Origin of the sequence: Mycetohabitans rhizoxinica HKI 454 (assembly GCF_000198775.1) — a bacterium.
GTDB lineage: Bacteria > Pseudomonadota > Gammaproteobacteria > Burkholderiales > Burkholderiaceae > Mycetohabitans > Mycetohabitans rhizoxinica.
On the sequence record NC_014718.1, the window covers coordinates 1 to 57671 of the forward strand.

Genomic DNA, 57671 nt, shown 5'->3' on the forward strand with positions numbered 1-57671 from the left:
CCGGTTCGTACGGTCTAGCCAATCGAGCAGTGCCTGGTGGAAGGCCGGTGGATCCTGCATGTGTGCGTGTGGCCGAGATACTCAAATTCGATCAGCGTCGCGGTTGGCACGCGCCAGTTCGGGATACCGTTCAAGCCGTGCCGCCGGTTAGCCGAAGCCTTCGAGTTCGGCGCCATAAGCCGGACCGTCATCCGGGGCCATCTCCGCGCAAGCCAGCGCGGCTATCGCGATACACACCAGGTAGAGCAATGGCACGAGCGTCGCGCGCACTTTTATAGGGCAATGCCAGGCAAGCGTGGTCCGACTGCGAGTGTATGTGTATTGGTGGAGCGGCGTCCCTTTGATCGACTCACTGTATTGGTACCGGAACACCGGTGTGCCGTCTGATGGCATCGGCACTGATACTGACACCAATACCAATACTGGCACTGGCTGCCGACGCGCCTGCACGGTCTACGACATTGCGGCCGTTTTGTATTGGACTTGCGGCGGCCGGGGCGCCGGCGTCGCGATCAGATCATAGACGTCGAACACGAACCACGTAATCAGTGGCACGCGTTGCGCGCCTGACACGCACACCACCTCGTCCGAGTGCGGGAAGTCGTGCTCCAGCGATGGTGAGAACAGGGCAAGCAACGAGGCGTCGTGGCGGCAGCTCAGCCCGAGGTCGGACAGCGCCTCTGCTTCGATGTCGTGAAGGCGCCGCCATGTCAGCGGCTCGCCGCGGACCCGATATCGGCCGGCGATCGCATGCACGATTCGCCGCAAATCGGCGGCGGCGCGATCGAACGCCCGTTCCGAGAAAAATGCATCGTCCATCTTTATCTCCTTGCGTTCGTATACTGTATATTTATACAGGTATTGGCGCAAGTGGCGTTTTCCCGGAGGTGCCGCAATGCCCGGCAAACCCATGCGCCGCTCGATGCCGCAGGTGGCAGTATTCGTGGATGCGCTACGGGCGGCGTTCGGCGACGTGGAAATCGATTCAATGATTGCACGCGGCTTGGCCGGCGAGCCGGTGTTCTATGCGCAGGAGGGGGGCGAGTCGATCGGCACGCCTGTGCCATGCAGCAGTGAAGGATGGCGTGGCGCCGGCCTGGCCGCGCGTCACTATTGTCCTGATTGCAGCGGCGATTGCGTCGGTACCGCACGCCGCTGCACCAAGCCGTAGCAGCCCCGTTTTCTGTTGGTGCGACAGGCATTTAGCATGTGTATCCAATGGTTGTCCACATCGTTGCAAACAAAATTTGTGAATAAGCCGGCGTATGCTTGAACGTTGGTGGCTGCGACACCCGTCGGATGCTGAGCGGTGTCATTCAATTCAATGAGAGTTCGTCGTGAGAACGATCTTCGCTTGCCGGTCTCGGCTCGCGTGTCTGTGGCTCGTCGTGTTGTTTTTGCCGCTGCGCCACTTGCGCTTGTGCATGTCCCACTCGGTCGTCGAGCCGGCAGCTCACGAGCGCGTCTCGATCGCGCTCGATGCAATGGCGCCTGGTGTTTATGCCGTGAACTGGTGGCTGTCGCTTTGGACGGGTGCCGCACGCATGGCCGCTATTCATTCGCTGTCAGGTAGCACTATCCGTTCACCCCGAAGTAGCATGTGCCGCTTGGGTCGGTGACATCAAGCCAGCCGATGTGGCGCGACAGCGGTGCCGGCTGGCACAAGCTGCTCAAGGTCAGCTGCTCGTTGCCCGTTATTGCGCGGTGGGAAACAAATGCCGCGGGCTCAAGCACTTGCGCCGCTTGTCCCGAGGATATTCACAGGGACGTTCACAAAATCTGTGGAGAACTGCGTGCACTCGTGTTCGCACATCACGTCCGAGCGTGATGTCGTTGTCACCGTGTGGTCAGCGCCGAAGTGCATGTTGAAATAGTTTTTCTGCGTCATGCTACCCTCGCGCCATGTCCAACTCCAGACCGTTTCCTGCTTCATTGGTTAGACGGCGACGTTACTGGGCTTGCTAAGCAGTATAGCGGCGAAGATCAGGTCGGAGCGTCGACAAGCGCAATCGCCGTCGTATCTGTTCATTTCGGCATTTGCTTTTCTGCAAATCCGTAATTAATGTTGAAGTCAAATCTATTACGCGGGTTTGTAGTCGGCATCAGTCAGATGGCGCTCAACGTCTTCGAGACTGAGAAGATCATTCCAGGTCCTTATCCGACATTTTCTTACCCTATAGCGCAGTCACTGTAAGCAAATCGTCAGTAAGTCGTTAGAGTGCCGGGGGTCATCCGTCGACGGCTTATAGAAGGACAGCGTGAAAGAGCCAGCTTGCTGCTTGTGCGAAGCAGGAAAAGTCTTGTTGTGTATTCTTAGAATTATTAACTTGTTAGTTTAATAATAAATTGACGTTTTTTGAAGATATGAAATTAAAATTCACTCCCGGTCAATGTGCGGAACGTATCCGTTTATTTTCATCAAACCGCGTGCTGCGCGCGATTATGTCGTGCGCGGTCGTCTATTTCGCAGTAGATAGCACGGACGTAAATGCTACAGAAGAAAGGAAAAACAAGTTGCACGTATCGGGTTCTTCCAATTCTGAGCAACCGGCAGGGCTAAGTAAAAAGGCGCAGAAGAAGCAGAAAAAAGAGCAGGGAGCACGGCAGTCAGTTCTAGATAGGCAGGAAGCGCGGCGAAGAGCTCAAGAGGAGCAGGAAGCGAAGCGGGTAGTCGAAAAGTTGTTGCAGGATCAAAAGGAGCAGGAAGAGAAGCGGGTAGTTCAAGAGCAGCCGGAAGCGAAGCGGGTAGCTCAAGAGCAGCCGGAAGCGAAGCGGGTAGCTCAAGAGCAGCCGGAAGAGAAGCGGGTAGTTCAAGAGCAGCCGGAAGAGAAGCGGGTAGTTCAAGAGCAGCCGGAAGAGAAGCGGGTAGCTCAAGAGCAGCCGGAAGAGAAGCGGGTAGTTCAAGAGCAGCCGGAAGAGAAGCGGGTAGTTCAAGAGCAGCCGGAAGAGAAGCGGGTAGTTCAAGAGCAGCCGGAAGAGAAGCGGGTAGCTCAAGAGCAGCCGGAAGAGAAGCGGGTAGCTCAAGAGCAGCCGGAAGAGAAGCGGGTAGTTCAAGAGCAGCCGGAAGAGAAGCGGGTAGCTCAAGAGCAGCCGGAAGAGAAGCGGGTAGCTCAAGAGCAGCCGGAAGAGAAGCGGGTAGTTCAAGAGCAGCCGGAAGAGAAGCGGGTAGCTCAAGAGCAGCCGGAAGAGAAGCGGGTAGTTCAAGAGCAGCCGGAAGAGAAGCGGGTAGCCCAAGAGCAGCAGGAAGTAGGTCAACAGGAGGAAGCGTTGGCGCAGGTCCATGAGGAAGAGGCACACCAGCAAGAGGAAGCGTCGAATCAAGTAAAAGAGGAACCGGCGCAGCAAGAGAGCGCGGCCGTCGACTCGAAGCCGCGCGAGGCCGTAGCATTGATCGACGACAAGCCTTCGCCCGACGATCGTCTGCGTGAAATGATCGCTTCGTACTCTCTGCTGGAGGGCAACGTGCTTCACAGCGCCGAGCGCATGTCGGAAGACGGCACCATTGTGGTGGGTGAAGGCTTCATTAACGGACGTGCACAGCCATTCATTGCGCGTGACGATGAAGGCAAGATTGGGATTGTGGGCTTGCTCGACCTAAACGACTCGCTAAACAACGCGACCTTGTACAGTTCCGTGTTGCAATCTGCGGTGCAAACGTTTGTTCAGGATAGCATGCGTTGCAGCAACTTCGACCAATACGGCGTGTGCATCTCGGCTGGTGCGCTATACAGCCACAATGCGGGCAAAGTGAACGGTGCAAACTGGCAGGGCGAATTCAGTGCGGCATACCGAATCAACGACGACTGGATTGCCGGCTTGGGCTACCAGGCGCCGAGCTATCGCTTTGACGTAAGCAACGACACAATGCGTAACCGTGCCAGCTTGTTCGGGTTATTCGCCGAGTACGGAACCCGTACTCGCCCGGGCGTGTTTGCCCGCGTCGCGTTGGGTTACCAGCAAGGCGACTTATCCATCGACCGGTCTTACCTGACTGCCTCCGGCGTGGATCGGTCCAAAGGCGACACAACGGTTGCACAGCGCGCAGTATCGACGCAGGGTGGCTACGTGTTCGCCGTACGGAACGCCAGCATCATGCCTTACCTGGGCATTGACTATTTGCGCACAAAGCTCGGTGACTACACTGAGACGTCCGGCCAGTTCCCAGTTCGTTTCAGTGCTCGTACCGACGGGAACGTATACGGCACAGTGGGTCTGAGCAGCCACTTGCGCTTCACAGATCAAACGGTCATTTCGGCGGGCGTCAAGCATGTCCAACGATTGAGCAGGAGCAATGATCCGGTGTCGGCCAGCGTGTCAGCATTCGATCCGTTCGTGGTCGGCGCGGAGTCGACACGCCAATGGAGCGAGATTAGTGTCGGTGGCCGATTCGCGACGCCGGTGAAAGCGTCAAGCTTGGATATCGGATACCGCCGTCGCTTCGCAAGTGGTGCGGCCGTCGCGCAGGACATGGGGTCGGTGTTCTTCACGATGGGCTTCTGATCTTCACTGCGCGGACTGCTGTGGACGGCGCGTGGCGTGGGCGCGCATGAATGCACAGCGTACCTCGAAGCGCACGGCATCGACTACTTTGCCGTGCGCGTCCACCTGCTCCAGCAGATGACGGCCCGGCCGTGGTGGTCAGTCGATGCGCCTTACGGAACCGAATAGCTTGTTGTTCAGCCGTCAGAACACCGCTCCGATGGGCCGGGTGCGCATCCGAAGCCAGTGCGCGGCCGGGATATCAGGCTCCTGCACAACGATCGTATTTTCGGTAAGGTCATTTCCGAGCCGGTTTTCGGGTCGTCAATGCACGTCGAGAAGAGCAGTGAGGGAAAGTTGTCGTCGCCACAGCGCTTGCGCAGCTCCAAAGGCTTGTCAATCTTCAGTATCCCTTGACAATCGTTGCGGCCCGACGCTAGTTCGACCCTATTGTAGTCGCTGACCCGCGCGTGGGCGTTCGCGACTGGCTGGACATTTGATCCTGCTACATGGACGCGATGCACAACGGGCGTGGTTCCACCATCTGCCCGGCAACGAGCCACTCTTGGCGAAGGTTTACTTGCGGTTTGTCACGACCGTGTGATTTTATACGAGACGCGCAATGACGGTGACTCGCCCATAGGTGCCTCAACAGGCAGTCGGGAGGGCACAGTCGCGCGAATCCGGCGTGCCAGCCCGCCGGGCCGGGGTCACGTCGCGGCCTGCCTGGGGCTGTGCCGCGTGGTGGCGCGAGTGCGGCACAGGCGTGGCTCAGGCGTGCGGCGGCTGGCCGGATATCGGCTGGTGCCGGAGAGCACCGCCCGACCGGTGGAGCACCATGCGCTCGTAGAGCCGGGACACGGTTGTGCTGCCCGTCTTGACGAACAAAAACGGAAACAAGCCATGCACGAGCGCAGCGAACGCGGCCAACAGCATCGGGCCGCCAAATGAGAACGACGCTCTCATGTGTTGCAAATAGCTTTCGCCGACAGAAGCCGGGTGCCGTGTAAACGCGCCGAACAGGATTTTCATGGGCAGCGCTCGAGTCGATAGGTTTGATTCAACGAGCCGACGTGTCTCAAGCCGGCGGCCGTGTGCATGACAAAGACAATCATATAATCGAGGGCGTGAAAAAGGATTGCAAATTTGTTCGCGGTGATAGATGGAACTAGAAAAATTTTCTAACATTAACCCGTCCATGGACAAGATAGATGCCAAAATATTGTCGTTGCTGCAGCACGACGCATCCCTCGGATTGAACGACATTGCCAAGGCGGTGAACCTGTCGCCGACGCCGTGCTGGCGCCGCATACAGAAACTGCGCGAGGACGGCGTGATTCAGCGGCAAGTTGTGTTGTGCGATCCGACCAAACTTAATCTCGGATTGACCGCATTCGTGACAATCCGCGCGAGCCAGCACAACGACGGATGGACGAGCCGTTTCCTGAAGGGGGTGACGGCAATCCCGGAAATCGTGGAAATTTACCGGATGACCGGCGACGTCGATTACTTGCTGAAAGTGGTGGTGCCTGACATCGCCGGCTATGACAACGTATACAAGCGGCTGATCAAGGCCGCCGAGCTGCTCGATGTGAGCGCGAGTTTCGCGATGGAGGTGGTCAAACATACGACCGCTTTCCCGCTGGATCATGTCACTGACCGCCGCGCACGGGCCACGTCTCGACGATGATGAGCAGCTGCGCTGGGCGTGCGCCGGCATGGTGCTTACGATGTACGCGGGCTTTGCCTTCCTTGAGTTGGGCACGGTACGCAAGAAGAATTAGGTCAATGCGCTGGTCAAGTTCTTTTTTCTGCTGATATTTGCGGCGGCTATCCCGGCAATCATCTCGGGCGGTATCGTCGTATATGGCCTGATCCGCCTGTGTGTTGGCCTGTGCCTGGACGCGCAGAACGAGTTCACCGGCGCGGATCTGTCGACCCATCGGAACTCGACGCCGGAGCACGAGACCAGCTGATAGCGTGGGCCGTAGGGCATGCGTTGTCGGCGCGTTGGCGTTAATCTGGGCTTGGGACCGGGGCTGGACGTGGACGTCGGCATAAGCGCAAAACAAGGCGCGGAACGTAGGTGTAGAGTGTCAAACATGGCACTGGACGGGCATGCCATGCGGCGGCCTAGATGACGGAACAGGTGGAACTCGGCTACGCTTGCGTTCTACATGCCTACGACCCGGAGTGAAAGCCGCGATGTCCTATGACCCAAATAACCCTTTTGCACGCATCCTGCGCGGCGAGTTGCCGTGTGTCAAAGTCGCGGAGACCGGCGACGTACTGGCTTTCATGGACCTGATGCCACAGGCCAACGGCCACGTATTGGTGGTGCCGAAGGAAGCGGCGGCGAAGATTTTCGACTTGTCGGATGCGGCGGGGGCAGCGTGCGATGTTTGAACTTTCGACCTTGGGCACCTTCGTCGTGGTCGTGCTCGGCCTGTTCCTGATACCGGGGCCGGCCGTGTTGCTGGTGCTCACGCGCACGGTGCAGGGCGGGCGCAAGACCGGCGTGCTGACCGGGCTGGGTTTGGCGGCCGGCGATTTCATTCATACGGTGTTTGCCGCCGTGGGCCTATCGGCATTGTTGATGACGTCGGCGCTGGCGTTCAACATCGTCAAGCTGGTCGGCGCCGCCTACCTGCTGTACCTAGGCGTGCGCGCGCTGCGCAAAAAAACCGCTGACGGACATGCACCGGCGCCTGCAGCGGGTGAGATTTCGCCGCTGAAGGCGTTCCTTCAGGCCGTGCCGGCCGAAGTGCTGAATCCGAAGACTGCGCTGTTCTTTCTTGCCTTCCTGCCACAGTTTGTGCAGCCGGAGCGCGGCGCGACGTTTGTCCAGTTCACTGTGCTGGGACTGATTTTCGTCGCGATGAGCATGGTGTACACGACGTTGCTCGTCGTCGCGATGCGGCCATTGGCGCGCCTTGTCGCAAAGCTGCATTGGCTGCGTCGCTGGCAACAGAAGATCATCGGCGTGATCTTCATCTCGCTGGGACTGAAGGTCGCGATGCAGTAGCGATAGGGCAACGGGCCGCGCACCAATGCGATAATGTCGTCTTGCCGCTAGTTCCCTGGAGACGATTTTGACTCGCATCGATAATCCGTCGCACGATCAGGAGATGAGCGTGGCCGACACCACGCAGGACACGACCCGCATCGATGACGTGCGCATTGGCGCCGTGCGGCCGTTGATCCCGCCGGCGTTGTTGCTGGACGAGTTGCCGGCGCCGGCATCGGTGCAGCAACTCGTCGAGCACAGCCGCCTGCGCATTGCCGATGTGCTCAATGGCCGGGACGACCGGTTGATTCTGGTGGTCGGCCCATGCTCGATCCACGACCGCGATCAAGCACTCGACTATGCGCGCCGGCTCAAAGGCGCCGCTGACCGGCTGCACAAGGATTTGTTAATCGTGATGCGGGTGTACTTCGAAAAGCCGCGTACCACGGTTGGCTGGAAGGGCTATATCAACGATCCGCGGCTGGACGGCAGCTTTCGGATCAATGAGGGGCTGCGCCGCGCGCGCGAGTTACTGTTGCAAATCAACGGTCTTGGGCTTCCGACCGCCACTGAATTCCTGGACTTGCTCAGCCCGCAGTACATCGCGGACCTGGTGGCGTGGGGCGCAATCGGGGCGCGCACTACCGAGAGCCAGAGTCACCGCCAACTGGCGTCAGGCTTAAGCTGCCCGATTGGATTCAAGAACGGTACCGACGGCGGCGTGCAGGTCGCCGCGGACGCGATCGTGGCCGCCCGCGCCAGCCACGCATTTATGGGCATGACGAAGATGGGCATGGCGGCTATCTTCGAGACGCGCGGCAACGGTGACGCGCATGTGATCCTGCGCGGCGGCAAGAATGGGCCGAATTACGATGCCGCCGCCATCGAGGAGAGCTGCGCGGTGCTCAGGGCGGCGGGGCTGCGTGAGCATGTGATGGTCGATTGCTCACATGCGAATTCCGGCAAGTCACATCTGCGCCAGGCCGACGTCGCGCGGGACTTGGCCGCACAGCTGTCGCGCGGCGAGCGTCGCCTCAGCGGTGTGATGATCGAGAGCCATCTCGACGAAGGGCGCCAGGACTTGAAGCCCGGCGTGCCGCTGCGATGGGGCGTGTCAATCACCGACGCGTGCCTGGGCTGGGCGCAGACCGAGCCGGTGCTGGAGATGCTGGCTGGCGCGGTGCGGGCCCGCCGCGCAGCCGCGGCGTAGCGGTAGTTACTGAGTCGTCGATGCGTTCGTTGCTTACGATGGCTGGGCGGCTAAGCCGCGAGCGCGGTCCGGGCCGGGATGAAGTCCGCGGCTCGATTCGCCGGCGGATCGCGCCGCTCGGCGTCGTACGCGTCGAGCAATCTCATATCGCGTGTGATCCGTTCCGGTATGTGCGTGACCCGTTCAAGTATCAATGCGCGCAGCAGTGGCAGCCAGGTCGGTGTGCACGCATCGACGAAACGGCGTGACAGCGCATAGAGGTTCGTATGCAGCAGCGTATACGCGGGCAGAACGCGCGTCAGCGTGCCGTTGCGTAGGCTGCGGGACGTAATGCGACGAAGGAGTGCGTCGGTTCTGCCGCACGTCGCACGCCGCACGCCGTATGTCGCATGTCGCATGTCGCATGTCGCCGCGGGCTGTCGCACAGACCAATCGCCGCCTAGATCGAGCGTGGCCGCAGCAGATCCCCGTCAATCAGGGCCTCGTCAGATTGTTGGAGCAGAAACGCTATGTATGAAGAACGCATTCGATGCGCGAGCCTGCGCAACCGCCTCATTTCCGCACGCGACGCGGCGGCCCTGATTCACGATGGAATGCGCGTGGGCACCAGCGGCTTCACGCGAGCCGGCGATCCCAAGGCGGTGTTGCTCGCGCTGGCCGAGCGCGCCCGCACCGAGCCGACGAGGCCTCGCATTACGTTGATGACGGGCGCCTCGCTTGGTCACGACAACGACAAGGCACTGAGCGAGGCCGGCATGTTGGCGCGCCGCCTGCCGTTCCAGGCCGACCCGACGTTGCGGCGCGAGATTAATTCAGGACGCACATTGTTTGTTGACCAGCATCTGTCCGAGACGGTCGAGATGCTGCGGGCCGATTTGCTCGGCCAGTTGGACGTGGCCATTATTGAGGCCACCGGCATTACCGAGTCCGGGGGCATCGTACCCAGCACGTCTGTTGGCAATTCCGCTAGCTTTGCCATCCTGGCCAAACGGGTGATCATCGAGTTGAACTTAGCCCAGCCGCTGGAGCTAGAAGGCTTGCATGACATCTGGATTCCGGCTCGCCGGCCCGACCGCGCTCCAGTGCCAATCGCCGGCCCGCGTGACCGGATCGGCACGACCACGATCGATATCCCATTGGACAAGATCGCGGGCATTGTCATCACGAACGACGAGGACAGCTCCTCGGCCGTGCTGCCGGCGGACAGCGACACCACGCGTATCGCGCAACACCTAATCGAGTTCCTGCAGCATGAAGTCTCTCTCGCACGCCTGCCGGTGCGACTGCCGCCGCTTCAGGCGGGTATCGGCACGATTGCCAACGCGGTGCTGGGCGGATTGTGTGCTTCGCCATTCGAAGCGATGACAATGTACTCGGAAGTGCTGCAGGACTCCACGTTCGATTTGATAGATGCTGGCAAGCTGGCGTTCGCGTCCGGCTCCTCAATCACGCTGTCGGCAGCGCGGCAGCGCCAGGTGTTGCGTGAGCTTGCGCGTTATCGCGATCGCCTGGTGCTACGTCCGCAAGAAATCAGTAATCATCCAGAGATCGTGCGCCGGCTGGGTGTGATCGCGGTCAATACCGCGCTTGAAGTGGACTTGTACGGGAACGTGAACTCCACACATATTGGCGGTACCCACATGATGAACGGCATCGGCGGCTCAGGCGATTTCGCGCGTAACGCAGGCTGCGCGATATTCGCGACCAAGTCGGTGGCTAAGGACGGCCGGATCTCGAGCATCGTGCCGATGGTGCCGCATTGCGATCACAACGAACATGACGTGGACATCGTGGTTACCGAGCAGGGCTTGGCCGACCTGCGTGGGCTGGCGCCGCGCGAGCGGGCCGGCCTGATCATCGAGCGATGTGCGCATCCGCAGTACCGCGATCTGCTGCGCGATTACTATCGCGATGCGCTCAAGGGTCAAGGGCACACGCCGCACGACCTGGCGCAGGCGTTCTCGTTCCACCTGCGGCTGGCGCGAACGGGGACCATGCTGCCGTAAGCTGCCGTCGCCAGCAACGGACAAAGCGTCGATCCGTCCCGTATCGAGGTGAGCCGCGACGAGTATGAACAGTACCTTGCGCGGGTCTACAAGGCAGCGGACTTCAAAAAGGGGCGCAACTTCATTGGCTTGGCCAAATCGTTGCCTGCCGAGCAGATGCGTGAGTTGCTGGGATCAACGATAAGGGGGCCACGACCCGTGTCGATTTCAGCCTTCACTGAACCGACGCGCGTGGCCGGAACAAGACGCACGACACTGAGTGAGGTGAGATGAAGGCAGCACGATGGATCGGGGGGCTACTGCTGTTATCTAGCTGCGGATCGTCACAGCCGCTGTTTACCAGCGATGGCCGACCGACGCAATTAATTCAATGCTCGTCTGCTGAAGGGTGGTCGTCCTGCGATGCCCGTGCGCAGGTCCAGTGCGGCGACGCTGGCTACGACACGCTGCAGCGCAACCGCTCGGACGGCATGCTATCGACGCTGATCGCGTGCAAGCGCCCGGCGGCGGCCTATTGACGGTCGGGGTGACACGTCGCAGCGTTCCACTTGTCACATCCGCTTACGAAACCGCACATCATCGCTACACCTGGCACGCGCATTGCGTTGCATCATGATCTTTACATGGTGTTTCAACGGAGACCAAGATGCAATTCGTTATTTTCAACTTGCCGGCCGACTTGAGCGAGGAAGCGCTGCGCGACCGGCTTGCCCCGATCGGTGCGCGGCTTGTCGAGATCATTCGTGACAATGTCGAACGTGCCCGCGCCATCATCGAAGTCGCCCATATGGCGATGGCCTCGCACGCGCTGGCGCTGAACTTCGACTGAGGCTGGTAGCGGCTGAGCCGACCTGCTCGAAAGTTTAGCCCGGTCTCGTTGCATCTTTAACGGGGCTCATCCGACAGCTCAACCCATTTCGCCGAACATGCCGATCAGCGAGAGCATCGCCAGCACGGCGACGAAGATGAATTTTACCCGTTGCTCCATTTCGTTTTGCCTTTCCATTTGAAAAAATGGCACTGTCTCACGTCAAAAAAACTCACGTGTCTTTTGCGGTGCCGGCCGGCTGGCGCCACGTTCCCCAGCCGAGCACAGCCAGCGCGCACAGAATCAGCGCGATGGCCACCAGCGTCTGCGGGGCAATCTGCTCGCTGCCCAGCGCCGCGCCGACCAGTAGCGCAATCGGTGGATTGGCGTAGACGTAGCTTGTCGCCAGCACCGGCGCGGCGCGACTGGCTAAGTACATATAGGCGGAGAATGCCAGTAGCGAGCCCATCGTTACTAAGTATAGCCACGCCGCGAGTGGCGCGCCGCCCGGCACGGCCGCAAGCGACTCGCCGCTGAGCGCTGATGCTATTGCCAGCATCACACTGCCGGCGAGCATTTCGATCGTCACGGCCAGCGCCGGCGGCGGCAAGTCCAACGAGCGCGACAACTGAGTGCCCAGCGACCAGCAACTGATCGCCAACAGCAGTGCGCCGGCACCCATGCTGCTGGCGCGGAACTCGGCGCCCGACGTCAGCACCAGCACGCCCCCCACGCCGATGGCGATCGCGGCCAATTCGTGGCCGCGCGGGCGAATGCCGAATAGCCGCTGCCAGACGATCGCGACGATCGGCATGGCGGCGATCATCACGGTGGTCGCGCCCGATGAAATGGTCTGCTCGGCTACCGCAATGCCGCCCATGCCCCCTAGCAGCATCAGCGCGCCGAGCATCGAGCCGTTGCGCACCTGCCGCCAACTCGCCCGCGCGCGGCCCCGCACGAGCACGAAGATGCCGAGGCACAAGCCCGCGACGGCGAAGCGCGACGCCATCAGCATGAACGGCGGCATTGCTCGTAAGGCGACTGAGATCGCGAAGTATGTGGTGCCCCAGACGACATAGGTGATCAGCAGGCACAGCAACAGCAAAGGCGTCAGGCGGGTGGTCCGGCTCATGATCGGCAACGTGTCGGAAACCTGCAATTGTCCGTCCGATTACGCTGCATATCCATAGTGTTTTAATCGTCTTTGAACAGGTGTGGCAATAGCCGATAGGAATTTGGCGCGAAGAATCAAATGCGCGGACGTGTGAATGGGCGACGCATTGGACGAATTGTTGTCAATCCTATGAATGTTCCGGTGGTTGGATGGAAGTCGCATCGCCATCGCAGGGCGAACTGGTAGCTGAGCACCTCGGCTTCGGCCTATTCGTCGTCGATCGGCAGATAAATGCGCGGATGTGGAACCGATTGGTGCGTGACCACAGCGGCAAGACGATGGCTAAGATGCTAGGCAAGGCGCTGTTCGAATCGTTTCCGGACCTACCGCGTAATTGGCTCATGCGCAGCACGCACAGGACGTCGCGATCCGCGTTAGCGCTCGCGTAGACGTGGCTGCAGCCCGTCTCGGCATGCGCAGCCACAAAGTGTCGCTCAACGAGGCCGATGCCGCATTGCATGCCGCAAAGCGGTCGGGCTAAGACCGCACAGTGATGTTCGGGCAAGAGGCAAGCGCTTGATCCGGCACCGCGCTCAGTGCTGCTCGAAGCGATCGTACCGGCGCTCCGAGTAGTCCTCGTTTGCGATGAACTCGGACACCTTGGCCCGTGGCGGCCCGCGCCGCAGGAATTCCAGCATTAGGTCTACCTGGTTCGCCGGTCCCTGGACGATTGCCTCGACCGATCCGTCGTCGTGATTCGCGATCCAGCCCCGTACCTGCAGCGCATGCGCGCGGCGCACCGCGGSATGCCGGAATCCGACTCCTTGCACTGTCCCGCGAATCTTGACAGTGTACGTTTCAACCCTGGTATCGAGATCGACTCCATGCATCGTGTATCCCTCCTGTCGTGTAAACGTCACTGAACCGTTCAAGCCGCGGATTGTAGTCGCGCCGCGTGCATCGTGCACGGACTCCGCAACCCGAATGCGGCCGAGCAATCACTGTGCCCTTGTCGGCTCGTGTGGCTTGCGGCATAGGGAATGTCCTCCTACTGGCCCGCTGCCTGGTCGGCAGCCCTCGTGCTGGCCTGCTGCCCAGCGGGCCGCCCAGTTGACTGCCCTTGCGCCGGCCCGCTGCCCAGCCGGCTATTCAGTTGACTGTCCTCGCGCCGGCCCGCCACGCAGCCGGCTGACCTCCCACTGTAGGTTTTGCTAAATGCGGCTATGCTGTAGCGAATGCAATGTATGGCGGGAGCGTGGAATGGAGGAGCAATGTCCCTACACACCCGATGCGCCGGCCCGCGAGCAATTGGACGTGCTCGCCGGCGTGACGGTTATCGAATTCGGCACGAACTGGTGCGGTTACTGCCAACGCGCGCAGCCAGTGATCGCCGAGGCGCTTGGGCGCCATCAGGCGATGCGCCACCTAAAGATCGAGGATGGGCCGGGACGGCTGTTGGGACGGTCGTTTCGTGTAAAACTGTGGCCGACGTTGATTTTTCTGCGCGACGGGCAGGAACGGGCGCGTGTTGTGCGCCCGACCTGCGCTGAGGAACTGGATAACGCATTGGCTACGCTGCGATAGCGTGGCTCATGCGCGCTGATCCCGTTGCAAGCCGGCCTCGTTGTCGCTGGCCATGCTGATTAGATCATGGTGTACTGGATGGCTGCGTGTTGGCCACTATAGGGCCACCGCGTGCCGCGCCGTTGCCGGTTGTCCCATGGTGCACCATGCTACTGCGAGGCTGGGTGGCTGTATCGCCGGGCGGCGCTAGCGGGTGGAGGCGGTGTGGCTCGGCTCGCCGGCGACCGCCAGTGCCTGTTCCAGTTCGGCCGCCGACGGCATGCGGTTGATCCGCTGACCGTTGGACAGGATCAGTGTGGGTGTTCCCATTACACGCAATTTGTGTCCCACTATCAGGTTACGCGCGAGCACTGCCGCTGTTGCATCGCAGGATGCGGCAACAGGCGGCTGCGCTCGATTCTCAAGCATCCATGTTGACCACGGGCCAGTGCGGTTGCTGGCACACCATATCCGGGCGGCCATCGTTTTCGAGCCCGGCGTTAGGATTGGGTACAGAAACGTGTACACGGTGGCGTCGGGCTGTCCCGCGAGCCTGTGCTCTAGTGTTTTGCAGTAGGAGCAATAGGGATCGGAGAACACGACAATCCGGCGTGAGCCGTCGCCGTCGCCGTCGCCGTCGCCGTTGACGCTGCGCAGCGTATCGTCCAGCGGCAGTGTGCTGAAGTCAACGCCGCGCTTATCAAAATGCACGATCTTGTCGAGTTGTTGTTCGATTTCGAATAGTAGCCCGCCGTGGCCCGGCCGGTTTAGGTACAGCTATGCGGAGCCGGCGAGCGCGGCCACCACGGCCAACGCCGCGAGCATACGTACGGTTCGCGGTGTCATCCGTGTCGTTGTTCCGGGATCCAATGGAACTGCCGCTTGCCGCCGAGGACTAGCTCGCGGTGTTGCCGTACAATCCACTGACCACTGGCCGACAGATTGCTGATCGGCCAACACTCGCATGGGGCCGGACCCGGACCCGATACCCGCTTCACGGTAGTTAATACCGCCAAGCTTTGCCAGGAGTGTTACTCTTATGATAAGGGATGCAAAACAAATAGTGCAGTGACGCGGCGTGTGGGAGCCGGCCCGAACAACTTACCGACGCGCTAGTGGCTGTCGATGTGACGCTGGATGTTGACCGGAAGGCACGGCTCAATGAATTGATGTCGCAATATCGGCGCGATACCGTGATGCTGCGGTGTCGCGATGACGAAGTGCGTTGGGGCGGTGCGCCTGGAGGGCATCGGTACTGTCCCACGCTTCGCTTCTGCAGGCCGGGTGCTCGTGATTGCCAGCCTTCCCGACATGAAGGTGCGGTACGCTGTGTACTAAAGAATTGCCGTGAGGGAGCGCCTGATGCTAAATGTGTTTTCGTCTATCTGTTGCTGGCCGTTGCGCACCGGGAAAAAGTCATCGGGTGCGTCGGCGGCGCGCAAGGAGTCGCAGGCTGCTGACAAAGCCGCACCGCGGGTGCGTAGCGCACACCCAGCGCTCGAAACGTTATCTAACGTATCCCGGATTACACCGGGACGTCGCCGCCACAGCCCGTCGGCGTATGCGAAGGAAATGACAGAAAATCAGGATGCCATATTGCTTACGTTGATGTTTATGTGCTCCGTGCAGCAGTGCGCCGCACCGGCCAATGGTGGCCGTGCCGATTCCGCATCGTCGCCTCCCAAAGCGCTGACTACGCTGTACGATTTATGCGATGACATTGAGCGTTATGTGAGACGACAAGGTATCAATCACGATGTGACGCCCGCACTGCGGCAGTTCATGACCCGGACGGCGGCAATGCAGAATGTCCTGGCCCAGCGTGGCGAACCCGCTTGGGGACGGCTGCAGCAGATGCTCGACCGGCTGCAACAAATGATAGATCTGTCGGATTCCAATGCAGACCCAGCGCATGCGCTCGGCAACCAGGACGGTTATGCTCGTCACGACGCCTGTACCGTGTTCGAGTCGTTTCTTGATATGTTCGATGATAAATGGATTCCGTCGCTTTCCAAGCTCAAGATTTCAGACGCAGAAGCGCAGCAGGAAGGCCGCACTAGGCTGGAGTCGGCTTGCGGGCGGCTCAGTATGGGTGAAAAGTGGCAGGTCAGTCAGATGATTGAAGCCCGGAAACGACAAGAAAAGCTTGGCGCATGGGGCACGATGCTGCAGCAGGCGCTCGGCCCGGTGACGCTTCAATTGCCGCCGGTTGCGACGCCGGGATTCTCGCTCGACGTAGATGCGGTATTCAAACGGGCGCGGGAGGGTGCGGCCGTTGACGCGTTCCGCCGGGATCTATCGGGACACAATCGATAAATCAGCGTGGGGGCCGGGCTTACGCAGACCTCGTGTTCGACGGTTGGAAGGCGCCATCGATCATGCAGGTGCCCGATGCGAAGGACATCGCGGTCGAGTTCTTTACGTTGCCCAAGCGCTACCACATGGCGAGCTAGCGCATTGGCGTCATGGTTGGCAATGCCGATCTGGTCGCGGCGCTCGCGCGTATCAAGCGTTACGCGCTGAGCTTGCGCAATCGCACGATCAGGCTCGACGTATCGTAGCGTCGCCCGCCGAGTGCCTGAACATCACCGTAGAACTGATCAACCAGCGCGGTAACGGGCAACGATGCGCCATTGCGCTTGGCCTCATCCAGGCAAATCGCCAGGTCCTTGCGCATCCACTCGACCGCGAAGCCGAAATCGAAGCGGCCTTCGATCATCGTGCTGCCGCGGTTGTCCATTTGCCAGCTCGCGGCCGCCCCTTTGCCAATGACCTCAAGCACGCGTGGCATGTCCAGCCCGGCGCGTTGCCCGAAGTGAATGGCCTCTGACAGCCCCTGCACGACGCCGGCAACTGCGATCTGGTTGACCATCTTGGTCAACTGGCCTGCACCGGATTCGCCGAGTAGCGTAACTGCGACGCTATAGTGCCGCAACGTGGGTGCGACGCGCTCGAACACTGTGGCGTCGCCGCCACACATGATCGTCAGCTTGCCGTTCTGAGCGCCGGCTTGTCCGCCCGATACCGGCGCGTCGATGAAATGCAGGCCTTGTTCGCGGGCGATCGAGAACAGTGCCCTGGCGACATTGGCCGAGGCGGTCGTATGGTCGACGAACACCGCGCCGTGCGGCATGCCGGCGAACGCACCTTGCCCACCCAGCGTCACGCTGCGTAAGTCATCGTCGTTGCCCACGCACGCGAGCACAATGTCGGCACCCTGTGCGGCCTCGCGAGGCGTGGTCGCCGACCGGCCGCCGTATTCGGCAACCCACTGCTGCGCCTTGGCCGTCGTGCGGTTGTACACCGTCACGTCCAGCCCGGCCTTGGCGAGGTGGCCGGCCATCGGGTAGCCCATCACGCCGAGCCCAAGAAACGCGACGCGCCGTGGCGTCCCGCTCGATGAAGGAGATGACTGGTCGGTCACTTCGTTTCTCCTGGAAACAATATCGGGAGGGAACTGGCATTATCGCAGGTGTTGGGCGAGGTGGCGGCGGTCCGCCATGATGCTTGTGACACAATATCGGTCCGGCATGCCGTTGTCGCCGTGCTGATTCCTGTCCGTCACACGTTCGAGGCCGCGAATCCGCTCGTTGCCAGCGTGCCGATTTCTCTGGTGAAAGGCTTTCTTGCCGGCGCGGATCCGCACGCCGTCGCCCGGCTTACCGAACGCTCGGGTATCCTGCGTCCGCTGCTCGCGAAACCGGATGCCGCGCGCGTATCGGCGCGTACGGTGGCAAAGCAGCGGCAGGCCGTGCGCGTTCGGTGGACAACGCTGCGACGTTTGAGGAGCCAGGCGATGAGCTATCGTGCACCGGTCAAAGATATGTTGTTTACGATGAATGTGTTGGCGGACATTGATGCGGTTAGTCGCCTACCCGGCTATGAGGATGCGACGCTCGAAACCGCGCAAGCCGTGCTCGAGGAAGCCGCGAAATTCGCCGAACGGGTACTCGCGCCGCTGAACCGTACCGGGGATACACAGCCGTCCACATGGGCCGACGGGGCGGTTACGACGACTCCGGGATTCAAGCAGGCCTATCGCCAATACACGCAAGGCGGCTGGCAGGCCGTCGTGCATCCGCCTGAATTTGGCGGACAGGGCTTGCCCAAGCTCATTGCGACCGCATGCAACGAGATGTTCAATGCGGCGAACCTGTCATGGGCGCTCTGCCCGTTGTTGACCGATGGCGCGATCGAGACGTTGTTGACCGCCGGCAGCGACGGGCAGAAGGCGTGCTACCTGCCCAAGCTGATCGCCGGCGAATGGACCGGCACGATGAACTTGACCGAGCCGCAGGCCGGCTCGGACCTTTCGCTGGTGCGCACGCGCGCGGAACGCCAGGCGGACGGCACCTATAAGCTGTTTGGCACGAAGACCTTCATCACCTACGGCGAGCATGACATGGCGGACAACATCGTCCATCTCGTGCTGGCCCGCACATCCGACGCGCCGCCGGGCGTCAAGGGCATTTCGCTGTTCATCGTGCCGAAGTTCCTGCTCGGCGGTGACGGCCTGCCGGGCACGCGCAACGATGTGGATTGCGTGTCGATCGAGCACAAGCTCGGTATCAAGGCGAGCCCGACCGCGGTGCTGCAGTTCGGTGATCACGGCGGGGCGATTGGCGAGTTGGTCGGCGAGGAAAACCGCGGTTTGGAGTACATGTTCATCATGATGAACTCGGCACGGTTTTCGGTCGGCGTGCAAGGCGTGGCGATTGCCGAGCGTGCCTACCAGCAGGCCGCCGCGTATGCGGCCGAGCGCGTGCAGAGCCGCCCGGTCGATGGCTCGGCCAAGCAGGCGGTGACGATCGACCAACATCCGGATGTCAAGCGGATGCTGATGACGATGCGCGCATTGATTGAGGGCGCTCGCTCGCTGAACTACTTTGCCGCATCCGCCTGCGATATCGCGCATCGGCATCCGGACGCTTCGGTGCGACAGCAATACGCTCGGCGCTATGAGTTCTTGGTGCCGATCGTTAAAGGCTGGAGCATCGAGTTGTCGGTTGAGGTTGCCAGCATGGGGGTGCAGGTCCACGGCGGCATGGGCTTCGTTGAGGAAACCGGCGCCGCGCAGCATTACCGTGATGCGCGCATTCTGCCGATTTACGAAGGCACGACCGCTATCCAGGCGAACGATCTGGTGGGCCGCAAGACCGTGCACGACGGCGGCGCGGTTGCTCGCGGGCTGTGCGAGCACATTGCGCTCACCGAGCGCGAGTTGGCCAATTATAAGGAGCCGGTATTCGCCGCGATGCGCGAGCGCTTGGCGGCGGCGCGCGCCGCGCTGGCCGAGTCGATCGAGTTTGTGTTGCGTCACGCGAAGACGGATCCGAACGCGGTTTATGCTGGCAGTGTGCCGTACCTGAGGCTGTGCGGCATCGTGCTATGCGGGTGGCAGCTCGCGCGCGCGATGCTTGCAGCGCATGCCACACGGGCACAGGATCCGGCATTCTGCGACGCGAAGATCGCGACTGCACATTGCTTTGCCCATCACGTGCTGCCGCAGGCGGATGCGCTGCGTGTGGCAATCGTCAGTACCGCGAATGGCGAAGGTGTGTTGGCGCCAGTACGGCACTCGGCATAAGCGGTGCGGTAATCGATGTCATGGTCGCCGACGAAATCGACCGAGCGCACCGGCCGTTGTTCTGGCGTGTTCGAGCAGCCGTGCGATCTCGTGAGCGGCGTATCAGCGCACATTGCGGACGCACGGGCAGGGCGGACGTACTGGCAGTCGCATGCACACCGCCGCGTTTGGTGCTCCTTTACCGAGGATTGCCGGATTCTGCCGGTACCCTGGGGGCGGCACGCGGTGATGTGCCGATACGCCGATGCCGCGTGGCTCCGGGTTGCAGTGCGAGCGGCCGCCCGTGTAGCAGGCCGTAGCTATTGATCGTCGATCGGCGCCGCTGGTTCGTCGTCGATTGAAGCCGGAGCGCCGGTGTCGGCAGGTGGCTGCGCGAGCGCCGGACGAGTCGCCGTGGCGGCGGGCTGGACCGGTTGCGGCAGCGCGACGGCCTTGGCCGTCAATGCCGCGGTGGCCTCGGCGGCGGATGGCGGGGCATGCGGACCGGTTGCCTCGGTGGCATACGGCATGGTAGTCGCCGGTGGGCGGGGCACGGCCGCGGCGGCTGAGGGGGTGGTGTGCCCACCATAGACGACCGGCGGCTGAGTCGGGTCGACGCGAGCGGTTTCCGGCGGCAGTGGCTTGACCGCGTCTTGCGTTAAAGCGTCGGTTGCCGCGCGTGCCTCGGTGCGGGATACGCTCGGCGTGTCGGCTATTGGCTGAATCGGTTCGGCCGGCGCAGCGGCCGCCGCCGCATGTTGCGCGGGGTGTGCCACCTGGCGTGGCATGGAAAGCGGCTCGGTTTCCGGGAAGCCGGCATGTGCGGCGACCGGTGTGGTGTGCCCGTCGGTGTCTTGCGTGGCCGGGGGGATGGCTTTGCGTGTCCTCGCATGAAATGTGCGCGGCAGGCCACGTTGCACGGTGCCCGAATCCATGCTCGCCGGGTTGGCGCCACGCGCTGGCTGCATGCTTGCAAGCGCTGCGGTATCGGATGCTGGCGCGCGCGCTTGCGGCGACGGCGGTATGTTAAGCGGTGGCATGATGGCTTGCTGCGGCGCTTGTGCACTCAAGCGCCCGGTAGTGTTGGCGAGCGCGGCGACATCGAGCAACGGTACGGTGCTGGCGCTCGCGTCGGATTGTGTCGGCGCCTCGCGATTCATGGCCTCAGCATACCGGCGTGGCTCGGACGGTGTCCTGTCCTGGTAGAGCTGGCTGAGCATCACCCCCAAAGCGCCGGCGCCCAGTGCCAGCAAGGCGGCGAGTGCGGCCATGTGGCGTCGCGCGAGTGGAGCGCGTTGCAAGCCGGTCCACGGTGGCGTAACGAACGATGCCGGCGCGGTATCGAACGAGCGCGCCGTGGCGGACACTGGTTCGGCCGCGTGCTGTCGTGCGTGGTAGGAACCCTCATCGCTTGCCGGCGAGTCGGCGCGCGAGCGGGGATCGGCGGCGCGGGTCTTGGCCGGCCCCAGCCGGGGCTCGATCCTGCGTGTATTGCGCACATGCTTGCCGCTGCGCGCCGATTCCCGTCTGATGAAGCCCGGCGCCACGCCATGGGGCGTTTTTAGTCTGGCGCTCATGGTCTCGATGGTGACAGTCCGTGAATTAGCCGATTTTAGAGGGGCAATTCAGCGTTTTATGTGCGGGCGCGCACATTGCTAGGGTGCACGGGCACACTGACACGCGCTCGCGCGAGGGACGATTTCATCAGCCGGTCAACGTGCGCGAGTCTACGCGCGCTCGCCGCGGATGTAGAACTCCAACTGCTGGATGGTGAATGCTTGGTCGGAGATGATGTGCTTGACCAGGTCGCCGATCGAGATCATGCCGACGAGCCGCCCCCCGTCAATGACAGGCAGGTGCCGCATACGGTGCTCGGTAACCAATGCCATGCAGCCTTGCGCGCTGTCCTCCGGGCGCACGTAACGGACGTCGCGAGTCATGATGTCACGCACCGCCGTGGCCTTCGAAGAGCGGTCCATCAACACGATCTTGCGTGCGTAGTCGCGCTCGGTGACGATGCCGACAATCTTGCCATTCTCGGTTACCACCAGCGCGCCGATCTGCTTCTCGGCCATGCGCTTCATTGCATCGTAGACGAGCGCGGACGCGTCGATCGTGTACACGGTAGTGTCCGGCTTGCTCTTCAAGATCTGTGCAACGGTAGCCATCGGATGCCCTCCTTGCGCCGGCGCGGTGCGGGCCCGCGGCGGGATTGAATGTGCCGCCCGCGTGGATCGTGGGGCGCCAACAAGATGTGTGTTACCCACCAGAGATGTGTTACCCACAAGTATAGAACACGGTATCGTCGGGCACGCGTGGGCGGCGCTGTGGGCGTTGGGCGGCGCCGGGGGAGGCTGCCGTCACTGGACGGCGCGCGGCGGCGTCCCGGCGTGGAGCGCGCCTGATGCGGCTGGCGGCGCTGCAGCGGGCACGGGCGGAGGTGGTGCCACCGACGTGCCAGGGGCCGTGCGGATCGGCGCCGCCGCGTTGGCGCTAGGCGTGTCACTGTGCGCCGCTGGCTGCATCGCGCGTTCATACCGTATGAACTGCTTGAAATTCGCGCCCGCCTCCCACGGATTCGGTAGGCATCCAAGTATATTGCTGCACTGCGCGGAAAAACCGATGGCCGCTGAGCCGTCGTTGTTCGGCGTTTTCGTGATCACATAGGCGAGATCGCGACGCGTGGCCGACGGACCCTCCGTTTGGATAACCGAGTCAGTGATCGTCGCGATTCGATAGGCGCTATGCTCGGATATCCAGACTTGGGCACGCTGCCACCACGCATCGCACTGCACCTTACGCATGCAACTGAGTAGCGCGACGGCCTGCGCCATCGTCTGCGAGCTGACCTGATTCTGGGATGCGCAGCCTGCGACCGTGACCGATAGTGCAGCGATGATTGTTTTTTCATGAATTCCTTCATCATGCTGACCGATTGGACTGCCCCGCGTGACGGGCGGTTTCATGGGCTGCGGATCAACCAGAAACGCCTTGAACTGCTACGGATCCTCGCGTGTGAGCGACGACAGCGGCTTGCCGCACTGCACGAAGACCCACAACATGAGTATGGGTAGGCATAGCAACTGCGCCAACGCATAGGTGACCAGCAGCATGTGAAGATTGGCTCGGTGGTGCTCAGCGCGCGCAGCAGGCGGGGCAGAATCGGAAAGATGATACCGATAGCCGCAAGTGTAGTGGTTAGCAAGATAATGCCAAGGACTCACGCGCATAAAGGATCGCTGTACGCTGACGGATGAAATAATAGCGCCCACGATGATCGATGGGCGTGAGAATGATGTAGGGCGCAAAATACGATGATGCGATTGTGATGGTCTGCAGGCGAACGTTAGTCAATAGGGGGCTGAGATCATGTTGCCACTCATACAAAGCCTGTGGCACGCGTATCGAAGGGCGGCGCTGTTATGTCAACGATGCGGTGGCTTCACGCTTAACAGCATCCGACGCGTTTTGCTACCCAAGCGGTCTGAGCTAAGAGCGTGCCAAGCCTCGCTGATAGGTTGGCACAGTGGCGAACCGCAATGGCTTGTCTTCCACTGTTTGTTGCAAATTTCGGCTTTATCATTTCTTTCGCTCAAGACTTGTCGTTTAGGCAAAATAATGGATTTGAGTGGTGGCACTTTACAGTCTTTCGACCAGGTGCTAAGCATCGCAATGACCCTGACAGCTGGGCACAGTGTTTGCGCGACGTGAAGCAATTAACGTCGAGCTGATGGGTCAGGGAACGGGAGCATTGCCGTAGCCGTATGGCTAAATAAAAGTGATGCCTGGAGGGGAAAATGAAGCAGTACTTCAGTACTGAACCCAATGGCGCCGCGCCTGTGCGACGTACTGGCTTGCCCTGTTCTTTTTAACTGTCTTGCTTGACCGATTGTAATGCCAATTCGCGCGCAGTCTCACGCGCGTGATGCTCAGCGTTTCCGCTAAAGCTTGACATAAATTGGTGTTGGTGTGATCAATGGCCGATCAAGTGACACGAACGACACACTGACGCGTGCCGACAAGTGGCCCCGATCGCCGCAGTGAATGACTAAAAATTGCAAGCGACGTGTCATCAAAGCCGTAGTGGTTCCTGAAGAGCAACGATAGATTCTTAATACCGCATTAATATCTATTCGTACACCTATTAAACATCAGGCCGCTCGATCGCCTGAATCGGAGCTTTGTTATGGACGCTAGCGTCATGTCCACTACGTATGCATTATCCGCTGCCCAAACGGAGATTTGGCTAGCGCAGCAACTGTATCCAGACAGCCCCGTCTACAACATTGCGCAGTACACGGTGATTGAAGGCGTGATTGAGCCAGCCGTCTTTGAAGCGGCATTGCGTCAAGTCATCGATGAAGCTGACACCCTGCGCTTGCAATTTATCGATAGCGATGATGGGCTGCGGCAGAGAATCGGTACACCCGCATGGTCGATGCCGGTGCTGGACCTCACGGCGCAAGCCGATCCTCAGGCAGCGGCCCAGGCGTGGATGCGGGCCGATTATCAGCAGCCGGTCAATCTGACGCAGGGACCGCTTTTTTGCTATGCGTTGTTAAAAGTGGCGCCCGCGCAATGGATGTGGTATCAGCGCTATCACCATATCATGATGGATGGATATGGTCGGTACCTGATCGCGCAACGCGTTGCATACGTGTATAGCGCGCTATGCGAGGGAACGACGCCGGCGGAATGTGATTTTGGCTCGATCCTACAGCTATTAGAGAGCGATGCGCAATATCAGATATCCGCCCAACGAGCACAAGACGAAGCATATTGGCTCAAGCACTGCGCTAATTGGTCTGAGCCTGCGACGCTGGCAAGCCGCAGCGCCCCTGTTTTACAGCAGCGGCTGCGTCAGACAACTTACCTAGCCATCCAGGCGCTGGGTGACACTGCGCCGGATGCTCGTCGGCTAGCACAATTTATGACGGCGGCGATGGCCGCGTATCTTTATCGATTCACGGGTGAGCAAGACGTCGTATTGGGCCTTCCGGTCAAGGTCCGCTTCGGTGCCGACCGGCATATTCCTGGCATGAAGTCCAATACATTGCCACTGCGGCTCACAATGCGACCAGGGATGAACCTGTCGTCGTTGATGCAGCAGGCCGCGCAGGAAATGCAAAGCGGACTGCGGCACCAACGCTACCCGAGCGAAGCACTGCGGCGTCAACTTGGGATGCCGTCCGGACAGCGGCTATTTGGTACGACGGTCAACGTGATGCCGTTTGATCTTGATCTGTCGTTTGGTGGGTATTCGGCGACAAACCATAATTTGCTCAATGGTCCGGCCGAAGACCTGATGCTGGGCGTCTATTGGACTCCAGGCAGCCATCAATTACGGATTGACTTTGATGCCAATCCTGCATGCTATACCCCAGAGGGACTCGGCGCACATCAGCGTCGGTTTATCCGGTTCATGCAAGTGCTCGCTGCCGATGCCACGCAACCGATTGACAGCATCGACCTGCTCGACGCCAACGAGCGGCATCGGCTGCTGGTCGAGTGGAATGCAACACAGCGCGATTATCCAGCGCATCTGTGTGTCCACCAATTGTTTGAAGCGCAAGTTGAGCGCACGCCCAAGGCTACGGCGTTGGTCTATGAAGATCAAACACTGAGCTATACGCAACTGAATGCGCAGGCCAACCGCTTGGCACACCAGCTCATCGAGCTAGGCGTTAAGCCCGATGTACGAGTGGCGATCTGTGTCGAGCGCTCGCCGGCGCTGGTCGTCGGCCTGCTGGCGATTTTAAAGGCCGGGGGTGCATATGTGCCGTTGGATCCGAGCTATCCGGGTGAGCGCTTGGCCCATATTCTGGGTAATGCGGAACCGAACATGGTGCTGGCGGATGCGGCCGGGCGCACTGCGTTGGGCGAGGCGGCGTTGGCCGAGTGCACGGTGCTCGATCCGGCCACTCTGCCAGCGTTGCCAGACACGAATCCGTCGGTAGCCGAGTTGACGGCCCGGCATCTGGCGTATGTGATTTATACGTCGGGTTCCACCGGCACGCCCAAAGGGGTGATGGTCGAGCATCGCAATGTGGCCAACCTTTGTGCTTGGCATAACCGTAAATTTGGCGTGCAAAGTGGCTGTCGCAGTGCCTTCATGGCAGGCATGGCATTTGACGCCAGTGCGTGGGAGCTTTGGCCAAGTTTAATTGGCGGTGGGATGTTGTCTATTCCTTCCCAGGCGGTTTGCGAACAGGTGCTCGCCTTGCTGCAATGGTGGCAGCAACAGCTTTTGGATGTGGCTTTCCTGGTCACGCCACTGGCTGAGATGGCGTTGGCCGATCAACGAACGCCTGCCGGACTGCGTTATTTGCTCACCGGAGGCGAGCGTTTCCCTGGCGTGACGCGGGCATTGCCTGCGGGATTGACATTGGTCAATCAATACGGCCCGACTGAAGCCACGGTTGTGGCGACCTCTGGACAACTGAGCGCTGAAGACACGCTACCTCATATCGGCCGGCCGATTGATAATACGCGAATCTATATTCTTGATGCATACAGACAGCCAGTGCCACTGGGTGCGGTCGGTGAGTTGTATATTGGTGGCACGGGCGTGGCACGCGGCTATCTGAACCGGCCCGAACTTACCGCTGAGCGCTTTGTGCCGGATCCGTTCTCAGAGGACGCCGATGCACGGCTGTATAAGACTGGGGATTTGGCGCGTTATTTACCGGACGGCAATCTAGAGTTTGTGGGACGCAACGATGACCAAGTCAAGATTCGTGGCTTTCGGATTGAACCGGGTGAGATCGAAGCGTGCTTAATGGCGCATTCGCAGGTGCGCGACGCGGTGGTGCTGGCAACAGGTGAAAGCCAGGATAAACGTCTGGTAGCGTATGTGGTGGCCAAGCCTGATGAGGTCTTAGTTAGTACCTTATGGGCGCATGTCTCGGCCCGCTTGCCCGAGTATATGGTGCCCAGTGCGTTTGTGCGGCTCGATGCGTTGCCGCTGACACCCAACGGCAAGCTCGATCGGCGTGCGCTGCCTGCACCGGATGACGCGGCGCTGGCGCATCAAGCGTATGAAGCGCCGCAAGGCGAGTTGGAGACGACGCTCGCGACGATCTGGGCCGAGCTATTGGGTGTCGAACGTGTGGGTCGGCACGACAGCTTCTTTGCGCTCGGTGGCCACTCGCTGCTGGCAGTGCGGTTGATGAACCGGGTCAGAGGGCTGGGCGCTGATGTGCCGCTGGCAACCTTGTTCGTGGCGCCGACGTTGGCCGCGTTTGCCGCGGCGCTCGAAGCCCACTTGCAACAAGGCACCGATACGCTGCCCGAGATCACACCGGTCTCACGCGAAGGCCATTTGCCGCTATCGTTCGCACAGCAGCGGTTGTGGTTTCTCGCGCAGCTCGATGGGGCCAGTGAGTCGTATCATATGCCGCTGGTGCTGCGCGTGCGCGGGCCGCTGGATCGAGCGGCCTGGCAACAGGCATTGGATACGCTGTTTGCGCGCCACGAAGCGCTGCGCTCGACGTTTGTGAGCGTCGAGGGTCAGCCGCGGGTGCAGTTGCTGCCGGCGGACATGGGCGTGCCGCTGCGCTGGCATGATCTGCGCGGCGTGCCGCACGCGCAAGCACAACTGGCCCGCTTAAGTCACGAAGCCGCGCACGCGCCGTTCGATCTGGCGCAGGGCCCGTTGATGCGCGCATGCGGCATTCAAGTGGCCGATGAGGAACATGTGGTGCTGCTCATCCAGCACCATATTGTGTCGGACGGCTGGTCGATCGGGGTGCTGGTGCGCGAGTTAAGTGCACTCTATGCCGCAAGTGTCGGGGCGCAAGCCGAGCCGCTGCCGCCGCTGGCAGTCCAGTATCCGGACTATGCGGCGTGGCAACGGCAGTGGCTCACGGACGAGCGGCTTAACGCACAAAGCGACTATTGGCGCGCGACGCTGGCCGATGCGCCGGTGCAGCTGGCGCTACCGACCGACAGGCCGCGCCCGGCGCAACAGTCGTTTGCCGGCGCACAGGTGCCGGTGCGCATTGATGCGGCCACCACACAAGCGCTCAAGCGCTTAAGCGCTGAGCATGGCACGACGCTATTTATGACGGTGCTTGCCGCATGGAGCGCGGTGCTCGCGCGCCTGTCAGGTCAGTACGACGTGGTCATCGGCACGCCCAGCGCCCATCGTAACCATCGCCAGATCGAGCTGTTGATTGGCTTCTTTGTCAATACGCTGGCGTTGCGCGTGGATTTGTCGGGCGAGCCCGATATCGCAGAGCTGCTCGCGCGCGTGCGGCGCACGACACTCGACGCGCAAGCGCATCAGGATCTGCCGTTCGAGCAAGTGGTGGAGATTGTGCAGCCGCCGCGTCGATTGAATCATACGCCGTTGTTTCAAGTGATGTTGGCGTGGCAGAACAATGCGCCAGGCGAGTGGCGTCTACCCGGGCTCACGGCCACGCCGGCTGAGCTCGAGTACGAGGTCGTGAAGTTCGATCTCGAGCTGAACTTATCTGAGGCAGGCGACGAGATCATCGGTAGCTTAGGGTATGCGACGGCGCTGTTCGACCGATCCACGATCGAGCGGCACGTCGGGTATCTGCAGACGATGTTGCGCGCCATGGTGGCTTGCCCCCAGCAGCCGGTCGCAACGCTTCAGATGCTGGGTTCGGATGAGCGCCAGTTGCTGCTTGACACGTGGAACGCGACGCAGCGGGACTATCCGTCGCACTTGTGCGTGCACCAGTTGTTCGAAGCGCAAGTCGAGCGCACGCCCGAAGCGCCGGCGCTGGTGTATGAAGCGCAGACACTGAGCTATGCGCAGCTGAACGCACAAGCTAATCGCCTCGCGCACCAGTTGATCGAGCTGGGTGGTGTCAAGCCAGACATCCGGGTGGCGATCTGCGTTGAGCGCTCACCGGCGCTGGTTGTGGGGGTGCTGGCGATTTTGAAGGCCGGGGGTGCGTATGTGCCGTTGGATCCCGCGTATCCGAGTGAGCGCTTGGCGTACATTCTCGCCGATGCGGCACCGAACATTGTACTCGCGGATGCGGCCGGACGTGCTGCGTTGGGCGACGCGGTGATTGCCGAGTGCACGGTGCTCGATCCGGCCACCCTGCCGGCGTTGCCGGACACGAATCCGTCGGTGGCCGAGCTGACGGCCCGGCATCTGGCGTATGTGATTTATACGTCCGGTTCCTCCGGTACCCCGAAGGGCGTGATGGTCGAACATGCCCAAGTGGTGCGGCTGTTCGAGGCGACTCAACCGTGGTATGGCTTTAACGAGCATGATACGTGGTGCCTCTTTCACTCGTTCGCGTTTGATTTCTCTGTCTGGGAGCTGTGGGGCGCACTGCGTTATGGTGGCAAGCTTGTCATCGTACCTCATCCCATTGCTCGCTCTGCCGACGCTTTTTACCCGTTGATCTGTGAGCAGGGTGTCACCGTATTAAATCAGACCCCTAGTGCGTTTAAGGCGTTGATGGCCAGCCAAGCACACAGCGCTTTATCCGATCAATTACGCTATGTGATCTTGGGCGGGGAGGCGCTGGAGCCGACGCTCTTACAGGCGTGGTATGCCACGCACGACGAGCGTCATCCGCAATTGTTCAACATGTATGGGATTACCGAAGCGACCGTGCATGTGACGTATCGGCCACTTCGGCAGCAAGATAGCGAGCAAGCGGGCAGTCCGGTTGGCACACGGATTCCGGATCTGACGATCTATCTGCTGGATGCGCACGGCCAGCCGGTGCCACTGGGTGCGGTCGGCGAGTTGTATATTGGCGGCGCCGGGGTGGCACGGGGCTATCTGAACCGCCCGGAGCTGACCGCTGAGCGCTTTGTGCACGATCCGTTCTCAGAGGACGCGGATGCACGGTTGTATAAGACCGGGGATTTGGCGCGGTATTTACCGGATGGCAATCTGGAGTTTGTGGGGCGCAACGATGAGCAAGTGAAGATCCGCGGCTTTCGGATTGAACCGGGCGAGATCGAAGCGTGCTTAACGGCGCATCCGCAGGTGCGTGATGCGGTGGTGATAGCAACAGGTGAGGGCCCGGATAAGCGGCTGGTGGCGTATGTGCAGGCCGAAGCGGATGAGCAACTCGTGAGCACACTGCGCGCACAGGTGGCGGCCCGCCTGCCCGAGTATATGGTGCCCAGTGCGTTTGTGCGGCTCAACGCGTGGCCGCTGACACCGAACGGCAAACTCGATCGGCGTGCGCTGCCCGCACCGGATGATGACGCACTGGCGCATCAAGCGTATGAAGCGCCGCAAGGCGAGCTGGAGACGACGCTCGCGACGATCTGGGCCGAGCTATTGGGTGTCGAACGTGTGGGTCGGCACGACAGCTTCTTTGCGCTCGGGGGCCACTCGCTGCTCGCGGTGCGGTTGATGAACCGGGTGAGAAGGCTGGGCGCTGACGTGCCGCTGGCGACCTTGTTCGCGACGCCAACGTTGGCGGCGTTTGCCGCGGCGCTCGAAGCCCACTTGCAGCAAGGCACCGATGCGCTGCCCGAGCTCACACCGGTCTCGCGCAAAGGTAGTTTGCCGCTGTCGTTCGCCCAGCAGCGGCTGTGGTTCCTCGCGCAGCTCGATGGGGCCAGTGAGTCGTATCATATGCCGCTGGTGCTGCGCGTGCGCGGGTCGCTGGATCGAACGGCCTGGCAACAGGCATTAGATGCGCTGTTTGCGCGTCATGAAGCATTGCGCTCGACGTTTGTGAGTGTCGAGGGTCAGCCGCAGGTGCAATTGCTGCCGGCGGACATGGGCGTGCCGCTGCACTGGCATGATCTGCGTGGGATGCCCGATGCCGACGCGCACCTGTCGCGGTTGGTCGCCGATGAAGCGCGCGCGCCCTTCGATCTGATGCGCGGGCCGCTGATGCGCGCATGCGTCGTTCAGCTCGCCGATGACAACTATCAGTGTGTGCTCACCCAGCACCATATTGTATCGGACGGTTGGTCGATCGGGGTGCTCGTGCGCGAGTTAAGTACACTCTATGCCGCAAGCGTCGGGGCACAAGCCGATCCGCTGCCGCTGTTGGCAGTTCAGTATCCGGACTATGCGGCGTGGCAACGACAGTGGCTCACGGGCGAGCGGCTGCAGGCGCAAAGCGACTATTGGCGCGCGACGCTTGCGGACGCACCCGTGCTGCTGGAACTACCGACCGATCGGCCGCGCCCGGCGCAACAGTCATTTGCTGGTGCGCAGGTGCCGGTGCAGATCGATGCATCGACCACGCAAGCGCTCAAGCGCTTAAGCGCTGAGCATGGCACGACGCTATTTATGACGGTGCTTGCCGCATGGAGCGCGGTGCTTACGCGCCTGTCAGGCCAGCACGACGTGGTCATCGGCACGCCCAGCGCCCATCGTAACCATCGCCAAATCGAGTCGTTGATCGGCTTTTTTGTCAATACGCTGGCGTTGCGCGTGGATTTGTCGGGCGAGCCCGATATCGCCCAGCTGCTCGCGCGCGTGCGGCGCACGACACTCGACGCGCAAGCGCATCAGGATCTGCCGTTCGAGCAAGTGGTGGAGATTGTGCAGCCGCCGCGTCGATTGAATCATACGCCGCTGTTTCAAGTGATGTTGGCGTGGCAGAGTAATGAGCCAGGCGAGTGGCGCCTACCCGGGCTCACGGCCACGCCGGCTGAGCTCGAGTACGAGGTCGTGAAGTTCGATCTCGAGCTGAACTTATCTGAAGTAGGCGACGAGATTGTCGGCAGCTTAGGGTATGCGACGGCGCTGTTCGACCGGTCCACGATCGAGCGGCACGTCGGGTATCTACAGACGATGTTGCGCGCCATGGTGGCTTGCCCACAGCAACCGGTTGCAACGCTTGAGTTGCTGTCACCGGCCGAGCGCCAGTTGCTGCTGCATACATGGAACGCGACGCAGCGGGACTATCCGAAACATAGGTGTGGGCACCAGCTATTCGAAGCGCAGGTCGAGCGCACGCCCGAAGCGCCGGCGCTGGTGTATGAAGCGCAGACACTAAGCTATGCGCAGCTGAACGCACAAGCCAATCGCCTCGCGCACCAGTTGATCGAGCTGGGCGTCAAGCCCGATGCACGGGTGGCGATATGCGTGCAGCGTAGTCCCGTGCTGGTCGTGGGGTTGCTGGCGATTTTGAAGGCCGGCGGCGCGTATGTGCCGCTCGATCCGAGCTATCCGGGTGAGCGCTTGGCGTACATCCTCGCTGATGCGGCACCGAACATTGTGCTCGCGGATACGGCTGGGCGTGCTGCGTTGGGCGAGGCGGCGTTGGCCGAGCGCACGGTGCTCGATCCGGCCACCCTGTCGGCGTTGCCGGACACGAATCCGTCGGTGGCGGGTCTGACGGCTCGGCATCTGGCGTATGTGATCTATACATCGGGCTCGACCGGTATGCCCAAAGGGGTGATGGTCGAGCATCGGGGCGTGGTGAATCTTGCTCTGGCGCAAATCGCCTGTTTTGGGGTGCAGCCAGCCAGCCGCATGTTGCAGTTTGCGTCGTTCAGCTTTGATGCGAGTGCATCCGAAATCTGGATGGCCTTTGGCAGCGGCGCAGCGTTGTATTTGCCACCCGAGGCGGCCCGGCAGGATCGGCATGCTTTGTGGGACTATTTGGCAAGCCATGCGATTACGCACGCGACTTTACCGCCTGCACTGCTTCAACATGGCGCAGATTTGCCCAGCTTTGGTCTGTCCTTAACACTGATTCTGGCAGGTGAAGCGCCCAGTGCAACGTTGGTTCGAGACTTGGCCGACCAAGGCACGGTCTTTAATGCCTACGGCCCCACGGAGACAACCGTTTGTGCCACAGCATGGCGTGGTGCACGTGACTTCAGCGGTGAGGTCCCGATTGGCCGGCCGATTGCGAACACAAGGATCTATCTGCTGGACGCGTACGGCCAGCCGGTGCCACTGGGCGCGGTCGGTGAGTTGTATATTGGTGGCGCGGGGGTGGCACGCGGCTATCTGAACCGCCCGGAGCTGACTGCTGAGCGCTTTGTGCGCGATCCGTTCGTGGACGAGCCCGATGCGCGGATGTATAAGACCGGGGATTTGGCGCGTTATTTACCGGATGGCAACTTAGAATTCTTGGGGCGCAACGATGAGCAAGTGAAGATCCGCGGCTTTCGGATTGAACCGGAGGAGATCGAAGCGTGCTTAACGGCGCATCCGCAGGTGCGTGATGCGGTGGTGGTAGCAACAGGCGAGGGCTCGGATAAGCGGCTGGTGGCATATGTGCAGGCCGAAGCGGACGAGCCACTGGCGAGCACACTGCGCGCGCAGGTAGCGGCGAGCCTACCCGAGTATATGGTGCCCAGTGCATTCGTGCGACTCGATGCGTTTCCACTGACACCGAACGGCAAGCTCGATCGGCGTGCACTGCCCGCACCGGATGATGAGGCGCTGGCGCATCAAATGTATGTAGCGCCGCAAGGCGAGCTGGAGACGACGCTCGCGGCGATTTGGGCCGAACTATTGGGCGTCGAACGTGTGGGTCGGCACGACAGCTTCTTTGCGCTCGGGGGCCACTCGCTGCTGGCGGTGCAGCTCATTGAGCGCTTGCGGCGCCGGGGAATCGGGCTATCCGTGCGCGCGTTGTTCGACACACCGACGCTCAGTGCGTTGGCGCAGACGTTGGGCCAGCACCGTGACGTGGTGGTGCCGCCCAACGCGATCACGCCCGACACAACTGCGATTACACCGTCGATGCTGCCGCTCATTGAGCTGACGCAAGCGGACATTGACAAGATTGTCGAGCAGGTGCCCGGTGGCGTGGCTAATATTCAGGACATTTATGCCCTGTCGCCGCTGCAAGACGGGCTGCTGTTTCATCATCTGCTGGCCAGCACAGGCGATCCGTATCTGCTGATGGTGCAGTTGGCTTTCGACAGTCGTGAGCGGCTTGACCAGTATCTGCACGCGCTGCAGCAGGTGATCGATCGCCACGATATTTTGCGCACCGCGTTTGTCTGGGAAGGCGTGTCCATGCCCGCGCAAGTGGTGTGGCGCCACGCGCGGCTGCCGGTCATCGAGCTGACGTTGGACGCCGCTGACGGGCCGATCGCGGAGCAATTGGCGCGGCGCTTTGATCCGCGTCACACGCGGCTGGATCTGACGCAAGCGCCGCTGCTGCATTGTGCGATTGCACAGGATAGTGAGGGTCGCTGGCTGCTCACGCAGCGGCTGCATCATTTGATTGGCGATCATTCGACGCTAGAAGTGATGCACGCGGAGGTGCGCGCGTTCATCGAGGGCCGAGGCGACGCACTGCCGCCGGCGCAGCCGTTCCGCCATCTGGTCGCGCAAGCAAGGTTGGGGGGGAGCCAAGCTGAGCACGAGCGTTTCTTCACTGAGCAGCTTGCGGACATTGAGGAGCCGACCCTGCCGTTTGGGCTCGCGCAGGTACAGCGCGACGGCCGTGAAGTGAGCGAGTCACACCGGATGCTGCCGTCGGCGTTGAGCGATCGGCTGCGCGCGCATGCGCGGCGCTGGGGCGTGAGCTTAGCGAGTCTGTGTCACTTGGCGTGGGCGCAGGTGCTCGCCCGCGCGAGCGGTCAACAACGCGTAGTGTTTGGCACTGTGCTGTTTGGGCGCATGCAAGCGGGTAGCGGTGCCGATCGTGCGATGGGGCTCTTTATTAATACGTTGCCGCTGCGCGTGGATTTGGTGGGCAGTGTGCAGGCCGCCGTGCATGCGACGCATGCGCGGCTGGCCGCGTTGCTCGAGCATGAGCACGCGTCGCTGGCGCTGGCACAGCGCTGCAGCGGCGTGCCGGCGGGCACGCCGCTCTTTAGTGCGATGCTCAATTACCGGCACAATGCGATGGGCTCGGATGAGCGTAGCGGGCTACCGGGTGTGGAGCTGCTCAGCGCCCAAGAGTGCACCAATTATCCGTTGACACTGTCGGTGGAGGACTTTGGGCAGTCGTTGGGGCTAACGGCCCAAAGCGTGCCGCCGCTGGAGCCCGAGCGGGTGTGCGCGTATATGCAGCAGGCGCTGCACAGCTTGGCTGACGCGCTCGAGGCGACGCCCGACAACGCCGTGCAGCAGTTGCAGGTGCTGCCCGAGGCGGAGCGTGAGTTGCTGCTTAACACGTGGAATGCGACGCAGCAGGTGTATCCGAAACATCGATGTGTGCACCAGCTATTCGAAGCGCAGGTTGAGCGCACGCCCGAAGCGCCAGCGCTGGTGTATGAAGCGCAGACACTGAGCTATGCGCAGCTGAACGCGCAAGCCAATCGCCTCGCGCACCAGTTGATCGAGCTGGGCGTTAAGCCGGACACGTGCGTGGCGATTTGCGTGCAGCGCAGTGCCGCGCTGGTCGTGGGGCTGCTGGCGATTTTGAAGGCTGGGGGCGCGTATGTGCCGCTCGATCCGAGCTATCCGGGCGAGCGCTTGGCGCACATCCTCGCCGATGCGGCACCGAACATTGTGCTGGCCGATGCGGCCGGGTGCGCTGCGTTGGGCGAGATGGCGTTGGCCGAGTGTACGGTGCTCGATCCGACCACCCTGCCGGCGTTGCCGGACACGAATCCGTCGATCGCCGAGCTGACGGCCCGGCATCTGGCGTATGTGATCTATACGTCGGGTTCGACCGGCACCCCGAAGGGCGTGATGGTCGAACATGCCCAAGCGGTCAATTTCTTGTGCTGGGCGGTGCAAACCTTTACGCCCTTGGAGACGCAGCATACGCTGTTTGCCACCTCAATCAGTTTTGATCTGTCCGTCTATGAGTGCTTTGTGCCGCTCGCGCAAGGTTCGACCGTTCACTTGGTCAAGGACGCATTGGCTTTAATGCATCAGACGCAGCCTGTTTCCCTGATTAATACGGTGCCTTCCGCGCTGCAGTCCCTGTTGGCGCATCGGGCTAACTTATCTTCGGCCACCACGATTAACCTGGCGGGTGAGCCGCTGACAGCGCGCTTCATTCAGCAAATCTTTGAGCAAACGCCCATCCAACGTCTGTGTAACCTTTATGGGCCTTCGGAGAGCACCACCTATTCGACGTGGTTATCGATTCAACGGGGCGAGGCATTGATTGAGAGCATCGGCCGACCGATTGCGAACACGCGCGTTTATCTGCTCGATGCGCACGGCCAGCCAGTGCCACTGGGTGCGGTGGGCGAGCTGTATATTGGTGGCGCGGGGGTGGCACGCGGCTATCTGAACCGCCCGAAGCTGACCGCTGAGCGCTTTGTGCGCGATCCGTTCGTGGGTGAGCCGGATGCGCGGATGTATAAGACGGGGGATTTGGCGCGTTATTTACCGGATGGCAACCTAGAATTCTTGGGGCGCAACGATGAGCAGGTCAAGATTCGCGGCTTTCGGATTGAACCGGGTGAGATCGAAGCGTGCTTAACAGCGCACCCGCAGGTGCGTGATGCGGTGGTGCTCGCATGCGGTGAGGGCTCGGATAAGCGGCTGGTGGCATATGTGCAGGCCGAAGCGGACGAGCCACTGGTGAGCACACTGCGCGCGCAGGTAGCGGCGAGCCTACCCGAGTATATGGTGCCCAGTGCATTCGTGCGACTCGATGCGTTTCCACTGACACCGAACGGCAAGCTCGATCGGCGTGCACTGCCCGCACCGGATGATGAGGCGCTGGCGCATCAAATGTATGTAGCGCCGCAAGGCGAGCTGGAGACGACGCTCGCGGCGATTTGGGCCGAACTATTGGGCGTCGAACGTGTGGGTCGGCACGACAGCTTCTTTGCGCTCGGGGGCCACTCGCTGCTGGCGGTGCAGCTCATTGAGCGCCTGCGGCGCCGGGGAATCGGGCTATCCGTGCGCGCGTTGTTCGACACACCGACGCTCAGTGCGTTGGCGCAGACGTTGGGCCAGCACCGTGACGTGGCGGTGCCGCCCAACGCGATCACGCCCGACACGACTGCGATTACACCGTCGATGCTGCCGCTCATTGAGCTGACGCAAGCGGACATTGACAAGATTGTCGAGCAAGTGCCCGGTGGCGTGGCTAATATTCAGGACATTTATGCCCTGTCGCCGCTGCAAGACGGGCTGCTGTTTCATCATCTGCTGGCCAGCACAGGCGATCCGTATCTGCTGATGGTGCAGTTGGCTTTCGACAGTCGTGAGCGGCTTGACCAGTATCTGCACGCGCTGCAGCAGGTGATCGATCGCCACGATATTTTGCGCACCGCGTTTGTCTGGGAAGGCGTGTCCATGCCCGCGCAAGTGGTGTGGCGCCACGCGCGGCTGCCGGTCATCGAGCTGACGTTGGACGCCGCTGACGGGCCGATCGCGGAGCAATTGGCGCGGCGCTTTGATCCGCGTCACACGCGGCTGGATCTGACGCAAGCGCCGCTGCTGCATTGTGCGATTGCACAGGATAGTGAGGGTCGCTGGCTGCTCACGCAGCGGCTGCATCATTTGATTAGCGATCACTCGACGCTGGACGTGATGCACGCGGAGGTGCGCGCATTCATCGAGGGCCGAGGCGACACGCTGCCACCGGCGCAGCCGTTCCGCTACCTGGTCGCGCAAGCGCGTCTGGGTGTCAGCCAAGCCGAACACGAGCGTTTCTTCACTGAGCAGCTTGCGGACATTGAGGAGCCGACCCTGCCGTTTGGGCTCGCGCAGGTACAGCGCGACGGCCGTGAGGTGAGCGAGTCACACTGGATGCTGCCGTCGGCGTTGACCGATCGGCTGCGCGCGCATGCGCGGCGCTGGGGCGTGAGCTTAGCGAGCCTGTGCCATCTGGCGTGGGCGCAGGTGCTCGCCCGCGCGAGTGGCCAACAACGCGTAGTGTTTGGCACCGTGCTGTTTGGGCGCATGCAAGCGGGTGAGGGTGCCGATCGTGCGATGGGGCTCTTTATTAATACGTTGCCGCTGCGCGTGGATTTGGATGGCAGTGTGCAGGCCGCCGTGCATGCGACGCATGCGCGGCTGGCCGCGTTGCTCGAGCATGAGCACGCGTCGCTGGCGCTGGCGCAGCGCTGCAGCGGCGTGCCGGCGGACATGCCGCTCTTTAGTGCGATGCTCAATTACCGGCACAATGCAATGGACTCAAACGAGCGCATCGGGCTACCGGGTGTCGAACTGTTGAGCGCGCAGGAGCGCACCCATTACCCAATCGGGCTGTCGGTGGAAGATTTCGGGCAGGCGCTGGGTCTAACGGCCCAAAGCGTGCCACCGCTGGAGCCCGAGCGGGTGTGCGCGTATATGCAGCAGGCGCTGCACAGCTTGGTTGATGCGCTCGAGGCGACGCCCGACACTGCCGTGCAGCAGTTGCAGGTGCTGCCCGAGGCGGAGCGTGAGTTGCTGCTTAACACGTGGAATGCGACGCAGCAGGTGTATCCGAAACATCGGTGTGTGCACCAGCTATTCGAAGCGCAGGTTGAGCGCACGCCCGAAGCGCCAGCGCTGGTGTATGAAGCGCAGACACTGAGCTATGCGCAGCTGAACGCACAAGCCAATCGCCTCGCGCACCAGTTGATCGAGCTGGGCGTTAAGCCGGACACGTGCGTGGCGATTTGCGTGCAGCGCAGTGCCGTGCTGGTCGTGGGGGTGCTGGCGGTTTTGAAGGCTGGGGGCGCGTATGTGCCGCTCGATCCGAGCTATCCGGGCGAGCGCTTGGCGCACATCCTCGCCGATGCGGCACCGAACATTGTGCTGGCCGATGCGGCCGGGCGCGCTGCGTTGGGCGAGGTGGCGTTGGCCGAGTGCACGGTGCTCGATCCGACCACCCTGCCGGCGTTGCCGGACACGAATCCGTCGATCGCCGAGCTGACGGCCCGGCATCTGGCGTATGTGATCTATACGTCGGGTTCGACCGGCACCCCGAAGGGCGTGATGGTCGAACATGCCCAAGCGGTCAATTTCTTGTGCTGGGCGGTGCAAACCTTTACGCCCTTGGAGACGCAGCATACGCTATTTGCCACCTCAATCAGTTTTGATCTGTCCGTCTATGAGTGCTTTGTGCCGCTCGCGCAAGGTTCGACCGTTCACTTGGTCAAGGACGCATTGGCGTTAATGCATCACACTCAGCCAGTCTCGCTGATCAATACAGTGCCGTCTGCATTGCAGTCGCTGCTCGCTCATCAAGCGGATCTATCTTCGGTTGTTACGATTAATGTGGCAGGTGAGCCCTTGAGGTCATCGTTAATCAAACAGGCCTTTGAGAAAACGCCGGTGCAGCGTTTATGCAATCTTTATGGGCCCTCGGAGAGTACCATTTACTCGACGTGGTTATCGATTCAACGGGGCGAGCCCTTCGTCGAGAGTATTGGTCGGCCGATTGCGAACACACGGATTTACCTGCTCAATGGGTACGGTCAGCCGGTGCCACTGGGCGCGGTGGGCGAGTTGTATATTGGTGGCGCGGGGGTGGCACGCGGCTACCTGAACCGCCCGGAGCTGACAGCCGAGCGTTTTGTGCACGATCCGTTCGTGAATGAGACGCATGCGCGAATGTATAAGACGGGGGATTTGGCACGGTATCTGCCCGATGGCAATTTGGAATTTCTTGGTCGCAACGACCATCAAGTCAAGATCCGGGGCTTTCGGATTGAGTTGGGTGAGATCGAGGCGCGCTTGACACAACACGCGCAGGTGCGCGATGCGGTGGTGTTGGTCGTGGGCGAAGGCCAGGATAAACGCCTGGTCGCGTATGCGGTGGCCGAGCCCGATGACGCGTTAGCGGGGACTTTGCGCACGCATATGGCGGCCGCGTTGCCCGAGTATATGGTGCCTAGTGCATTTGTGCGGCTTGACGCATTGCCCTTGACGCCGAACGGCAAGCTCGATCGGCGGGCATTGCCGGCGCCGGACGCTGACGCGTTCGCGCATCAGGCGTATGAGGCACCGCAGGGTGAGCTCGAGATCACGTTGGCCGAGATCTGGTCTGAGCTGCTGGGCGTGGAGAGGATCAGCCGGCACGACAGCTTCTTTGCGCTCGGTGGCCATTCGCTGCTGGCAGTACGCTTGATGAACCGGGTAGCTGCGCTGGGCATTGCATTGCCGCTGGCGACGCTGTTTGCTGCGCCGACGCTGGCCGGGTTAGCCGCGGCATTGGATGCGCAACGTACGGACAGCGCCGTGCTGCCAGTGATCACGCCGGTGTCGCGTGACAGTGCGTTGCCGCTGTCGTTCGCGCAGCAACGGCTGTGGTTCCTCGCGCAATTCGACAGCGCGAGCGACTCGTATCATATTCTGCTGGCGCTGCGGCTGCGCGGTACCTTGAACCGTATAGCCTGGCAGCAAGCGCTGGATGCGCTGTTTGTGCGTCACGAAGCGCTGCGCTCGGTGTTCGTCAGCGTTGACGGTCAGCCGCAGGTGCAATTGTTGCCCGCCGAGGTGAGGGTGCCGATGGCCTGGCATGATCTGCGTGGCGTGCCGGATGCGCAGGCGCAGTTGGTGCGCCTGAGTGCTGAGGCCGCCCAAGCGCCGTTCGACCTGGCCCGTGGCCCGCTCATGCGTGCGTGCGGGATGCAGTTGGCTGACGACGAATACGTAATGCTGCTCGTGCAGCACCATATCGTGTCGGATGGTTGGTCAATCAGCGTGATGGTGCGCGAATTGAATACGTTGTATCGCGCCGCCTGCGGTGAGCCGGCCGATCCATTACCGGCGCTGACGGTCCAATATCCCGATTATGCGGCCTGGCAGCGACAGTGGCTCTCGGGCGAGCGGCTACAAGCGCAAAGCGAATACTGGCACACGGCGCTGGCCGATGCACCGGTGCTGCTGGCGCTGCCCACTGACCGGCCACGCCCGGCGCAGCAATCGTTTGCGGGGGCACGGGTGCCGATTCGGATTGATGCACCCACCACGCGAGCCTTGAAGCGTTTAAGCCAAGCCCAGGGCGCGACGCTATTTATGACGGTGCTGGCGGCGTGGAGCGCGGTGCTCGCACGCCTGTCGGGGCAAGACGATCTGGTCATTGGCACGCCGAGCGCCAATCGTCACCATCCTCAGATTGAGCCGCTGATTGGCTTCTTTGTGAACACGCTGGCGCTGCGTGTGGATGTGTCGGGTGCGCCGAGCCCGGCGCAGTTGCTCGAGCGAGTACGGCGCACGACGTTGGAGGCGCAAGCGCATCAGGACTTGCCATTTGAGCAGGTGGTGGAGATTGTGCAGCCGCCGCGTCGGCTCGAGCATACGCCGCTGTTTCAGGTGATGTTCGCGTGGCAAAACAACGAGCGTGCCGTGTGGGATCTGCCGGAGCTGGAAGTCACGCCAGCGGACTTGGCTGATGGCGTGGCCAAGTTCGATCTGGACCTGCACCTATATGAAGCAGATGGGGAGGTTGTCGGCTGGCTGAATTATGCGACGGCGCTGTTCGATCGCGCGACGATCGAGCGACACGTCGGGTATTTGCAGACGATGTTGCAGTCGATGGCCGCTGACGACCAGCATCCGGTCACGCGTGTTCAGTTGCTGACGTCGGCTGAGCGTACGTTATTGCTCGAGACGTGGAACGCGACGCAGCAAGACTATCCGTCACACCAATGTATTCACCAGCTATTTGAAGCGCAAGTGGAGCGCACGCCACAGGCGACAGCACTGGTCTATGAGGAGCAGACGCTCAGCTACGCTCAGTTGAATGCGCAAGCGAATCGCTTGGCACATCAGTTGATTGAACTGGGTGTTGTGCCCGATGCACGAGTGGCGATCTGTGTGGAGCGCAGTCCCGCGATGGTGGTGGGGCTATTGGCGATTTTGAAAGCGGGCGGAGCGTACGTGCCGCTGGATCCGGCGTATCCAGGTGCGCGGCTCGCGCATATTCTCACGGATGCGGCACCGGACATTGTGCTGGCCGATGCGGCGGGCAGGGCGGCGCTGGGTGAGGCGGCCTTGGCTCATCGCACGGTGCTCGATCCGACCACCCTGCCGGCGTTGCCGGACACGAATCCGTCGATCGCCGAGCTGACGGCCCGGCATCTGGCGTATGTGATCTATACGTCGGGTTCGACCGGCACCCCGAAGGGCGTGATGGTCGAACATGCCCAAGCGGTCAATTTCTTGTGCTGGGCGGTGCAAACCTTTACGCCCTTGGAGACGCAGCATACGCTATTTGCCACCTCAATCAGTTTTGATCTGTCCGTCTATGAGTGTTTTGTGCCGCTCGCGCAAGGTTCGACCGTTCACTTGGTCAAGGACGCATTGGCTTTAATGCATCAGACGCAGCCTGTTTCCCTGATTAATACGGTGCCTTCCGCGCTGCAGTCCCTGCTGACGCATGGGGCTAACTTATCTTCGGCCACCACGATTAACCTGGCGGGTGAGCCGCTGACAGCGCGCTTCATTCAGCAAATCTTTGAGCAAACGCCCATCCAACGTCTGTGTAACCTTTATGGGCCTTCGGAGAGCACCACCTATTCGACGTGGTTATCGATTCAACGGGGCGAGGCATGGATTGAGAGCATCGGCCGACCGATTGCGAACACGCGCGTTTATCTGCTCGATGCGCACGGCCAGCCAGTGCCACTGGGTGCGGTGGGCGAGCTGTATATTGGTGGCGCGGGGGTGGCACGCGGCTATCTGAACCGCCCGGAGTTGACCGCTGAGCGCTTTGTGCGCGATCCGTTCGTGGGTGAGCCGGATGCGCGGATGTATAAGACCGGGGATTTGGCGCGTTATTTACCGGATGGCAACTTAGAATTCTTGGGGCGCAACGATGAGCAAGTGAAGATTCGCGGCTTTCGGATTGAACCGGGCGAGATCGAAGCGTGCTTAACGGCGCATCCGCAGGTGCGCGACGCGGTGGTGGTAGCAACAGGCGAGAGCTCGGATAAGCGGCTTGTTGCATATGTGCAGGCCGGAGAGGATGAGCAACTCGTGAGCACACTGCGCGCACAGGTGGCGGCGCGCCTGCCCGAGTATATGGTGCCCAGCGCATTTGTGCGACTCGATGCGTTTCCGCTGACGCCCAACGGCAAGCTTGATCGGCGTGCACTGCCCGCACCGGATGACGAGGCGCTGGCGCATCAAGCGTATGAAGCGCCGCAAGGCGAGCTGGAGACGACGCTCGCGGCGATCTGGGCGGAGCTATTGGGTGTCGAACGTGTGGGTCGGCACGACAGCTTCTTTGCGCTCGGGGGCCACTCGCTGCTGGCGGTGCAGCTCATTGAGTGTCTGCGGCGTCGGGGCTTGAGTGTGTCGGTGCGGGCGCTATTTGAGGCACCGACGCTCAGTGCGTTGGCGCAGACGTTGGGTCAGCGCCGTGACGTGGTGGTGCCGCCCAACGCGATCACGCCCGACACAACTGCGATTACACCGTCGATGCTGCCGCTCATTGAGCTGACGCAAGCGGACATTGACAAGATTGTCGAGCAGGTGCCCGGTGGCGTGGCTAATATTCAGGACATTTATGCCCTGTCGCCGCTGCAAGACGGGCTGCTGTTTCATCATCTGCTGGCCAGCACAGGCGATCCGTATCTGCTGATGGTGCAGTTGGCTTTCGACAGTCGTGAGCGGCTTGACCAGTATCTGCACGCGCTGCAGCAGGTGATCGATCGCCACGATATTTTGCGCACCGCGCTCGTGTGGGAAGGCGTGTCCATGCCCGCGCAAGTGGTGTGGCGCCACGCGCGGCTGCCGGTCACCGAGCTGACGTTGGACGCCGCTGACGGGCCGATCGCGGAGCAATTGGCGCGGCGCTTTGATCCGCGTCACACGCGGCTGGATCTGATGCAAGCGCCGCTGCTGCATTGTGCGATTGCACAGGATAGTGAGGGGCGCTGGCTGCTCACGCAGCGGCTGCATCATTTGATTAGCGATCACTCGACGCTGGACGTGATGCACGCGGAGGTGCGCGCGTTCATCGAGGGCCGAGGCGACGCACTGCCACCGGCGCAGCCGTTCCGCTACCTGGTCGCGCAAGCGCGTCTGGGTGTCAGCCAAGCCGAACACGAGCACTTTTTTACTGAGCTGCTCGCTGACGTGGAGCCGACATTGCCGTTTGGGCTCGCGCAGGTACAGCGCGACGGCAGTGAGGTAAGCGAGTCACACCGGATGCTGCCGTCGGCGTTGACCGATCGGCTGCGTGCGCATGCGCGGCGCCTGGGCGTGAGCTTAGCGAGTCTGTGTCACTTGGCGTGGGCGCAGGTGCTGGCCCGCGCGAGCGGCCAACAACGCGTGGTGTTTGGCACCGTGTTGTTTGGGCGCATGCAAGCGGGTGAGGGCGCCGATCGTGCGATGGGGCTCTTTATCAATATGCTGCCGCTGCGCGTGGATTTGGATGGCAGTGTGCAGGCCGCCGTGCATGCGACGCATGCGCGGCTGGCCGCGTTGCTCGAGCATGAGCACGCGTCGCTGGCGCTGGCGCAGCGCTGCAGCGGCGTGCCGGCGGACATGCCGCTCTTTAGTGCGATGCTCAATTACCGGCACAATGCAATGGGCTCGGATGAGCGCAGCGGGCTACCGGGTGTCGAACTGTTGAGCGCGCAGGAGCGCACCCATTACCCAATCGGGCTGTCAGTGGACGATGATGGGCAGTCGTTGGGGCTAACGGCCCAAAGCGTGCCGCTGCTGGAGCCCGAGCGGGTGTGCGCGTATATGCAGCAGGCGCTACAAAGCTTGGCTGACGCGCTCGAGGCGACGCCCGACACCGCCGTGCAGCAGTTGCAGGTGCTGCCCGAAGCGGAGCGCCAGTTGTTACTTAACATATGGAATGAGACGCAGCGGGATTATCCGTCGCACTTGTGCGTGCACCAACTATTCGAAGCGCAAGTCGAGCGCACACCCGAGGCGCCGGCGCTGGTCTATGAAGATCAAACGTTCAGTTATGCGCAGCTGAACGCACAAGCCAATCGCCTCGCGCACCAGTTGATCGAGCTGGGCGTTAAGCCGGACACGTGCGTGGCGATTTGCGTGCAGCGCAGTGCCGCGCTGGTCGTGGGGCTGCTGGCGATTTTGAAGGCTGGGGGCGCGTATGTGCCGCTCGATCCGAGCTATCCGGGCGAGCGCTTGGCGCACATTCTCACCGATGCGGCACCGAGCATTGTGCTGGCGGATGCAGCCGGGCGCGCTGCGTTGGGCGAGGCGGCGTTGGCCGAGTGTACGGTGCTCGATCCGGCTACCCTGCCGGCGTTGCCGGACACGAATCCGTCGGTGGCGGGCCTGACGGCCCGACATCTGGCGTATGTGATCTATACGTCGGGTTCGACCGGCACCCCGAAGGGCGTGATGGTGCCACATCATGCGATTGCACGGCTGGTCATCAACAATGACTATGTTGACATTTGCACCGGTGATCGTGTGGCGTTCGCAGCGAACCCGGCTTTCGACGCGAGCACGTTTGAAGTGTGGGCACCACTGTTGAATGGCGCCACCGTTGTGGTGATCGATCATGACACGGTGCTAATGCCCGCTGCGTTTGCGCACACTTTGCGCGAACAGCACATCAGCATCTTGTGGCTCACCGTTGGCTTGTTTAATCAGATGGCCGCACAGGTGGACACGGCCTTCTCTCAACTCAAGGTATTGATTGTCGGAGGAGACGTGTTGGATGCGAGGTTGGTTGCGCGAGTGATGCGCGAGTCACCTCCTGAGCAGCTAATCAACGGTTACGGTCCGACCGAGAGCACCACGTTTGCGACGACTTACAAGATCACGTCCGTTCCGGAAACAAACGCCAGCCTCCCGATTGGCCGGCCGATTGCGAACACGCGCGTTTATCTGCTCGATGCGCACGGCCAGCCAGTGCCACTGGGTGCGGTGGGCGAGCTGTATATTGGTGGCGCGGGCGTGGCACGCGGCTATCTGAACCGGCCCGAACTCACCGCTGAGCGCTTTGTGCGCGATCCGTTCTCAGATGAAGCCGATGCACGGTTGTATAAGACCGGGGATTTGGTGCGTTATTTACCGGACGGCAATCTAGAGTTCTTGGGGCGCAACGACGACCAAATCAAGATTCGCGGCTTTCGGATTGAACCGGGTGAGATCGAAGCGTGTTTAACGGCGCATCCGCAGGTGCGTGATGCGGTGGTGCTGGCAACAGGGGAGGGCTCGGCTAAGCGGCTGGTGGCGTATGTGCAGGCCGAAGCGGACGAGCCACTGGCGAGCACACTGCGCGCGCAGTTGGCGGCGAGGCTGCCTGAGTATATGGTGCCCAGTGCGTTTGTGCGGTTGGATGCGTTTCCGCTGACACCCAACGGCAAGCTTGATCGGCGTGCACTGCCCGCACCGGATGACGCGGCGCTGGCGCATCAAGCGTATGAAGCGCCGCAAGGCGAGTTGGAGATGACGCTCGCGGCGATCTGGGCCGAGCTATTGGGTGTCGAACGTGTGGGTCGGCACGACAGCTTCTTTGCGCTCGGGGGCCACTCGCTACTCGCGATGCGCCTGATCAATCGTGTACGCACAGCGTTAGAGGTTGACCTTGCTATTCGCACGCTATTTGAGACTCCCACCCTCGCAGGCTTAGCACGCCATTTAGTTAAACGTGACGGGATTCAAGAAAACTCGTTTTCTGTTCTCCTTCCTCTTAAACCCACAGGCAGCCGCCCTGCTCTTTTCTGTATTCATCCCGGATTTGGTTTGAGCTGGAGCTATATGGGGTTGTCCAGTTACCTTCACCCGGATCAGCCCCTCTATGGCTTGCAGGCTCGCGGACTCGATGGAACAAGCCCACTTGCGTCTACTCTTGACGAGATGGTGTCAGACTATCTTGAGCACATGCGCCGTGTTCAACCCAAAGGGCCTTACTGCTTATTAGGATGGAGCTTTGGTGGCAATGTGGCACATAGCATGGCTGTTCGACTCGAACATCAAGGCGAAAAAGTGGCGTTGCTGGCGTTACTGGATAGCACTCCTCTTGTGGGCAGCAACGCCTTTGCAGAGAAAGAAAACCAACTTGACCAAGCGATGGTTAGAGATGTGTTCGCCTACCACTATAGCAATGAATTAGTTTCGGCGATGGATGAGCAATTATTGGAAAACACCGAGGAAATTGCAAAGAATAACTTGTGTATCGTTAGAGATTATTCTCCATCGCAGTATGGCGGTAATGCGCTATTGTTTCGAGCCACGGTGGCAGAGGCTGGATGTGAAACGCTCGTCTCACCCGATGCGTGGAACCCGTATGTGTTTGGAGGGATAGAGGTTCATGACGTTCACTGTAGCCACGGAGAAATGCTTAAGCCAGAACCCACGGCCATTATTGGTTCCACCCTAGCCTGTAAGCTAGATAAATGGGAAAGCCAGCAGGCGCAAAAAGTGAACACGGAGGAATTGAAATGAACATCGCCCACCCGTGAGCGGTGCCAGCAACGAGGTGGCGGGCCCTCACGGGCCAACGGTATCAGAGTGCTCAATGGAAGTTCATGAGGGTCTTCACAGGCAAACCGGATGGTCCGAGATGAAGCTTACATCAGTTGGAATCGACATTGCCGAGAGCGTATATCAGATCCATTACGCGATCTTGCGTCCGGTGCAACCCATGGCAAAGTTCTCAAACGCGCTAAACGCGTGCCGTTCTTCGCCAACTGGCCAGCGAGTCGCGTGGTTATGGAAGCATGTGGCAGCACTCATGACTGGGCTCGGCTCTTAACACGGCTTGGTCACCATGTGCGGCTCATCGCTGCCCAGTTTGTGCGGCCATTCGTGAAGTCGAATAAGACTCTATGGTCCTCTCCGTTTTTGCAACACTGATTTCTGATGCTGTGATTGGCTTGCGTGAATTTATCCGGCGTCTGGAGAGGGATTTAATCCCATACGCGCTAACCAAAAAAGCTTTCTGCGAAAATGTGGTTAGATAAACAAAAATACTGAGAGAGACGTGCAAAGCAAATGCGAGCAGGAGAGGCTACCGGGTTGGTCGACGCTATTTAGGCTGTTGCCGGCTGGTTGGGAGGAACAGGCAAGAACATTAGGGGCCTTGAAGTCCGGGCGTCGCTTTACAACGCAGAGCCTGCTGCGTACGCTGCTGATTTATCTGAGCGAAGACTGTTTGATGCGAGAGGCAGCGCAGCGTGTAAGTCACGAGGAACTGGCTCAGATGTCGGCGGCCGCGTTGGGGAAGGGCAGGTCGTCGGCTCGTGCACGGGCCTCGATGATAGGGTGCACCATGCGGATAGGCCGGCAGGATCAGCGGTGAGGCCAGCGTTTGGTGCAGCGAGATCGATTGTGCGGTTCTCCGCTTGCCGGATCGTGGGGCGAGAATAGCCTCGCTCGTCCGGCTCGATGGTAGCCCGCTCAAAGTGTGGCAGTCGGTAAACGCGTGAAGCAGCGCGTAGTGGCTTGTGCCGGTGCATGGGTGCCATACACGACCACGTACGTCTATGACGTGCCGCCGTGAACCTGCTTCAATGCGTTGCGTCGCGACACTGGCGGGCGTGATGCGGTAAGGTACCGGTTCGAGTAAACTGTATACCTTTACGAACGCGCGGCATGCGCACGACTTTATTGATCAGAATCATGCGCTTACTCGGCTACCGCACCCTATTCGCCGGCGTAGCGTTCGTCACGCTATGCGGACAGGCTTGCGCGGACGTGGCCGACGGCACGCACATGGCCAGCCGCTCACTCGATGATGCGCTGGCGTGCCAGTTGCGTGCCCATGATTTCATTGCGCCGCTGGTGGACGAGGGCTTGATCGGTCCGAAGGCGTCACGCGTCGAAGACAACTCGGTCAATGCGTTCTTTCCGGTACGCGGCGCGGACTTGCGCGCCTTTGGATTTTCGGTAATTGCGGTCGTCGGCTACCAGAAGGACGATCCGTTGTTTCGGCAAGGTCGGGGCAAACCCATCGGCGACTCGGCCTACGGCGTCGTGGTAATGGGAACCACCCAGCGAGTCAAGGCCCGCGCCGAACACGCTGGCAGTCCGGCGATCGTCCACCATGTCGGCCCACTCGTGACGGCGATCTTCTGCGACGCGCAGCGCTGATGCATCGCGAGTTGCCAGTAGGCCGGCGTCCGGGCTGGCGTTCAGCGTATGCCGGCGCGGCGCGATATCGCCGCTGCCAGCGCGAGCGGCATGGCCAGTGCCGTCAACCTGATCATCCGCGCGGCCGGCGCGCGGGCGCCATGCTGCACGCACACGGCCTTGCAATTGATGGACATGGGGGGTGCCTCCCTACATATCGCGCGAGCCCCACATCCGTGCGTCGGTGTAGCCGGTGCACGTTGCTGTGGTAGACAGCACGGCCCAGGTTTCAGGCAGCGTGTCGCAGTCCGCAATCCGCGTGGCACGTGCCGCGTGCTGCGTGCCACGTACTGACAGATTAGGTACCTGAGGTAGGCCCCGACGTTCCGCTCCCGAATGTCGATTCGCAGCCTTCGTTACTGCCGCAGGGCGATCCGGAACCCGTGTCGCTCGGCAGACCGCCGGCGCACGAACTAGACAGGCCCGCGCCGCACTAGCGCAGCAGCAGTGTATCGGCCGGCACGCGCACCGAGCCTTCCATGAGCACGCGTGCGCTGCGGCTCATCAACGCCTTGGTCACGATCCATTCGCCGTTGACGCGGCTCGCCTCGGCCCCGACGCGCAGCGTGCCGGACGGGTGTCCAAAGCGCACCGCGTGGCGCTCGCCGCCGCCTGCCGCGCGGTTGACCAGCGTGCCGGGCACTGCCGCCGCCGCGCCGATCGCGACGGCGGCAGTGCCCATCATCGCGTGATGCAGCTTGCCCATCGACATCGCACGCACCAGCAGGTCGATGTCGGACGCGGCGACCTGCTTGCCATTGGACGCGACGTAGTCGGCCGGCCGGGCCACGAACGCTAGCTTCGGCGTGTGCTGCCGCGTCGCGATTTCGTCAATGCACGAGATAAGCCCCATGCGCAATGCGCCATGGGCGCGGACGATCTCGAGCTTGGCCAACGCGCCTGCGTCGCCGTTGATCGCGTCTTGCAATTCCGTGCCGTTGTAGCCGAGCGCTTCGGCCTCGATAAAGATCGTCGGGATGCCGGCATTGATCATCGTCGCTTGCAGCACGCCGATACCCGGAATGTCCAGTTCGTCCACGAGGTTGCCGGTCGGGAACATCGAACCGCCGCCTTCATCGTCGGAGGATGGGTCCATGAACTCGAGCGGCACTTCCGCGGCTGGGAATGTTACGCCATCAAGTTCGAAATCACCGGTCTCCTGCACCGCACCGTTCACGATCGGCACATGCGCGATGATCGTCTTGCCGATATTCGCCTGCCAGATCCGTACGGTGGCGATACCGTCGCGCGGGATGCGCGACGCGTCCACCAGGCCGTGGCTGATCGCAAACGGTCCCACGGCCGCCGACAGGTTGCCGCAGTTGCCGCTCCAGTCAACGAACGGGCGGTCGATCGCTACCTGCCCGAACAAATAGTCCACGTCATGGTCGGGGCGCTCACTGCGGGACAGAATCACGGTCTTGCTGGTGCTCGACGTGGCCCCGCCCATGCCGTCGATCTGCTTGCCGTACGGGTCGGGACTGCCGACCACGCGCAGCAGCAGCGCGTCGCGCACCGCACCGGGCTGCTGTGCGGGGCCGGGTAGGTCCTGCAGCCGGAAGAACACGCCCTTGCTGGTTCCGCCGCGCATGTAGGTGGCGGGGATCTTAATTTGGGATGAGTGAGCCATCAAAGTGTTGCTCCGTCACGCGGCCGCTTTCGCCGATTCGAGAAAGTCTTTCGCAAAACGCTGCAGCACGCCACCTGCTTCGTAGATCGAGACCTCCTCGGCCGTGTCGAGCCGGCAGGTGACCGGGACATCAATGCGCCCGCCGTCACGGCGATGGATCACCAGCGTGAGATCGGCGCCCGGCTTGCGCTCGCCGATCACATCGAAGGTCTCAGTACCGTCGATGCCCAGCGTGATGCGGTTGACGCCGGACTTGAACTCCAGCGGCAGCACGCCCATGCCGATCAAGTTGGTGCGGTGGATGCGCTCGAAGCCTTCCGCGACGATGGCCTCGACGCCGGCCAGCCTCACGCCCTTGGCGGCCCAGTCACGCGACGAACCTTGCCCGTAATCGGCGCCGGCAATGACGATCAGTGGTTGCTTGCGCGCCATATAGGTTTCGATGGCCTCCCACATGCGCATGACCTTGCCCTCCGGCTCGACGCGCGCGAGCGAACCCATCTTGACCTCGCCGTTTTTCAAGACCATCTCGTTTTTCAGCGTTGGGTTCGCGAACGTCGCGCGCTGGGCGGTCAGGTGGTCGCCGCGGTGGGTCGCGTACGAGTTGAAGTCTTCTTCCGGTAGGCCCATCTTGGCGAGATACTCGCCGGCGGCGCTATCAGCTAGGATCGCGTTGGAGGGCGATAGGTGATCGGTGGTGATGTTGTCGCCGAGCACCGCGAGCGGGCGCATGCCGCGCAACGTGCGCTCCCCGGCGAGTGCACCCTCCCAGTACGGCGGACGGCGAATGTAGGTGCTGCGCTCACGCCAGTCGTACAGCGGGCTGGCCTGCTGACCCACGTCAACGCTGAGCGCAAACATCGGTTCGTACACCTTGCGAAAGTGCTCTGGCTTGACGCTAGCCGCAACCAGCGCGTCGATTTCGTCATCGCTGGGCCAGATGTCGTGCAGCGTGACCGGGTGACCATCGCGGTCGAGGCCGAGTACGTCGCGTTCGATATTGAAACGGATCGTGCCGGCGATCGCGTACGCTACCACCAGCGGCGGCGAGGCAAGAAACGCTTGCTTCGCATACGGGTGGATCCGGCCGTCGAAGTTCCGGTTACCGGACAACACTGCGGTTGCATACAAGTTGCGCTCGACGATTTCCTTTTGGATAACCGGGTCAAGCGCGCCGGACATGCCGTTGCACGATGTACATGCGTATGCGACGACACCAAAACCCAATTGCTCCAGTTCCGGCAGCAGTTGCGCGTCCTGCAGATACAGCGTGACGGCCTTTGAGCCGGGAGCCAGTGAGCTTTTCACCCACGGCTTGCGGGTCAGCCCTCGCCGGTTCGCGTTGCGTGCCAGCAGACCCGCGGCAATCATGTTGCGCGGGTTGTTGGTGTTGGTGCAACTGGTGATGGCCGCGATAATCACCGCGCCGTCAGGCATGCGGCCGGGCGTGCGCTCGACCTTGCCGCTGATGCCGCGTGCGGCCAACTCCGAGGTGGGCACGCGCTTGTGCGGATTGGACGGACCGGCGATGTTGCGTACCACGGTTGATAGGTCGAACTCGAGCACACGCTCGTATTGCACGTGTGTCAGCGTGTCGGCCCAGAGGCCGGTGTTCTTCGCATATTGCTCGACCAGCGCGACCAACTCGTCGCTGCGACCGGTCAGCCGCAGGTACTGGATCGTCTGCTCGTCGATGTAGAACATGGCCGCGGTGGCGCCGAACTCGGGCGCCATGTTCGAGACGTCGCGCGGTCACCGAGCGTCAGACTGGCAGCGCCCTCGCCATAGAACTCAAGGTAGGCCGACACGACCTTTTCTTGACGCAGGAACTCAGTGAGAGCCAGCACGATGTCGGTGGCGGTGATGCCGGCTCTAGGCTTGCCGCTCAGCTTCACGCCGACGATATCCGGCAAACGCATCCACGACGCGCGCCCCAGCATCACGCTTTCCGCCTCTAGCCCGCCCACCCCAACGGCGATTACGCCCAGCGCATCAACCATTGGCGTATGCGAATCGGTGCCAACGAGCGTGTCGGGGAAGGCGACACCATCGTTGACCTGCACGACCGGACTCATGCGCTCCAGGTTGATCTGATGCAGGATCCCGTTGCCGGGCGGGATGACGTCGACGTTGCGAAATGCCTTCTTGGTCCAGTTGATAAAGTCAAAGCGGTCTTCGTTGCGGCGATCCTCGATCGCGCGGTTCTTCTCGAACGCGTCCTTGTCTATCGCCGCCGATCATTCAACCGCCAGTGAATGATCGACTACCAGCTGGGTCGGCACGACCGGATTGACCCGTGACGGATCGCCGCCACGCGCCGCGATCGCGTCGCGCAGCCCGGCGAGATCGACGAACGCGGTCTGGCCCAGGATGTCATGGCAGACGACACGCGCCGGATACCAGGGAAAATCCAATTCGCGCTTGCGCTCGATGAGCTGCGATAGAGACGCGTCAAGCGTGGCCGGATCGCACCGGCGCACCAGGTTCTCGGCCAATACCCGCGACGTATACGGCAGGCCGTCGTAGGCGCCCGGCGCCAGCGCATCGACGGCAGCGCGCGCGTCGAAGAAATCCAAGCCGGTGCCTGGCAGTGGTTTTCTGTAAGCGGTATTCATCGGCATGAGACCCGCTTTTCGAGCGGCACGAACGGCAGGTTTTCCGGGCCAGTATAGTGGGCACTCGGGCGGATGATCTTATTGTCCACACGCTGCTCAATGATGTGCGCGGCCCAGCCAGACGTGCGCGCGATGACGAACAGCGGCGTGAACATCGCGGTGGGCACGCTCATCAGGTGGTACGACACCGCGCTGAACCAGTCCAGGTTCGGAAACATCTTCTTGATGTCCCACATCACGGTCTCCAGGCGCTCGGCAATGTCAAACAGCTTGGTGTTGGACGCCTCCTTCGATAGTTTTCTGGCGACTTCTTTGATCACCTTATTGCGCGGATCGGAGATCGTGTAGACAGGGTGGCCAAAGCCGATTATCACTTCCTTGTTTTCGATGCGGCGACGGATGTCAGCTTCGGCTTCATCGGGGGTGGCGTAGCGCGATTGGATCTCGAATGCGACTTCGTTTGCGCCGCCGTGTTTCGGGCCACGCAGCGCGCCGATTGCCCCGGTGATCGCCGAGTAGATGTCTGAGCCTGTGCCGGCAATCACGCGGCTGGTAAACGTCGATGCGTTGAACTCGTGCTCGGCGTACAGGTTCAGCGACACGTGCATCGCATCGACCCATGAGCGCGTCGGCGCCTTGCCGTGTAGCAGGTGCAGGAAATGACCACCGATCGAGTCGTCATCCGTTTCGACGTCGATGCGCTTGCCGTTGTGCGAGTAGTGGTACCAGTACAGCAGGATCGAGCCTAGCGAGGCCATCAGCCGGTCCGCGATATCTCGTGCGCCGGGCAGAGTGTGATCGTCCTTTTCGGGCAGCACGGTACCGAGCACGGAGACACCCGAGCGCATGACGTCCATCGGATGGGCCGACGCCGGGATGGATTCGAGTACCGCCTTGACGTTCGCCGGCAGCCCGCGCAGTGCCTTGAGCTTGACCTTGTAGGCGGTGAGCTCGGACACGGTCGGCAGCTTGCCGTGCACCAGCAGGTAGGCGACTTCTTCGAACTCGCATGCGCCGGCCAACTCCAGGATATCGTAGCCCCGATAGTGCAAGTCATTGCCGGTGCGCCCGACCGTGCACAGCGCGGTATTGCCGGCGGCCACGCCGGACAGCGCGACCGACTTCTTCGGCTTGAAGGCGCCCGTTGCCGGCTTGTTGTTGTCTGCTTCGCTCATGGTTTCGTCTCCGGACTCAAGCGTTACTTGTTAGCGTTGTTAGCGGCGAACAGCGCGTCGAGCTTCTGTTCGTATGCGTGATAGCCCAGGTAGTGATACAGATCAGCGCGCGTCTGCATGGTTGGCACAGCGGCCTTCTGCGTGCCATCGCGCAGCACAGTTTGATAAAAGTTCAGCGCTGCTGCGTTCATTGCTCGATAGGCGCCGCAGCAGTACAGTGCGATGTCCACATCGACTTCGCGCAGTTCGTCAACAGTGAACAGCGGGGTCGCGCCGAACTCGGTCAGATTTGCCAGGATTGGCACCTTGACCGCGGCCTTGAAGCAACGGTAGTCGTCCAGCGTGCGCATGGCCTCGGGAAAGATCATATCGGCGCCGGCTTCGACATAGGCGAGTGCTCGCTCGATCGCGGCGTCCAAGCCCTCGGCAGCGGCGGCATCGGTGCGCGCCATGATGACGAACTGCTCGTCGGTGCGCGCGTCTACCGCCGCCTTCACACGGTCAACCATTTCGTTGGTCGGCACACATTCCTTGCCTGGCCGGTGACCGCAGCGTTTCTGGCCGACCTGATCCTCGAGATGCACGGCCGCCACCCCCGCCTTGATGAACGAGCGGATGGTGCGCGCGATGTTGAACGCGCCGCCCCAGCCGGTATCGATGTCGACCAGCAGCGGCAGTGAGGTTGCATCGGTGATGCGGCGCGCATCGATCAGCACGTCTTCCATCGTGCTGATGCCCAGGTCTGGCAAGCCGAGTGAATTCGCCGCGACGCCGCCGCCGGACAGGTAGACGGCCTTGAAGCCGACAGCCTCGGCCATCTTCGCCGCATAGGCAGTGATCGCGCCGACCACTTGCAGCGGCTGGGCTTGGGCAACAGCGGCGCGGAACTTGGCACCCGCGCTGGCGGGCTGGGGTGGGGGTGGGTTCATTGTCGCTCCAGGAAAACAACGGCGTTTAAGCAAGTGCCGAGCCAATGGCCGATGAAAGCGTCAACGCCTTGATTTTTCGGGCTGCGTCGGCTCGGCAGTTGTGGCCCGAGTTTCAATATTGAAATCAGGCGTTTCGTTTATGAGATGCGACGCGCATAATGTGGTATCACCAATTTGCGGTATCACCAATTGGGGTAAATGGGCTTTGAGCATCGTACAACCAGACGCGGTCGCTCGCCCGCGTTTGTGGGCCATGGGAATAAGTCGATTGCGTGACTTGTTCCTGGACATCGCCCGCGAGTATGACGGGCGTGCGCAACTGCGCGTGGTCTCGCGCGGTTTCGAAGACGCGGTGCATGAGATCAATGTGGCCGGCTCGATGCGTCCGGACGTGGTAGTGGCCGGTGGATCGAACGGCGCGTATTTGAAAGCGCGCGTGAACGTGCCGGTTGTGCTGATCCATCCCACCGGTTTCGACGTGATGCATGCGCTGGCGCAGGCACGGCGCGACGCGGCATTGGTCGCGCTGGTTACACACGGCGATATTCCTGACGAGGTCCGGCAGTTCACGCATGCCTACGGCGTTGACGTGGTTCTCGGCTCGTATCGGTCGGTGCAGGATGCGCAGGCCTGCGTGCAGGACTTGCGTGAGCGTGGCGTTGGCGCGGTGGTCGGGCCCGGCCTGGTCGCGGATCTTGCCGCCCACGCCGGCATGCATGCGGTATTTCTGTACTCTCGCGCCTGCGTGCGTGCCGCTTTCGATACCGCGCTGGAAGTCGTGCAGGCCACGCGTGCCGAGGCACTGCGCCGCGCCCGGCTGGATAACCTGCTGCAGCACCTGCGCGACGGAGTGGTGGCGCTCGATGCCGAAGGACGCGTCGAGGCGATGAACCAACGACTGTCTGACGCGCTCGGTATCGGCGCCACGCAGGCGGCGGGGCGCACGCTGCTGGATTTGGCGCCGTGCCTGGCCGATTCGCTGCCCGACGCCGACGGCGATACGCTCAGCGTCATCCGTGGGGTGAGCTATGTCGTGCATCGCGGCCCGCTCGCCGGCCCCTGCGGCGAGCAGGGCGGCACCGTGCTGACGTTCCAAGAGTCGCGCGCGGTAGAGCGGCTGGATCGCACGTTGCGGTCACGGCCGCGTGCGCAGCAATTGACCGCCCGTTACGATCTGGACGACCTGGTCGGCGAATGCGCGCCCATCGAGCGCGTGCGCGTGCTGGTGCGTCGTTATGCACGCTCGGACGCGACCGTGCTCGTGCTCGGCGAAAGCGGCACCGGCAAGGAAATGGTCGCCCAGAGCATCCACCGCCTGAGTGCGCGGCGCGATTTCGCGTTCGTGGCTATCAACTGCGGTGCCTTTCCGGAGGCGCTGCTCGAAAGCGAACTGTTCGGCTACGAAGAGGGCGCCTTCACCGGCGCGCGCAGGGGGGGCAAGGTGGGCCTGATCGAAGCCGCGCATCGTGGCACTTTATTCCTGGACGAGATCGGCGAGATGTCGTTGCCGTTGCAAAGCCGTTTGCTGCGGGTGCTCCAGGAGCGCGAAGTGGTGCGTCTGGGTTCGACCGAGCCGGTGCGCGTCGATATCCGCGTGATCGCCGCCACGCACCGTGCGTTGATCGATGGCATCGAGTCGGGCACATTCCGCGCTGATCTTTATTATCGGCTGAATATCTTGAGCATTGCGCTGCCACCGTTGCGTGAGCGTCCTGGTGATGTGATGCTGCTCGCGGTGGAATGGCTGCTGCAGGCGGCGCGGCGCGAGCCCCGCCTGGCCGTGCGTGTGCCGGATACCAACGAGGCAACCCGAATACTGGCGCCGGTGGCCGCGCCGCTGTGCGCGTACCGATGGCCCGGCAACGTGCGCGAACTGCAGAACGTCATCGAGCGGATCGCGGTCGAATTAGCCGATACCGAGGCCGAGGACGATGTTGCGCTGACCGTGGCCGTGCTGCGCACGATCGCGCCCGAGTTGTTCGACACGCCGGCTGGTCCCGTCGTGCCCGCCTCGACGCTGCGTGAACGTAGCCGCCATGTCGAGGCGGACGAGATCCGTGCCGCGTTAAAGGCCCATGATGGTGATCGCGATGCAGCATGCCAGGCGTTGGGCATCAGCAAGACGACACTGTGGCGCAAACTCAATGCCGCGCGATAAGGTGTCGCCTGCGCGGACGTGAGCCAGTGCCGGATCGGCGTGCGCCGTTCGCGCGCCTGAACACGCTTGTTCGTCGATCGTTAGATTTAAGTTATTAGTTACTGATTACTGATTGTGGGTCGTCGGTCACTGGTTGCTGGTCATTGGTCGTCGGCCGCGGAGCGGGGGAGAAATCGGACCGAGGGGCGTTATATGATGCTGTTGTGGAAGTTTATTTAGGCGCTTGTTGATGATTCGTCTTGCCGTCCCGGCGGATTTTTCTGTGCTGTTGTCGATAGAGCGTCGCGCCGGCGAGCGGCTGCGTGGGCATGTCGCGTTCCCGGTGTTTGCTGCGCACGGATTGACTCAGGATGAGCTTGCCGACGGGGTACGGCAACGCAGGCTATGGGTGGTGGAGTACGACGATCGGATCGTGATCGGCTATTTGCTCGGCGGGGAACTCGATGGTGGATTCCATATTCGTCAAATGGACGTCGACCCTGCCTACGGCCGCCGTGGCCATGGCCGCGCATTGCTGCGGCATGCATGCATGGTCGGGCGCGCCGAGGGCTACCGGCAAGCC

The 57671-nt window shown here is 61.6% G+C and carries 32 protein-coding genes and 5 pseudogenes (1 of these 37 running past the window's edge); 21 read left to right on the forward strand and 16 right to left on the reverse strand.

Annotated elements, in window-relative coordinates:
• Positions 1-147: 147 nt before the first annotated feature.
• Positions 148-393, reverse strand: a complete 246-nt coding sequence (locus RBRH_RS17500; protein ID WP_157864501.1) for a hypothetical protein — start codon at positions 391-393, stop codon at positions 148-150.
• A gap of 60 nt (positions 394-453) precedes the next feature.
• The gene (locus RBRH_RS12240) at positions 454-819 is read right to left on the reverse strand and encodes a DUF2471 family protein (protein ID WP_065757442.1); all 366 of its coding nucleotides are present in this window, start codon (positions 817-819) and stop codon (positions 454-456) included.
• A gap of 76 nt (positions 820-895) precedes the next feature.
• On the opposite strand from RBRH_RS12240, the gene RBRH_RS12245 reads away from it, so the two are divergent.
• Together RBRH_RS12245 and RBRH_RS17510 are read left to right on the forward strand one after the other, a co-directional pair.
• Positions 896-1171: a hypothetical protein gene (locus RBRH_RS12245; RefSeq protein ID WP_013428284.1), complete on the forward strand. Its 276-nt coding sequence runs from the start codon at positions 896-898 to the stop codon at positions 1169-1171.
• A 1175-nt stretch (positions 1172-2346) separates the two neighbouring features.
• The gene (locus RBRH_RS17510) at positions 2347-4500 is read left to right on the forward strand and encodes an autotransporter domain-containing protein (RefSeq protein ID WP_013428289.1); all 2154 of its coding nucleotides are present in this window, start codon (positions 2347-2349) and stop codon (positions 4498-4500) included.
• Positions 4501-5250: 750 nt separating this feature from the next.
• Here the strand turns inward: RBRH_RS17510 and RBRH_RS19145 are convergent.
• On the reverse strand, positions 5251-5511 hold the full coding sequence (locus RBRH_RS19145; protein WP_041754638.1) for a DUF6356 family protein: 261 nt from the start codon (positions 5509-5511) through the stop codon (positions 5251-5253).
• A gap of 166 nt (positions 5512-5677) precedes the next feature.
• Here RBRH_RS19145 and RBRH_RS12270 point away from each other — a divergent pair, with 166 nt between their 5' ends.
• From RBRH_RS12270 to RBRH_RS12290, 5 genes and pseudogenes are all read left to right on the forward strand, one after another.
• Entirely contained in the window at positions 5678-6169 is a 492-nt protein-coding gene (locus tag RBRH_RS12270; RefSeq protein ID WP_041754640.1) for an Lrp/AsnC family transcriptional regulator, read from the forward strand.
• Between the two features lie 28 nt (positions 6170-6197).
• Positions 6198-6338: pseudogene (locus tag RBRH_RS19150) on the forward strand (ammonium transporter); the annotation flags it as partial.
• A gap of 346 nt (positions 6339-6684) precedes the next feature.
• Positions 6685-6873: pseudogene (locus RBRH_RS12280) on the forward strand (HIT family protein); the annotation flags it as partial.
• Positions 6874-6877: 4 nt separating this feature from the next.
• Positions 6878-7504: a LysE family translocator gene (locus RBRH_RS12285; protein WP_041754643.1), complete on the forward strand. Its 627-nt coding sequence runs from the start codon at positions 6878-6880 to the stop codon at positions 7502-7504.
• Between the two features lie 67 nt (positions 7505-7571).
• A complete protein-coding gene (locus tag RBRH_RS12290; protein ID WP_013428297.1) occupies positions 7572-8696 on the forward strand; it encodes a 3-deoxy-7-phosphoheptulonate synthase in 1125 nt (374 codons plus the stop codon).
• Between the two features lie 50 nt (positions 8697-8746).
• On the opposite strand, the gene RBRH_RS19855 is transcribed toward RBRH_RS12290, so the two are convergent.
• On the reverse strand, positions 8747-9094 hold the full coding sequence (locus tag RBRH_RS19855; protein WP_041754645.1) for a hypothetical protein: 348 nt from the start codon (positions 9092-9094) through the stop codon (positions 8747-8749).
• 111 nt (positions 9095-9205) lie between these two features.
• Here RBRH_RS19855 and RBRH_RS12300 point away from each other — a divergent pair, with 111 nt between their 5' ends.
• The 4 genes from RBRH_RS12300 (at position 9206) to RBRH_RS12310 (ending at position 11531) form a co-directional block, all read left to right on the forward strand.
• The gene (locus RBRH_RS12300) at positions 9206-10702 is read left to right on the forward strand and encodes a succinate CoA transferase (RefSeq protein ID WP_013428300.1); all 1497 of its coding nucleotides are present in this window, start codon (positions 9206-9208) and stop codon (positions 10700-10702) included.
• Between the two features lie 48 nt (positions 10703-10750).
• Positions 10751-10975: a hypothetical protein gene (locus tag RBRH_RS17530; protein ID WP_013428301.1), complete on the forward strand. Its 225-nt coding sequence runs from the start codon at positions 10751-10753 to the stop codon at positions 10973-10975.
• Positions 10972-11220: a hypothetical protein gene (locus RBRH_RS12305; RefSeq protein WP_013428302.1), complete on the forward strand. Its 249-nt coding sequence runs from the start codon at positions 10972-10974 to the stop codon at positions 11218-11220. The genes RBRH_RS17530 and RBRH_RS12305 overlap by 4 nt, the downstream gene beginning before the upstream one ends.
• A 128-nt stretch (positions 11221-11348) precedes the next feature.
• Positions 11349-11531, forward strand: a complete 183-nt coding sequence (locus RBRH_RS12310) for an RNA-binding protein (RefSeq protein ID WP_013428303.1) — start codon at positions 11349-11351, stop codon at positions 11529-11531.
• Between the two features lie 211 nt (positions 11532-11742).
• Here the strand turns inward: RBRH_RS12310 and RBRH_RS12315 are convergent, their stop codons facing one another.
• The gene (locus RBRH_RS12315) at positions 11743-12642 is read right to left on the reverse strand and encodes an EamA family transporter (protein WP_232509390.1); all 900 of its coding nucleotides are present in this window, start codon (positions 12640-12642) and stop codon (positions 11743-11745) included.
• A gap of 191 nt (positions 12643-12833) precedes the next feature.
• Here RBRH_RS12315 and RBRH_RS12320 point away from each other — a divergent pair, with 191 nt between their 5' ends.
• On the forward strand, positions 12834-13073 hold the full coding sequence (locus tag RBRH_RS12320) for a hypothetical protein (RefSeq protein ID WP_013428306.1): 240 nt from the start codon (positions 12834-12836) through the stop codon (positions 13071-13073).
• Between the two features lie 144 nt (positions 13074-13217).
• Here the strand turns inward: RBRH_RS12320 and RBRH_RS12325 are convergent, their stop codons facing one another.
• Positions 13218-13514: an acylphosphatase gene (locus RBRH_RS12325; protein ID WP_041754929.1), complete on the reverse strand. Its 297-nt coding sequence runs from the start codon at positions 13512-13514 to the stop codon at positions 13218-13220.
• A 370-nt stretch (positions 13515-13884) separates the two neighbouring features.
• On the opposite strand from RBRH_RS12325, the gene RBRH_RS12330 reads away from it, so the two are divergent.
• The gene (locus RBRH_RS12330; protein ID WP_041754648.1) at positions 13885-14208 is read left to right on the forward strand and encodes a thioredoxin family protein; all 324 of its coding nucleotides are present in this window, start codon (positions 13885-13887) and stop codon (positions 14206-14208) included.
• A 186-nt stretch (positions 14209-14394) separates the two neighbouring features.
• Here the strand turns inward: RBRH_RS12330 and RBRH_RS12335 are convergent, their stop codons facing one another.
• Positions 14395-14898 carry a DsbC family protein gene (locus RBRH_RS12335; RefSeq protein WP_013428310.1) on the reverse strand — a complete coding sequence of 168 codons (504 nt, stop codon included), beginning with the start codon at positions 14896-14898 and terminating at the stop codon, positions 14395-14397.
• A gap of 651 nt (positions 14899-15549) precedes the next feature.
• Here RBRH_RS12335 and RBRH_RS12340 point away from each other — a divergent pair.
• On the forward strand, positions 15550-16503 hold the full coding sequence (locus tag RBRH_RS12340; RefSeq protein WP_041754649.1) for a hypothetical protein: 954 nt from the start codon (positions 15550-15552) through the stop codon (positions 16501-16503).
• Positions 16504-16520: 17 nt separating this feature from the next.
• Positions 16521-16703: pseudogene (locus tag RBRH_RS17535) on the forward strand (alanine transaminase); the annotation flags it as partial.
• On the opposite strand, the gene RBRH_RS12345 reads toward RBRH_RS17535, so the two are convergent.
• Entirely contained in the window at positions 16700-17611 is a 912-nt protein-coding gene (locus RBRH_RS12345) for an NAD(P)-dependent oxidoreductase (RefSeq protein WP_013428313.1), read from the reverse strand. The pseudogene RBRH_RS17535 and the gene RBRH_RS12345 overlap by 4 nt on opposite strands.
• Before the next feature lie 372 nt (positions 17612-17983).
• On the opposite strand from RBRH_RS12345, the gene RBRH_RS12350 reads away from it, so the two are divergent.
• Positions 17984-19774 (forward strand): acyl-CoA dehydrogenase, encoded by a 1791-nt coding sequence (locus tag RBRH_RS12350; protein WP_013428315.1) that lies wholly within the window; start codon positions 17984-17986, stop codon positions 19772-19774.
• A 299-nt stretch (positions 19775-20073) separates the two neighbouring features.
• On the opposite strand, the gene RBRH_RS12355 is transcribed toward RBRH_RS12350, so the two are convergent.
• The 3 genes from RBRH_RS12355 to RBRH_RS16355 all read right to left on the reverse strand — a co-directional run bounded on the left by RBRH_RS12355 (position 20074) and on the right by RBRH_RS16355 (position 22719).
• Entirely contained in the window at positions 20074-21330 is a 1257-nt protein-coding gene (locus RBRH_RS12355; protein ID WP_013428316.1) for a hypothetical protein, read from the reverse strand.
• 150 nt (positions 21331-21480) lie between these two features.
• On the reverse strand, positions 21481-21921 hold the full coding sequence (locus tag RBRH_RS12360; protein WP_041754653.1) for a CBS domain-containing protein: 441 nt from the start codon (positions 21919-21921) through the stop codon (positions 21481-21483).
• Positions 21922-22113: 192 nt separating this feature from the next.
• A complete protein-coding gene (locus tag RBRH_RS16355; protein WP_013428319.1) occupies positions 22114-22719 on the reverse strand; it encodes a hypothetical protein in 606 nt (201 codons plus the stop codon).
• Between the two features lie 1220 nt (positions 22720-23939).
• Here RBRH_RS16355 and RBRH_RS12370 point away from each other — a divergent pair.
• The 3 genes and pseudogenes from RBRH_RS12370 (at position 23940) to RBRH_RS12380 (ending at position 48563) form a co-directional block, all read left to right on the forward strand.
• Positions 23940-46916, forward strand: a complete 22977-nt coding sequence (locus RBRH_RS12370) for a non-ribosomal peptide synthetase (protein ID WP_013428324.1) — start codon at positions 23940-23942, stop codon at positions 46914-46916.
• 118 nt (positions 46917-47034) lie between these two features.
• A pseudogene (locus RBRH_RS21400) lies at positions 47035-47294 on the forward strand (IS110 family transposase); the annotation flags it as partial.
• A 798-nt stretch (positions 47295-48092) separates the two neighbouring features.
• Positions 48093-48563, forward strand: a complete 471-nt coding sequence (locus RBRH_RS12380; RefSeq protein ID WP_041754933.1) for a hypothetical protein — start codon at positions 48093-48095, stop codon at positions 48561-48563.
• 41 nt (positions 48564-48604) lie between these two features.
• On the opposite strand, the gene RBRH_RS20965 is transcribed toward RBRH_RS12380, so the two are convergent.
• The 5 genes and pseudogenes from RBRH_RS20965 to prpB form a co-directional block, all read right to left on the reverse strand.
• Positions 48605-48739, reverse strand: a complete 135-nt coding sequence (locus RBRH_RS20965) for a hypothetical protein (protein WP_255743540.1) — start codon at positions 48737-48739, stop codon at positions 48605-48607.
• Positions 48740-49035: 296 nt separating this feature from the next.
• Positions 49036-50232, reverse strand: coding sequence for a 2-methylaconitate cis-trans isomerase PrpF (gene prpF, locus RBRH_RS12385; protein ID WP_041754655.1), 1197 nt, complete (start codon positions 50230-50232; stop codon positions 49036-49038).
• A gap of 15 nt (positions 50233-50247) precedes the next feature.
• Positions 50248-52847: pseudogene (gene acnD, locus RBRH_RS12390) on the reverse strand (Fe/S-dependent 2-methylisocitrate dehydratase AcnD).
• Positions 52844-54022, reverse strand: a complete 1179-nt coding sequence (prpC, locus tag RBRH_RS12395; RefSeq protein WP_013428334.1) for a bifunctional 2-methylcitrate synthase/citrate synthase — start codon at positions 54020-54022, stop codon at positions 52844-52846. The pseudogene acnD and the gene prpC overlap by 4 nt, the downstream one beginning before the upstream one ends.
• 23 nt (positions 54023-54045) lie before the next feature.
• Entirely contained in the window at positions 54046-54951 is a 906-nt protein-coding gene (gene prpB, locus RBRH_RS12400; protein WP_013428335.1) for a methylisocitrate lyase, read from the reverse strand.
• A 139-nt stretch (positions 54952-55090) separates the two neighbouring features.
• Between prpB and prpR the strand changes: the two genes are divergently transcribed.
• Together prpR and RBRH_RS12410 are read left to right on the forward strand one after the other, a co-directional pair.
• On the forward strand, positions 55091-57109 hold the full coding sequence (gene prpR, locus RBRH_RS12405; protein WP_083813527.1) for a propionate catabolism operon regulatory protein PrpR: 2019 nt from the start codon (positions 55091-55093) through the stop codon (positions 57107-57109).
• 229 nt (positions 57110-57338) lie between these two features.
• Positions 57339-57671, forward strand: partial view of a GNAT family N-acetyltransferase gene (locus RBRH_RS12410; protein ID WP_041754935.1) — the 5' portion only. It continues 177 nt past the right edge of the window; 333 of the gene's 510 nt are visible here — the first part of the coding sequence; the start codon lies at positions 57339-57341; the stop codon falls past the right edge of the window.

Coding starts and splice junctions, on each gene's coding strand:
- RBRH_RS12320 (WP_013428306.1), top strand. CDS start 12,834: ATGGAAGTCGCATCGCCATCGCAGGGCGAACTGGTAGCTGAGCACCTC.
- RBRH_RS12355 (WP_013428316.1), bottom strand. CDS start 21,330: ATGAGCGCCAGACTAAAAACGCCCCATGGCGTGGCGCCGGGCTTCATC.
- prpF (WP_041754655.1), bottom strand. CDS start 50,232: ATGGCTCACTCATCCCAAATTAAGATCCCCGCCACCTACATGCGCGGC.
- RBRH_RS12305 (WP_013428302.1), top strand. CDS start 10,972: ATGAAGGCAGCACGATGGATCGGGGGGCTACTGCTGTTATCTAGCTGC.
- prpR (WP_083813527.1), top strand. CDS start 55,091: ATGAGATGCGACGCGCATAATGTGGTATCACCAATTTGCGGTATCACC.
- RBRH_RS12270 (WP_041754640.1), top strand. CDS start 5,678: ATGGACAAGATAGATGCCAAAATATTGTCGTTGCTGCAGCACGACGCA.
- prpC (WP_013428334.1), bottom strand. CDS start 54,022: ATGAGCGAAGCAGACAACAACAAGCCGGCAACGGGCGCCTTCAAGCCG.
- RBRH_RS12245 (WP_013428284.1), top strand. CDS start 896: ATGCCCGGCAAACCCATGCGCCGCTCGATGCCGCAGGTGGCAGTATTC.
- prpB (WP_013428335.1), bottom strand. CDS start 54,951: ATGAACCCACCCCCACCCCAGCCCGCCAGCGCGGGTGCCAAGTTCCGC.
- RBRH_RS12310 (WP_013428303.1), top strand. CDS start 11,349: ATGCAATTCGTTATTTTCAACTTGCCGGCCGACTTGAGCGAGGAAGCG.
- RBRH_RS12300 (WP_013428300.1), top strand. CDS start 9,206: ATGTATGAAGAACGCATTCGATGCGCGAGCCTGCGCAACCGCCTCATT.
- RBRH_RS12240 (WP_065757442.1), bottom strand. CDS start 819: ATGGACGATGCATTTTTCTCGGAACGGGCGTTCGATCGCGCCGCCGCC.
- RBRH_RS12360 (WP_041754653.1), bottom strand. CDS start 21,921: ATGGCTACCGTTGCACAGATCTTGAAGAGCAAGCCGGACACTACCGTG.
- RBRH_RS12330 (WP_041754648.1), top strand. CDS start 13,885: ATGGAGGAGCAATGTCCCTACACACCCGATGCGCCGGCCCGCGAGCAA.
- RBRH_RS12350 (WP_013428315.1), top strand. CDS start 17,984: ATGAGCTATCGTGCACCGGTCAAAGATATGTTGTTTACGATGAATGTG.
- RBRH_RS12340 (WP_041754649.1), top strand. CDS start 15,550: ATGCTAAATGTGTTTTCGTCTATCTGTTGCTGGCCGTTGCGCACCGGG.
- RBRH_RS12285 (WP_041754643.1), top strand. CDS start 6,878: ATGTTTGAACTTTCGACCTTGGGCACCTTCGTCGTGGTCGTGCTCGGC.
- RBRH_RS12380 (WP_041754933.1), top strand. CDS start 48,093: ATGCGCTTACTCGGCTACCGCACCCTATTCGCCGGCGTAGCGTTCGTC.
- RBRH_RS17500 (WP_157864501.1), bottom strand. CDS start 393: ATGCCATCAGACGGCACACCGGTGTTCCGGTACCAATACAGTGAGTCG.
- RBRH_RS20965 (WP_255743540.1), bottom strand. CDS start 48,739: ATGTCCATCAATTGCAAGGCCGTGTGCGTGCAGCATGGCGCCCGCGCG.
- RBRH_RS19145 (WP_041754638.1), bottom strand. CDS start 5,511: ATGAAAATCCTGTTCGGCGCGTTTACACGGCACCCGGCTTCTGTCGGC.
- RBRH_RS12370 (WP_013428324.1), top strand. CDS start 23,940: ATGGACGCTAGCGTCATGTCCACTACGTATGCATTATCCGCTGCCCAA.
- RBRH_RS16355 (WP_013428319.1), bottom strand. CDS start 22,719: ATGAAACCGCCCGTCACGCGGGGCAGTCCAATCGGTCAGCATGATGAA.
- RBRH_RS19855 (WP_041754645.1), bottom strand. CDS start 9,094: ATGCGACATGCGACATACGGCGTGCGGCGTGCGACGTGCGGCAGAACC.
- RBRH_RS12315 (WP_232509390.1), bottom strand. CDS start 12,642: ATGAGCCGGACCACCCGCCTGACGCCTTTGCTGTTGCTGTGCCTGCTG.